Here is a 57,671-nt window from a genome sequence, read left to right as displayed (position 1 = left end):
TCTCCAACGCGGCGCTGCACTGGATGAGCCGCGACCCCGACATGGTGATCGCCAACGTGCGCGAGGCGCTGACGCCCGGCGGGCGCTTCGTCGCCGAGATGGGCGGGGCCGGCAACTGCGCCGAGCTGACCGCCGCGATGCTGACCGCCTGGCGCGAGTACGGCCTGCGCGAGCCCGAGCTGCCGTGGTATTTTCCCACGCCCGCGGAGTACGCCCGCCGTCTGGAGAAAGAGGGTTTCGTCGTCCGGTTGCTGGAATACTTCGACCGGCCGACCCCGCTCGACGAATGCCCTGGCGGAGCCGCCGACTGGGTGCGGATGTTCGCCTCGTCGGCCCTCGCCGGGCTGCCCCCGGAGATCGTGGAGCCCCTGCTTCATCGCGTCAACGAACTGGCGGCGCCCGCGCTTCGCAGGGAGACTGGCTGGATGGCCGACTACGTGCGTCTACGCTTCGCCGCCGTACGGCGCTGATGCGTAGTGCATGATGCGTAGGGCTAATTTGCCGGACTATGGTCTGTTCCGTGGGCGGCGAGATGACGGCTGCACCGCCGCGGCGGCGTGAGGGGTGAACGGAACGGGATGAATTTCTGCCTGAGCGACCTCGTTCCACCGTTGAGGTGGAGCGACGCGTCGACGATCACGCTGTTGACCGGGCAGCCGGATCTGCCGGATGCGTGGTGGCGCACTCTGCCCGTGCCGCACGTCCTCGCCGCGATCGGCCCCGAGGCCCTGGCCGAGCTGCTCACGGAGATCGCCCTTGAGCACTGGCCGGCGGCGGCGGTGGGCGACGTGCTGCCCGCGCTGCACGTCCTCGACCCCGAGGAGGCCGACGAGCCGCCGGTCGCCATCGCGCTGGACCGTGCCGGATCGTGGACGGGGCTGCTCGCGCTGACCGGGCGGGAGCTGGCCGACCAGCCGTTCATCAGGGCGCGGCCGGTGCTGAGCACGTTGTTCGCGGCGGTGTTCACGCGGCTGGCGCAGCCGTACGTGGGCGCGGCCGGCGCGGGGTCCGCCCCCGCGGTGCCCGCTCCCCGGAGCGAGGCCGCGCCGGCCACGGCGGACGAGCCGCTGCCGCTCCTCGCGGTCCCCGCCCCCGCGGACCCGGAGCCCGCCCAGGACGACCTGCGCCTTCCGGCCCCCGAAGCCCCGGCAGTCCCCGAGACTCCCGAGGCCCCGGAACCGGCCGGCACGGAGGCGGCTGAGGCGGAGGCGGCGGACGCCGTGGCTGCGCAGGACGCCACGCCCGTGGCGGAGACCGAGGACGCGGCGGACGCGGCGGCTCACGCCGAGGAGGCCCCACGGCCGGAGGACGTTGCGCCAGTGGCGGACGTCGAGGACGCGCAGGACGTGGCGGCCCCCGCCGGGGAGGCGGAGCCCGGGGACGCCGACGGGGAGGAGGCGTCAGAGGACGCCACCCCCGCCGAGGGCGCGCAGGCGGCCGACGATGCCGAGCTCCGGGCGCACGGGTCCGCCGAGGAGGGCGAGGCCTCCCGCTCCGAGGAGCACGAAGCCTCCGGGGACGTCGCATCCGGCTCCGCGCCGAACGAGCGGGCCGCGCACGCTTTCGCCGCCTTGGAAGAGCTTCCCGCCTTCGCCGCCTCGCGTGCCGGCGAGGAGAACGACGCTCCGGCGCACGCCTTCGCCGCCGTCCCTCTGAAGGAGGAGGACGAGCGGCCGGTGCTGGACGCGGACGCCGAGCCCGCGGAAGACGCGGGTGACGGTCCCGAGCCCACGCCCGACTCCGTCGAGGAGCCCGCTCCTGAGCCGGCCGCCGCGGAGGCCGAGGCCCTGGAGGCGGAGGGCCCCGCGTCCGGCGCGCCCACCGAGGACGACGAGGTGGAGAGCCAGGAAGGCGACCAGGAGAGAAGGGAGCTGCCCGAGCTCATCGAGGCCGCCTTCGCCGGCCTGGACGACAAGAGCTGGGCCGTGGCCCAGAACCGGGTCTTCACCGACGAGCCGTCGGCGGTGGACCAGCTCGCCAAGCTGTTCGCCGTCCCCCCGTCCGAGATCACGGCCACGGAGAAGGAGTTCCGCGTCCGCCTCGGCGAGTGGCTGGACAGCGACGAGGCCGCTCCGTACCGGGCGCATCTGGACGAGCTGCGCAGCACGCTCGGCCCGGAGGCTCCCAAGGAGCGGGTGATCGGCGCGGCCGACTGGCACAAGGTCGAGATCCGCGCTCTGGAGGTCCCCGCCTGGCAGTTCGTGCTGGCGACCCTGCCCGGCAAGCAGGCGGTGCTGACAGTGCAGGCCCCTGGGCCGGCCGCCGGGGTGGCCCCACCGCCCCCGGTCGAGCTGCCGCCCCCTCCGCCGCCTCCGTCCCCCAGGCTCGACCCGGTGCTGCACTTCGACGCGCCGCGGCAGCCGCCGATGGACATGCCGCCGCAGTCGGCGTTCGGGCCGGTGCCGCTGCCGCCGTCGCCGCCTCCGGGGCCGCCGCAGTTCCAGGCGTTCAAGCCGGTGGCGGGCCACGAGCAGAACGGCGGCTCGGGTGAGCAGAAGCCGTACCAGCCGCTCAAGGACGTCTCGCAGACCAGGCGCTGCTTCCGCCAGCCGGACGGCCGCTGGTGGCTGCGCGTGGACGTCACCGCCGAGCAGATGGCGGGCGGCGAGTGCGCGCTGCCGACGGGCTTCGCGGCCTACCTGGGGCTGTCGCCGGGCGAGTCGAGGACGGTCAGGAGCGCCGCGGGCGAGCTGACCATGACCTGGCACGGCCGCCCGGTGCTGGAGTCCATCGAGCACCTGCTCGGCGACGTGGGCGCACGCGAGGGCGGGCACCTGTTCCTCACGCTGTCGGACGAGGGCGTGCTGCGGGCCCGGCACCTGCCGGCGGCCGCGCAGGGCGCCGAGAAGATCACCAAGGCGCTGCGCCTGGTCGGCTACACCGCTCCGGGCGGCACGCGTGACCAGGCGGCGCGGGTGATCGCGACGAGGATCGGCATGACGGGCCCGGTCAGCCTGCCGGACCTGCTCACCAGGCTCCGCGAGCGCGGGGACCGCGACCTGCTCGCCCTGCTGGACTGAGCCGTGCCGCGGCTCGCGATCGGCCCTGAGTTTCCCAGGGAGCTCAGCGCACTGGCCCAGCCGGTGCGCAGGGACGCCGTGGTCGCGCTGCGCCGCCTTCTGCTCAACGTGGCCGGCGCTCCGCATCCCGAACGGGTGCGGGGCGCCAGGGACCCGCGGGTCGCCACGCTCCGGCTGGCCGACGGGCACCGGGGGGTGGTGGTGCGCCGCAGGGACGTCTACTGGCTGCGGACGGTGCTGCCGGACGCCGAGGCCTGGTCGTACGCCCGCCGCCACCGCTACAGCGTCAACCCCGTGCTCGGGGTGGTCGAGGAGTGGGACGCCGAGACCCTGGAACGTGTCGAGCCCGCCTTACGCCGCTCGGCGCGCTCGTCCGGGCTGTTCGCGCCGGTGTGCGACGGCGACCTGCTCTCGCTCGGCCTGGACGTGCACGCCCTGCCGCTGTTCCGCCTGATCACGACCGAGGCCGACGTGGCCGCGCTCGAACCGCTGCTGCCGCCCACCCAGCACCTGCCGCTCGCGGTGCTGGCCAGGGGCGGCTCGCTGGCGGAGGCGTGGCGCGAGCTGGACTCCTGGCGGGCCGCCGACGACCCGGGGCCGATCGATCCCGACGATCTCTACGCGGCCCTGCTCCGCACTCCCGACCAGGCCGCGTTCGCGGCGGACAAGGTGGCACTGGACCGGGTGCTGGGCGCGCCGGAGTGGTGCACGTTCCTGCATCCGGCGCAGCACCGGCTGGCCAAGGCGCCCCGCTACGACCATCCGGTGCTGGTCGTCGGCGGCGCGGGCACCGGCAAGACCGTGGTCGCCCTGCACCGCGCCGCCTACCTCGCCGCGCACGGCAGCGGTCCCGTGCTGCTGGTCACGTTCTCGCAGGGGCTGGCCGAGGAGCTGTCCGCGCGCCTCGACACGCTCGTCGAGGACGAGCTCGTACGCAAACGGATCGAGGTGGACAACCCGGAGCGGCTGGCGCTGCGCATCGTGGCCGACGCGGAGGGCCGCCGGCCCGCGCTGGTCGGACCGGGGGCGCGGACCCTCGCCCAGCTCACCGACGAGGCGCTGCGGCTGATGTCGCTGTCCACCGGCGACCTGCTGGACGACGTGGAGCCGGGGCGCAAGCCGTACCGGCACGTGGTGGTGGACGAGGCGCAGGACGTCAGCCCGGCGCAGTGGCGGCTGCTGCGGGCTGTCGCGCCGCACGCGCCGGACGACCTGTTCGTCGTGGGCGATCCGCACCAGCGGGTCACCGACACGCGGGTGACGCTCGGCGCGATGGGGATCCCGGCCGAGCAGCACACGCTGAGGACCAGCTACCGGCTGCCGCAGGAGTTGTTGTCGTTCGTGGTGCGGCTGCGCGGCGGCGGTCTCGCGACGGGGCTGGCGAGGGGCGCGACCGACATGTACGGCTACCGCGCCACGCACAACGGCGAACGGCCGCGCGTGCGGGCGTACGAGTCGGCCGAGGCGGAGCTGGCCGGCCTGCGCGCCACGGTCGAGTCGTGGCTGGCCGACGGGGTGCCGCCGGGCGGGATCGCGGTCGGGGCGCGTACGACGCGGCTGGTGCGGCAGGCCAGGAAGGCGCTGGAGGGCCTGGACGTGCGGGCCGCGACCTTCCGGAACCTGAAGGGGCTGGAGTTCGAGCGGGTGGCGCTCGTCGGTGTGGCGGAGGGTGTGGTGCCCGAGCCGCCGCCCGAGGATCCCGGCGCGCGGGCGAGGGCTCTGCAGCGCGAACGGAGCATACTGTTCGTCGCCTGCACCCGCGCCCGTGCGATGCTCTATATCTCCCATTACGGAAGAGGCAGCCCCTTTTTACCACTCTGATCACATAGTCTGAACTGCGGATACTTCCCATTGCCGGTTGGACCTCAATGAACCTCAGCCTGAGCGACCTCGCGCCACCCGTGCGCTGGACCTCCCCTGGGCAGGTCGCGCCTGTCCTGGAGGAGCCACAGCTGCCCGAGGCCTGGTGGCAGGCGCTCCCCCTCGACCGTGCCTGTGCCGTCGTCGGCACGCAGACCGTGGCCGGCCGCCTGGCCGACCTCGCCGTGGCCTTCTGGGGACACCTGCCGCTGGGCGACATCCTGCCGCTGCTGCGCTTCTCCGACCCCGCCGAGGCCGAGCGGACGCCGGAGACGCTGGGCAAGGACGTGGCGCAGAAGCTGTTCGCCGGCGTGTTCGAGCGGCTGCTCGAACCCGTCCCCGAGGCGGCCCCGGCCCCCGTACGGCCGGACCGGCCGCTTCCCGAGGTGATCGACGAGCTGTTCGCCGCGCTGGACGACCGGCAGCGCGCCATCGCCCGCGACCGCCTGTACGCCGCGCAGCGCGCCACGCTGGACGAGCTGGCGCAGCGGTTCTCGGTGACGCGCGAGCGCATCAGGCAGATCGAGCGCGACCTGCGCGACCACGTCGAGAACTGGCTGACCGGCCAGGACGCCGCGCCGCTCGTGGCCCACGTGACGTGGCTGCGCGGCCGGCTCGGCTCCGCGGCGCCCGCCGACGACCTGCAGGCCACCGTGCCCTGGCACCGCACCGAGCTGCGCTCCCTGGGCATCCCCGCCTGGCGTTTCGTGCGCACGCTGCTGACCGGCTACGAGCAGTCCGACGGCTGGCTGGTCGCGGGCGGCGCCGACGAGCTGCGCGAGAAGACCCGCCAGCTCTTCGCCGACGGCCCGCGCCCGATCGGCGAGGCCGTGGGCCTGGTCTCCGGGCTCGGCGTGCGCGAGGACGTCGCCGAGCGGTGGATCCTGGACGTGCCGCACCTGCGCGTGCTGGGTCAGCACGTGGTGCCGTGGCCGCGCAGCATCAACGAGAAGGCCGAGGCGGTGCTCGCCGTGGCCGGCACGCCGCTGTCGCCGGAGGAGATCCAGGAACGCATCGGCGAGGACTACAGCCTGGTCGGCATCCGCAACCAGCTCACCGCCGACGACCGCTTCCTCCGGATCGACCGCAACAAGTACGGCCTGACCCGCTGGGGCGGCGACGAGTACCTCGGCATCAGGGAGATGATCGCCCGCGAGATCGAGCGGGCCGGCGGCGAGGCGTCGGTCTCCACGATCGTGACGAACCTGACCTCCCGCTACGACGTCAGCGAGAGCTCGGTGCGCGCCTACTCCGGCGGTCCCGGGTTCGAGCGGACACAGCGGGGCTGGATCCGGGTGGCGGGCACCTCGCCGAGCGGGGAGGCCGAGCCGTACCAGCCGCGCAAGGACGTCTCGCTGACCCGGCGCAGCTTCCGCTCCCGCGACGGGCGCTGGTGGCACCGGGTGGACGTCAACGCCGAGCACCTGCGCGGGTCGGGCTCGCCGCTGCCGACGGGGTTCGCGGCCTACCTGGGGATGGCGCCCGGCGGGCAGCTCACGGCCTCGGCGACGTCGGGCGACGTGGTGATCAGCTGGCACAACCAGCCCACCATGGGGTCGATCCGCAACGTGCTGTCCGAGTACAAAGCGAGCGAGGGCGACCACGTCTTCCTGACCGTCTCCGACGGCGGCGAGCTGCTGACCCGCTACCTGCCGGCCGCGCCGGTCGGGATGCCGCCCGTCAACCGGGCCCTCTACCTGCTCGGCTACACCGCTCCGGTCAGCTCGGAGATGGAGGGCCTGCGGCTCATCGGGGCCAGGATCGGGCTGCCCGACACCGCGGCGCGCGAGGAGATCCTCGGGCGGCTGCGCGAGCGCGGCGACCGCGACATCCTCGGTTTCCTGGGCGGATGACCCCCGGCTAGGCTCGGGAGAATGCTGCGGATCCACGACACGCGCGCCGGCCAGGTCGTCCCGGTCCAGCTCGGCAGGCTGGTGCGGATCTACACCTGCGGGCCTGCCGGCCACCGGCGGGCCCATGTCGGCGATCTGCGTACGTACGTGCTGGCCGACCTGGTGAGGCGGGTCCTGGAGCGGCGGCGGGCGCGCGTGCTGGCCTGCCAGAACATCACCGACGTCGGCCACCCCACCGGCGTGGACCACGCGGACGCCTTCCGCGCCGACGCCACCGCGCTCAACCTCCGGCCGCCGGAGCACACGCCGCGGGCGAGCGAGAACGTCGAACCCATGGTCGAGCTGATCGCGAAGCTGGTCGAGCGCGGCCACGCCTACGCGGTGCCGGACGGCTCGGTCTTCTTCGACGTACGCACGTTCCCCGCCTACGGCGAGCTCTCCGGCGACCGGCCGGAGGAGCCGCGGCCCGCCGACTGGGCCCTGTGGAAGCCCGGCGACGGCGAGCTGACCTGGGACTCCCCCTGGGGGCGCGGGTTCCCCGGCCCGCACGTGGGGTGCTCGGCCATGTCGCTGCGGTTCCTCGGCCCGGTCGTCGACCTGCACCTCGGCGGCATCGACCTGCGTTTCCCCCATCACGAGGACGAGCGGGCGCAGTCCGACGCGGTGACCGGGCACGAGGTGGTGCGGCACTGGGTGCACGGCGAGCACCTGCTGTTCGACGGGCGCGAGATGGCCGAGTCCACCGGGAACGTGGTGCTGCTGTCCGACGTGACGGCGGCCGGGCTCGACCCGCTGGCGGTGCGGATGGCGTTCCTGGAGCACCGCTACCGCCGGCGGCTCGACCTCACCTGGGACACCCTGCGGGCGGCCGACCGCACGCTGCGGCGCTGGCGCTCGCGGGTCGCCGAGTGGGCCGAGTCGCCCAGCGCGCCGATGGCGGCCGGGCACGTGGAGCGGGTGGAGTCGGCGCTCGGCGACGACCTCGACACCCCGGCGGCGCTGCGCGTGCTGCGCGAGCTCGAACGTGACGAGTCGGTGCCCCCCGGGGCGAAGCTGGAGGCGTTCCTGCACGTCGACCAGGTGCTCGGGCTCGACCTGCCGATCGACATCGGCAAGGCGCCGACGCTGCCGGCGGGCGCCGGTGAGCTGCTGGAGGCGCGGTCCAGGGCGCGGGAGGCCGCCGACTGGACGGAGGCCGACCGGCTGCGGGACGAGCTGGCCGAGCTGGGCGTGCGGGTCTCGGACACCCCCAGCGGTCAGACCTGGGCGTGAACCGGCATACCCTGCCAATCCTCTGCGAAGGTGAACGAAGACGGACGAACACGTCCGGAGTAGTGATCAAGGGCTGCCAGACTTAGTGCCAGTTCCAGGGAAGTTGGAGGTGTCGGTCGGTGAGGCCCTATGCGTGGTTGCCGCGGCCGTTGCGGTGGTTCGCTCGGGTGGTGACCGTTCTTCTCGTGCTGGCGCTGGTGCTGGCCGGTGTGCTCGTCCTCATCGTGCGGCAGTCGTTCCCGCAGGTGGACGGGGCGGTGCGGCTCTCGGGGCTGTCCGGGAGCGTGGAGATTTATCGCGATAAATCAGGAATCCCGCATATTTACGCCTCCAGCCCGGGCGACCTCTTCATGGCCCAGGGCTACGTCCACGCCCAGGACCGCTTCTACGAGATGGACTTCCGCCGTCACATGACCGCCGGACGCCTCTCGGAGCTCTACGGCAAGTCCACCCTGGACACCGACAAGGCCCTGCGCACCATGGGCTGGCGCCGCGTCGCCGAGCAGGAGCTGCCCCTGCTGTCCGAGGACACCCGTGAGTACCTGGACGCGTACGCCAAGGGCGTCAACGCCTGGCTCAGCGCCCACCCGAACGCCTCCGACCGCAGCCTCGAATACTCGATCCTGAAGATCCAGAACGGCGACTACCACCCCGAGCCGTGGGGCCCCGCCGACTCCCTCGCCTGGCTCAAGGCCATGGCCTGGGACCTGCGCTCCAACATGGAGGACGAGATCGACCGGGCGCTGATCGCCGCGAAGCTGCCCCGCGACCGCGTCGAGCAGCTCTACCCCGGCTATCCGTTCGACCGGCACTCCCCCATCGTCACCTCGGGCGCCATCGACCGCGAGCGCTTCGACCAGGAGGCCGAGCCGCGCCTGCGCCTCGGCACCGGCGCCGTCTTCCAGTCGGCGGCCCGGACCCTCGACGCCGTGCCGAGCACCATGGGCACCGCCGACCGCGAGGGCATCGGCTCCAACTCGTGGGTCGTCTCCGGCGCGCACACCAAGAGCGGCAAGCCGCTGCTCGCCAACGACCCGCACCTGTCGCCGCAGCTCCCGTCCGTCTGGTACCAGGCGGGGCTGCACTGCCGGCAGGTGGGCCCGGAGTGCCCGTACGACGTGACCGGCTTCACCTTCTCCGGCGTGCCCGGCGTGATCATCGGGCACAACGCCAAGATCGCGTGGGGCTTCACCAACCTGGGGCCCGACGTCGCCGACCTGTTCCTGGAGAAGGTGGACGGCGAGACGTACCTGTACCGGGGCGAGCGGCGCAGACTGGAGACCCGCAAGGAGCAGATCAAGGTCGCCGGCGGCTCCACCGTGACGATCACCGTGCGCAGCACCGTGCACGGCCCGCTGATCAACGAGGTCATGCCCGACGCCAAGCCCACCGACGAGGCGAACGCGGTCGCGCTCCAGTGGACGGCGCTGACGCCCGGCCACACCGCCAGCGCCATCTTCGCGCTGAACAGGGCGGGCGACTGGGCGCAGTTCCGCTCGGCGGCCGCGCTGTTCGAGGTGCCCGCCCAGAACCTCGTGTACGCCGATACCTCCGGCAAGATCGGCTACCAGGCGCCCGGCCGCATCCCCGTACGCGCGAAGGGCGACGGCAGGTGGCCGGTGCCCGGCTGGACCGGCGAGTACGACTGGCAGCCCGGCCCGATCCCCTTCGAACAGCTCCCGTCCGTCGAGGACCCCGCCGAGGGCTTCGTGGTGACCGCCAACAACGCGGTCATCGACCCCTCGCGCTACAAGCCGCTGCTGACCCAGGACTGGGCCTACGGCTACCGCTCCGAGCGCATCCGCACCCTCGTCGAGGAGGCCGTCGGCAAGGGCAAGGTGGACGCGGACACCATGTCCGCCATCCAGGCCGACACCCGCAACAACTTCGCCGCGACCCTGGTGCCGGCGCTGGAGAAGGTGGACCTGGCCGGCCCCGCCAAGCAGGCCAGGGAGCTGCTGACGTCGTGGGACGGCGAGCAGAAGCTCGACTCGGCGCCGGCCGCGTACTTCAACGCCGTGTGGCGGCAGGTGCTCGCCCTGACCTTCCACGACGAGCTGCCCGAGCAGGCCCGGCCCGCGGGCGGCGACCGCTGGTACGAGGTCGTCAGGCGGCTGCTCGACGCCCCCGACGACCCCTTCTGGGACGACGTCACCACGAAGAACGTCACCGAGCGGCGTGACGACGTGCTGCGGCAGGCGATGGCGTCGGCGTACCAGGAGCTGGCCGACCGGTTCGGCGAGAAGGTCTCCGACTGGCGGTGGGGCGACCTGCACCAGCTCGACCTGGTCAACGGCTCCCTCGGCACGTCCGGCATCGCGCCCGTGGAGGCGTTGTTCAACCGCGGGCCGATCGCGGTGCCGGGCGGCAAGGACGCGGTGAACGCGACCGGATGGAACGCCCAGAAGGGCTACGCGGTGACCGCGGTGCCGTCGATGCGGATGGTGGTGGACCTGTCCGACCTGGACAAGTCCCAGTGGATCAACCTGACGGGCGCGTCGGGGCACGCCTTCCACGAGAACTACTGGGACCAGGCCGAGATCTGGGCCAGGGGCGGGCTGCTGCCGATGCGTTCCGGCCCCGACGCCGTGCGCAAGGCGGCCGTGCACACGCTGAAGCTGAGCCCCTGACCTGACGGGGTCACCTCGGGTGCCGCCGCCAGCGCGGCGGCACGCGGGGATATCCGCCGTCCTCCAGGTCCGCCAGCCGCTCGAACACGTTGTACGTCGCCTGGTGCCCGCAGACCACCACCGAGGCCAGCATGGCGAGCAGGTAGAGCGGCAGCATGGGCAGCCCGACGCACCAGGCCCACTGCGTGGCGTGCCGCCCCTCGTGCAGGATGAGCCGCTCGTCGAGCGAGTCACGCCTGGTCAGGACCACGTTCCCGACCGTGAAGGCGCCCGCGACGGGGAAGCGGTAGCGGTAGCCGAAGGCGAGGATGAGCCCGTCGGGGCCGGGCCGGCGGGTGGCGCCGCCGACGACCGAGATCAGCAGGCCGAACGGCGTGGCGAGGTTGACGTAGTTGGCCGCCCGCCGGACCCGATAACGCCTTTCCATGAGACCCCTCCCACCGCCGACTATGCCGTGTTCCCGGCGGTGGTCAAGGACGGGCTGAGTCAGCGGTGCCGCCGGTACCTCAGCTCCAGGATCCCGTTGCTGGAAGTGGCGCTGGAGACCAGGTCGAGCCGGTAGGAGCTGGGGACGCCGTCGAACAGCCGGGTGCCCTCGCCCGCGACGTAGGGGAACATGCTCACCCGGAGTTCGTCGATCAGGTCGAGCCGCATGAGCGAGCGCCAGAGGCCGACGCCGCCCCAGACCAGGATGTGGCCGTCGCCGCCCAGCCTGAGCTTGTCGACCTCTTCCCTGGTGTCGCCGGCGGCGATGGTGGTGCCGGCCCAGTCGGCCGTCTTCAGCGTGCGGGAGAAGACGACCTTGCGCGCGGGGTTCAGGATGGCGGCGAACGGGTGGTCGGTGGCGGTCGTCATGCCCTTGGAGATGGACTCGTAGGCGGCGCGGCCCATGACGTGCGTGTGGGCGCTCCGGAGGAAGTCGAGGTAGGCCGGGTCGTCGGGCCGGCTGTTCTCCGGCAGGTCGAAGCAGAACTTCCAGAAGTCGGTGCCCTCGTCGGCGAGCAGGCCGTCGAGGGAGTAGTTGAACACTGTCGCGATCAGTTTCCGCATGCGCTTGAGACCCCGGCGCCGCCGGGAAGTCATCGGTGCGTCAGAAACCTTTGTAGCGGCCTTCGTGGTACAGCAACGGCGGCCCGTCCGACGGCATCCCCAGGGACGCCACCTCGCCCACCACGATCGAGTGGTCGCCGGCGTCGTGCACCGCGTTCGTGGCGACCTCCAGCGTGGCGATGGCCCCGTCGAACAGCGCCACCCCGGAGTCCCCCCGGCGATGCGGCCACCGCGCCAGTTGTCCGTCCAGTGGCCGGCCGCGATGGGCGAAGAAGCGCGAGGTGTCCTCCATGACGGCGGGCAGCACCGACACCCCCCACACCCCCGCCTCAAGCACCGCGTCGTGGAACCTGGCCACCTTCTCGGCGCAGAACAGCACGAGGAGCGGATCGAGCGAGACGGACGTGAACGAATTGACGGTCATGGCGTGATCGAGGTCGCCCACCCTGGTCGTCACGATCGCGACCCCGGTGGCGAAGCGGCCGACGACCTTACGGTAGGTATCCGGGTCCACGTGCCGCTCTGTCGAATGCACCCAGTTACTTTATGCCCTCAAGTCTGGCTCTTCGGAGGGTACCCTCTCAAAAGCCACGATCCCCTGCTAGACGATGGCGAAAGCAGATAAGCCACCACAAGCGCCACCAGACCCCCATACAGGTAGACATATCCCGGCAATCCGCTGGCGATGACCAGATCACCCGCCGCCAGCTGCACCGTGAACGGCATCGTCACCAGCAGCCACCCGGCTCCGGCCACCGCCGCGCCCAGCCGCGCCCGCAGCAGCCTGCCCGCCCCCAGACACACCACGAACAACATCAGCACCCACACCACGGCCGCCCCCGGCAGCGGACCGACCGGCCACAGGGGATGTGTGAACCCGCCCACGACCCCCATGACGACCCCCAGCACGAACAACATGCCGTACGCCGCTCCGCCCAGGGCCGACTCGGCCTGGCTGCGATGTTCCATGCCGACTGAGGTTAGTGGATGCCCGCGAAGAGATCGTTCTCGCGGTTCTGTGGCTCGCCGAGCCCGCCCGCCTCGACCGGCGGCCCCGGCACCGGCCGGCCGGGCACTCCGGCCGCCAGCACGAAGTGCTCGACGCCCAGCACCTCCTGGCCGATGTTGTTCGACAGCGCGAACCACGGCTCGCGGACGGTGATCTGGGTGACGTGCGCCCGCATCGCCGCGACCTTGTGGCCGAGCCACGGCCGGGCGTCGATCTCGGTGGTGACGTCCTCGTCGCGGTTGCCGAAGGGCATGTCGTCCACGTCCTCCAGCAGGAAACCCGTGCCGGCCTCGTGCAGCGCCTCCGCCGTGCGCCGCATCACGGACCTGGGCAGGGCGGTGTGGTAGAACTTCGCGATCTGCCAGGGCTCGCCGTCGCCGAAGTCCGGCTTCGCGGCCAGCTCGAACGCCCTGCGCGCCACCCGGTGCGCCTGGATGTGGTCGGGATGGCCGTAGAAGCCGTTGGCGTCGTAGGTGACCAGGACCTGGGGGCGTACCTCGCGGATGACCTTCACCAGCTCGCCCGCCGCCTCGTCGAGGTCGGCGCGCCAGAACGCCCTCGGGTGGTCGTTGGTGGCCGCGCCCATCATGCCCGAGTCGCGCCAGCGCCCCGGCCCGCCCAGGAAGCGGTGGTCCTCGACGCCGAGCGCCGCGCAGGCCGCGGCGAGCTCGCCGACCCGATAGGGGCCCAGCCGGTCCTCCCCGTCGGCGGCCAGGTGCGCGAGCTCGGCGGGGATGACCTCGCCCTCCTCGCCCAGCGTGCAGGTGACCAGCGTGACGTGGGCGCCTTCCGCCGCGTATTTGGCCATGGTGGCGCCGGTGCCGATCGACTCGTCGTCCGGATGGGCGTGCACGAGCAGCAGGCGTCGATCCGTCATGGCCACGAGCGTAACAAGGGCGCGTTCCTGGCAGGATTGGCCCCATGAGTGAGAGCTTCCCGCGTCTGTCTGCCAGGACCCGCCGGTTCACCCTCGGGGTGCCCAGGGGCTTCACCATCTCCCCCGACGGCGGCCAGGTGATCTTCCTGCGCACCCGCACCGGCACCGACGCCGTGACCTGCCTGTGGGAGCTCAACACCGCCACCCACGTCGAGCGGCTGGTCGTCGATCCGCGGCTGCTCCACGGCGACGAGGAGGAGAACCTCCCGCCGGAGGAGCGGGCGAGGCGCGAGCGCAGCCGGGAGGCGGCGGGCGGCATCGTGGCCTACGCCACCGACTCGATGGTGGCCCGGGCCTCCTTCGCGCTGTCCGGCGGCCTCTACGTCGTCGAGCTGGCCACCGGCGAGACCCGCCGGCTGGAGACGCCCGGCGCGGTCATCGACCCCCGGCTGTCGCCCGACGGGCGGCACGTCGCCTACGTCACCGGCGGCGCCCTCCGCGTCCAGGACCTCGTCACGGGCGAGGACCGCGCGCTCGCCACGCCGGAGTCGGAGACGGTGACGTACGGGCTGGCCGAGTTCATCGCCGCCGAGGAGATGGACCGGCTGCGCGGCTACTGGTGGGCGCCGTCGAGCGACGCGCTGCTGGTCGAGCGGGCCGACGAGGCGCCGGTGCGGATCTGGCACATCGCCGACCCGGCCAACCCCGACCGCACCCCCGTGGCCCACCGCTATCCGGCCGCCGGCACGCCCAACGCCCGCACCGAGCTCTACGTGCTCGGGCTCGACGGGTCGCGGGTGGCGGTGCCGTACGACGAGGAATACCTCACCACGGCCGCCTGGGACTCCCACGCGCTGTCCATTGTGACCCTGACCCGCGACCAGAAGACCATGCGGCTGTTCACGGTCGACCCGGCCACCGGCGCCACCACGCTCGTGCGCGAGGACACCGACCCGGCCTGGGTCGACATCGTCACGGGCGTGCCCGCGCACCTCGACGACGGCTCCCTCGTCTGGGTGGCCAACGGCGAGGGCGGCCACCGCCTGCACGTCGGCGACCGTGTGGTGACCCCGCCGACGCTCCAGGTCCGGGCCGTGCTGGACGTCGACCACGACAGCGTGCTGTTCAGCGCGAGCGGCGACCCGACCGAGATCCAGCTCTGGACCTGGGACGGTCACTCGCTGCTGCCGGTCTCGACCAGGTCCGGGGTGTTCTCGGGGCGGATGGCCGGCGGGGTCGGCGTGCTCGCCGAGCAGAGCCTCGACACCGAGGGTGTGTCGGTGACGGTCGTGCGGCGCGACGGCATGGCGGTGCCGATCCCGTCGTTCGCCGAGCGGCCCGGCCTCGACCTGCGGGTGTCCATCGGGCGTTCCGGGCGGCGCGAGCTGGCCACCGCCGTGGTGCTCCCCTCCTGGTACGAGCAGGGCTCGGGCAAGCTGCCCGTGCTCATGGACCCGTACGGCGGGCCGCACGCGCAGCGGGTGCTCAACCGGCGGGGCGCGTTCCTGGAGAGCCAGTGGTTCGCCGAGCAGGGCTTCGCCGTGGTCGTGGCCGACGGCCGCGGCACGCCGGGGCGGGGCACGGCGTTCGAGCGGGCGGTGCTCAACGACCTCGCCGCCCCCGTGCTGGAGGACCAGGTCGACGCCCTGCAGGGCGTGGCCGAGCAGTACGGCGACGACCTCGACCTGTCGCGGGTGGCCATCCGCGGCTGGTCGTTCGGCGGCTTCCTGGCCGCGCTGGCGGTGCTGCGGCGGCCGGACGCCTTCCACGCGGCCGTGGCCGGCGCTCCGGTGACCGACATGCGGCTGTACGACACGTGCTACACCGAGCGTTACCTGGGCCACCCGGACGAGCAGCCCGAGGTGTACGAGAACTCCTCACTCCTCGCGGACGCCGCCAAACTGGAGCGCCCGCTCATGATCATTCATGGGCTCGCGGACGACAACGTGGTGGCGGCCCACACGCTGCGCCTGTCGTCGGCGCTGCTGGCCGCCGGTCGCCCGCACACGGTGCTGCCGCTGTCGGGCGTCACGCACATGACGCCGCAGGAGGTGGTGGCGGAGAACCTGCTGCTGCTCCAGGTCGACTTCCTGAAGAAGTCGCTGGGCATCACCGCCTGACCTCCTCGGGCCGGGGGACGGGAGTGCCGTGCCAGCTCGCCCAGAGCGCGGCGTACGACCCTCCCTCGGCCACCAGCTCCTCGTGCGAGCCCAGCTCGCTGATCCGCCCGTCCTCCACCACGGCCACCCGGTCCGCGTCGTGCGCGGTGTGCAGCCGGTGCGCGATCGCGATGACCGTGCGCCCGTCCACCACGGCCGCCAGGGACCGCTCCAGGTGCCTGGCGGCCCGCGGGTCGATGAGGGAGGTGGCCTCGTCCAGCACCAGGGTGTGCGGGTCGGCCAGCACCAGCCGGGCCAGGGCGAGCTGCTGGGCCTGGGCCGCCGAGACGGCGTGCCCGCCGGACCCCACCTGGGTCTCCAGCCCTTCGGGCAGGCCGAGCACCCAGTCCAGCGCGTCCACGGCCCCCAGCGCCTCGCGCACGGCCTCGTCGCCCGCGTCGGGCCGGGCGATGAGCAGGTTGTCCCGCACGGTGCCCTTGAACACGTGGTGCTCCTGGGTGACCAGGGCGACGTGCCCGCGCAGCTCGTCCAGCGGGAGGTCCACGAGCGGCACCCCGCCCACCGTCACCGACCCGGCACGCGGCCCGTGGATGCCCGCGAGCAGCCGTCCCAGCGTGGACTTGCCCGCCCCTGACGGCCCCACCATCGCCAGCCGCTCACCGGGCCGCACGGTCAGGGACACGCCGTGCAGCACGTCGTGGCCCTCCCGGTAGGCGTAGCGGACGTCGCGGGCCTCCAGCAGTTCGCCCGCCGGGCGCTCGCCGGCAGGCGCCCGGTCGTCGGGGACGTTGGCCACGCCGAGCAGCCGGGCCATGGCGGCGCCGCCCACCTGCAACTCGTCGATCCACATCAGGAACCGGTCGAGCGGGTCGATGAGCTGCTGCGCGTAGAGCGCGGCGGCGGTGACCTGGGCGAGCGTCACCCAGCCCTCGGTGTAGAAGAGCCCGCCGACCAGCAGCGCGCTCACCACGGGGATGACGTAGCCGAGCTCGACCGCGGGATACCAGACGACCCGCAGCCCGAGCGTGTAGCGCTCGGCCGCGTAGGAGCGGGCGATGTCGTCGTCGGTGCGCGCCCGGCGGCGCTCCTGCAGCGCGAGCGCCTCGACGGCTCTGGCCCCCTCGACGGTCTCGGCGAGCCCTTCCGTCATGTCCGCGTAGGCGGCGTTCTCGCGCAGGTAGCCGTCCCTGGCCCGCTTGAGATACCAGCGGGTGGCGACGTAGATGACCGGCCCGGCGAGCAGCATGGGCAGCATGAGCAGCGGGCTGACCAGCACCAGCGCGCCCATGGTGATGAGGAACGTGACCCCCGCGATCAGCGTCTCCGGCACCGCGTGCCGCACCGTGCGCGACAACGAGTCGACGTCCCGCGACGTACGGGTGATCAGGTCGCCGGCCCCGGCCCGCTCGACGGTCGACAGCGGCAGCGCGAGCACCCGGTCCACGAACTCCTCGCGCAGCTCGGCCAGCACCTTCTCGCCCAGCCTGGCCGAGGCCAGCACGGCGTAGCGCATGAGCAGCCCCTGCACCAGCAGGAAGGCGCCGATGGCGACCGCCACGAGGGCGACGTCGACCGCGACGCCCCGCTCGATGTCGTCCACCAGCCCGCCGAGCTGCCACGGCACCACGAGCCCCGACACGGCGGCCAGCGCGTGCAGCGCCAGCGCCGTGAGGAGTTGCCGCGGATATTTGAGCGTCAGCCGCCGGGCGTAGGCCCGCACCTGCTTCCGGTCGGCGATCGGCAGAATCTGCTTGGCCATGGATCAGCCCTCCCCGCGGGTGACGGTCGTCGCGTACGCCGGCGAGATGTCGAGCAACTGCCGATGTGTCCCCTCCGCCAGCACCCGTCCGTCCTCGACGTAAACCACGTGATCGGTGCGGTCGAGCACGAGCGGGCTGGTCGTGCAGACCAGCGTCGTCTTCCCGACCCGGCTCGCCGCCAGCCGCTGGGCGATCCGCGCCTCGCTGTGGGCGTCGACCGCGCTGGTCGGCTCCACCAGGATCAGCACCTCGGGATCGGCCAGCAACGCGCGGGCGAGCCGCAGCCGCTGCTGCTGCCCGCCGGAGAACTCCCGGCCCGCCTCGGCCACCCAGGTGTCGAGCCCGTCGGGCAACGCCTCGACGATGTCCTCGGCGCAGGCGGCGCGCAGCGCCTCCTTCATGCGTCCCTCGTCGCCGGCGGCGTCCGTATCACGGGCCCGCACGTCCAGCTCGTCCCGCAGCCGGCCCGTGAAGAGGCGGGCGCTGTTGTCGGCGACCAGGATCCGGCGGCGGACCTCGTCCAGAGGCAGCGAGCTCAGGTCGGCCGGGCCGAACGTGACGTCGCCGTCGGCGTAGCGGCCGAGGCGGTCGGCGATGGCGACGGCGTCCTCGGGGGAGCTCGCGGCCACCGCCGTCAGGACGCCCGGCTGGACGGTCACGCCGCTGTAGGAGTCGCGCAGCACCCCGCCCCCGCTGCCGCCCTTGCCGCCTTTGATCTCGGGCTCGATGGACAGGATCCGGATCACCCGGCCGGCCGCCACGTGGCCCTTGGTGAGTTTGTCGGCGGCCTCGGTCAGCGTCCGCATGGGGCCGATCAGGAACACCGCGTACAGGTAGAACGCGACGAGCTGGCCGGTCGGGATCTGGCCGGCGACCGCGAAGGAGGCGCCGACGCCGGTGACGATCGCGATGAGCAGGCCGGGCAGCAGGATCTGCGCGCCTTCGAGCACCGACTCGACGTGCGCGACCCGCACCCCGGCGTGCCGCACCCGCTGCGACTCCTCGCGGTAGCGCGTGGCGAACACCTGCTCGCCGCCGATCCCGCGCAGCACCCGCAGCCCTCCGACGATGTCGGCGGCCCTGGTGGACAGGTCGCCGGTCAGCTCGCGCTGCCTGGCCTGCCGCCGGTGCAGGGGCTTGAGCAGCGGCCCGACGGCGACGGCCATGAGCGGGACGCCGAACAGCACGAGCAGCCCGAGCGGCAGCGACGTCGAGATGAGGATCACGGTCACGGTGATGATCGCCACGACGGAGCCGGTGCCGCGCAGCAGGATGTCCATGGAGCTGCCGATGTGCGCGATGTCGGAGTTGCCGACGCTGACGACCTCGCCGGTGGAGAGCCGCTTCGGCAGCGTCGCCCCCAGCTTGGCGGCGTGGCGCGTGGTCAGCTGCACGGTGCGGTAGGCGGCGGCCAGCCAGTTGTAGACGGCCATCCGATGGCGCATGATCCCGCTGAACGCCTGCACCAGCCCCAGCCCGAACAGGACGGCCGCCCAGGTCAGCAGCCCGTCGGTGTCCTTGGCGGTGACCGCTTCGATGCCCTTCCCGAGCACGGCCGGCATCAGCGCCTGCATCAGCCACCAGAGGATGGCGTAGCCGATGCCGGCGAGCAGGGCCGAGGCCTGTCGCCGGGCGTTCCACCACAGGTAACGGAGCGGACTGCGGAGGTCGGGCACGCCAGGATCGGCGTCAGGAAGGGAGCGCATAGCCTGACAACCTTGACAAGGGTCAGGCCGCACGGCAAACCATTTTCGCCGAGGGCTCATGCCTGCCGGAACGCCCGCCACGTGTACAGCAGGGCGGCCGCCGCGGTGATGGCCAGCAGCACGTACCCGATCGTGTACGTGCCGGTCGCCGTGTAGACCGCGCCCATGACGAGAGGCGGGAAGTAGCCGCCGAGGCCGCCGGCGGCGCCCACGAGACCGGTGACCGTCCCCACCTTCGACGCCTCGACCAGCTTGGCGACCAGCGCGAACACGCCGCCCGTGCCCAGCCCGAGGAAGAAGGCCATGAGGACGAAGCTCACCCCGGCGGGCACCTCCGCGGGCGGCCGGAACATGAGGACGACCGCCATGACCACCACCCCGCCGAACGCGATGAGCAGCACCCGGACGGCCCCCAGCCGGTCGGACAGCGTGCCGCCCAGCGGCCGGGACAGCACGGCCGCGATCGAGAAGCCGGCGGTGCGCATCCCGGCCTCGGTCTGGGCGAAGCGGTAGGCGTTCTCCAGCAGGGCCGGCAAGTACGTCGAGAAGGCCACGAACCCGCCGAACGTCACCGCGTACAGGAAGGAGCACTGCCAGGTGGCCCTGACCTTCAGCGCCTCGCGGATGCGCGGCAGGGCGGGCGCGGTGGCCGGGGACCAGAGCGGCGAGTTACGGCTGCCCCCCAGCATGAGCACCCCGGTCAGCGCCAGCACGGCCGCCATCAACACGTGCGTGCCCGGCCGGCCCAACGCGTCTGCCAGGCGCGGGGTGAAGAAGGCCGACAGCGCGGTCCCGCCCATGCCGGCCCCGAAGACGCCGGTGGCGAAGCCACGGCGGGCGGGCTCGTACCAGGCGTTGACGAAGGGGATGCCGATGGCGAAGGACGTGCCAGGGGTGCCGAGGAGGAAGCCCCAGAAGAGCAGCCAGCCGTACGAGTCGGACCAGCCGACGAACAGGACGGGGACGATCGAGACGAAGCAGACGGCGGCGAACATGCGCCGCCCGCCGAACCGGTCGGCCAGCACCCCGACCGGGATCCGGCCCAGGGCGCCGACCACGACGGGGATCGCGACGAGCAGCGAGGTCTGCGTGGGGGTGAGCCCGAGCCGCCGGTTGTAGGTGGCGGCGAGCGGGCCGATGAGGTTCCAGGCCCAGAAGGTGACGGCGAAGGCGAAGGTGGCGAGGACCAGGTTGCGGGCCTGACCGGCGCGCAGGACCGCCACGCCGGCGTCGCGGGGGCCGGGATCCCGCGAACCTTTACGAAGCTCAGACATACACCCTGTGTAACAGAGAATTACTTTCTGTGATGAAGTGGGGGTATGAGCGCCCAGGACGTCCTCCTCAGAACCGGCCGTTTCCTGCGCAGATCGGCGGCCACCAGCGGTGACCTGCACACTCTGCGCCTGGCCGGCGGCACGGAGGGCGACGCCTTCTACCGGGACCGGTGGAGCCACGACAAGGTGGTCCGTTCCACACATGGGGTGAACTGCACGGGTTCGTGCTCGTGGAAGGTGTACGTCAAGGACGGCATCATCACCTGGGAGGCCCAGGAGACCGACTACCCGAGCGTGGGCCCCGACCGCCCCGAGTACGAGCCCCGCGGCTGCCCGCGCGGCGCCGCCTTCTCCTGGTACACCTACTCCCCGACCAGGATCCGCTACCCGTACGCGCGGGGCGTGCTGGTCGAGATGTACGCCGAGGCCCGCGAGCGGCTCGGCGACCCGGTCGCGGCCTGGGCGGAGGTCACCGGCGACCCGGAGAAGCGGCGCGCGTACCAGGGGGCCCGCGGCAGGGGCGGGCTGGTCAGGGTCGGCTGGGACCTGGCGGCCGAGATGATCGCCGCCGCGCACGTCCACACGATCAGCGCCTACGGCCCCGACCGGATCGCCGGTTTCTCGCCGATCCCGGCCATGTCGATGGTCTCGCACGCGATCGGCTCGCGCTTCGTGTCGCTGCTCGGCGGCACCATGCTCTCCTTCTACGACTGGTACGCCGACCTGCCGGTCGCCTCGCCGCAGGTGTTCGGCGACCAGACGGACGTGCCGGAGTCCGCCGACTGGTGGGACGCCGCGTACCTGATGATGTGGGGCTCCAACGTGCCGGTGACGCGCACGCCGGACGCCCACTGGATGGCCGAGGCCCGCTACCGGGGCCAGAAGGTCGTGGTGGTCAGCCCCGACTTCAGCGACGCCGCCAAGTTCGCCGACGAGTTCCTGAGCGTGCGCCCCGGCACGGACGGCGCGCTCGCGATGGCGATGGGCCACGTGCTGCTGAAGGAGTTCTTCGTGGAGCGCGACACGCCGTCCTTCACCGGCTACGTCAAGCGTTTCACCGACCTGCCCTTCCTCGTCCGCCTGGAGCGGCGGGACGGCCGGCACGTGCCGGGCAGGTTCCTCACGGCCCGCGATCTCGGCCTGCAGGAGGAGGCGGCGGAGTGGAAGACGGTCCTGCTGTCGCGCAACGGCCGCCCGGTGGTGCCGAACGGCTCGGCGGGCTTCCGCTGGAGCGAGTCGGGCAAGGGCCGCTGGAACCTCGACCTCGGCACCGACCCCAAGCTCACCGTGATGGACGACTGGAGCCAGGCCGCCGAGGTGCTGCTGCCCCGGTTCGACGGCGGCGAGCCGCTGGTCAGGGGCGTTCCGGTGACCAGGATCAACGGGCATCTCGTCACCACGGTCTACGACCTGCTCCTCGCCCAGTACGGCGTCCGCCGCCCCGGACTGCCCGGTGAGTGGCCGGAGGGCTACGAGGACGCGGCGCGGCCGTACACGCCGGCGTGGCAGGAGCCGATCACCGGCGTGCCGGCCGAGCGGGCGGCCCGCTTGGCCCGCGAGTTCGCGCGGACCGCCGAGGCCACCGGCGGCCGCTGCATGATCATCATGGGGGCGGGCGCGGCGCAGTGGTTCCACGGCGACACGATCTACCGGGCGTTCCTGTCGTTGCTGCTGCTGACCGGCTGCCAGGGCCGCAACGGCGGCGGCTGGGCGCACTACGTGGGCCAGGAGAAGTGCCGGCCGCTGGCGGGCTGGCAGGTGCTGGCGAGCGCCGCCGACTGGTCGCGGCCGGCCAGGCTGGTCCCGGGCACGCCGTTCTGGTACCTGCACACCGGCCAGTGGCGCTATGACCGCTTCGACGCCGGCGAGCTGGCCTCGCCGGTGGGGCGCGGCGCGTTCCGCGGGAGGCGCACGGCCGACCTGGTGGCCGAGGCGGTGCGCAACGGCTGGATGCCGATGGCTCCGGCGTTCGACCGCAATCCGCTGGAGCTCGGGGAGGCCGCCGATCCGGTCGCGTACACGCGGGAGGAGCTGCGCGCCGGTCGGCTCCGCTACGCCGCCGAGAACCCGGACGATCCACGCAACTGGCCGCGCGTGCTCATGCTCTGGCGCTCCAACCTGTTCGGCTCCAGCGCCAAGGGCAACGAGTACTTCCTGCACCACCTCCTCGGCGCGACCTCCAACCTGGAGCACCCCGATCCCGAGGCGGCGAGCGGCAAACTGGACCTGCTGGTCACGCTCGACTTCCGCATGACGTCCTCGACGGTCTTCTCCGACGTGGTGCTGCCGGCCGCCACCTGGTACGAGAAACACGACCTCTCCTCGACCGACATGCACCCGTTCGTCCACGCCTTCAACCCGGCGATCAGCCCGCCCTGGGAGACCCGTACGGACTTCGCCGCCTTCCACACGATCGCCCGCGCCTTCAGCGACCTGGCCCGCGAACGCCTCGGCGTGCGCAGGGACGTGGTGGCGACCGCCCACCAGCACGACACGCCGAGCGAGCTCAGCCACGACCGCGAGCCCGCCCTGCACGTCGTCGAGCGCGACTACGGCGCGGTCGCCGACCAGCTCGCCGCGCTCGGCCCGCTGACGGAGCGGCTGGGCCTGCCGGTCAAGGGGGTGACGTTCCGGCCGGACGAGGAGGTGGCCTGGCTCGGCGCGCGGTGCGGCCTGGTGCCGCGCGGCGTGGCGAAGGGACGTCCCGAGCTGGACACCGACGCCAAGGCGTGCGAGGCGATCCTCGCGCTGTCGGGCGCGAGCAACGGCCGGCTCGCCGCGCAAGGGTTCCGTGAGCTGGCCGAACGCACCGGGACCGACCTGTCCGGGCTGGCCCACGAGGGCCACAGGATCGTCTTCTCCGACGCGCAGGCGCGGCCGGTGCACGTGTCCACGAGCCCGGAGTGGTCGGGCAAGGAGTCGTCCGGCCGCCGCTACGCGCCGTTCACGATCAACGTCGAGCACGGCAAGCCGTGGCACACGCTGACCGGCCGGATGCATTTCTTCCTCGACCACGACTGGATGCACGAGTACGGCGAGGCGCTGCCGGTCTACCGTCCGCCGCTGGACCTCGCCGCGCTGTTCGGCGAGAGCGGCCGGCTGCGCTATCTGACGCCGCACAGCAAGTGGTCGATCCACTCGGAGTACCAGGACAACCTGCTCATGTTGTCGCTGTCGCGGGGCGGCCCGGCGATCTGGATGTCGGACGAGGACGCGGCCCGGCTCGGCGTGGCCGACAACGACTGGGTGGAGGCCGTCAACCGCAACGGCGTGGTCGTGGCCCGCGCCATCGTCTCCCACCGCATGCCGCCGGGGACGGTCTACATGTACCACGCCCAGGACCGCCTGATCGACGTGCCGCTGTCGGAGGCGACCGGCCGCCGCGGCGGCATCCACAACGCGCTGACCAGGGTGCTGATCAAGCCGACGCACCTGATCGGCGGCCACGCCCAGCTCTCGTACGGCTTCAACTACTTCGGCCCGACGGGCAACCAGCGCGACGAGCTCACGACCATCCGCCGCCGCTCCCAGGAGGTGCGCTACTGATGCGGATCATGGCCCAGATCGCCATGGTGATGAACCTGGACAAGTGCATCGGCTGCCACACCTGCTCGGTGACCTGCAAGCAGACGTGGACGAACCGTCCCGGAGTCGAGTACGTCTGGTTCAACAACGTCGAGACCCGGCCCGGCCAGGGCTACCCGCGCCGCTACGAGGACCAGGAGAAGTGGCGGGGCGGCTGGACGCTGGACCGCAAGGGCAGGCTCCAGCCCCGGGCGGGCGGCCGGCTGCGCAAGCTCCTCACCATCTTCGCCAACCCGCTGCTGCCCTCCATCCAGGACTACTACGAGCCCTGGACCTACGACTACGAGAACCTCACGCGGGCCCCGCTGTCGTCCGACGTGCCCGTGGCGCCGCCGAGGTCGCTGCTGAGCAACGAGCCGACCAAGATCGAGTGGAGCGCCAACTGGGACGACGACCTCGGCGGCGACCCGTCGCCCGACCCGGTGCTGGCGCAGGTCTCTGAGCAGGTCAAGTTGTCGTTCGAAGAGGCGTACATGTTCTATCTGCCGCGCATCTGCGAGCACTGCCTCAACCCGTCGTGCGTGGCCTCCTGCCCCTCCGGCGCGCTGTACAAGCGCGAGGAGGACGGCATCGTGCTCGTGGACCAGGACCGGTGCAGGGGCTGGCGCATGTGCGTGACCGGCTGCCCGTACAAGAAGGTGTACTTCAACCACCGCACCGGCAAGGCGGAGAAGTGCACATTCTGCTTCCCGCGGGTCGAGGTCGGGCTGCCGACCGTCTGCTCGGAGACGTGCGTCGGCCGCCTGCGCTATCTCGGCGTCCTGCTGTACGACGCCGACCGGGTCGCCGAGGCCGCCGCCGTGCCGGACGAGCGCGACCTGTACGAGGCCCAGCTCGACCTGTTCGCCGATCCGCACGACCCGGTCGTCGCGGCCGCCGCCCAGGCCGCGGGGCTGCCCGCCGAGTGGCTGGAGGCCGCCCGCCGCTCCCCGGTGTACGACCTGGTCAAGCGCTACCGGGTCGCCCTCCCCCTGCATCCCGAGTACCGCACGCTGCCCATGGTCTGGTACGTCCCGCCGCTCTCGCCGGTCGTGGACGCGCTCGCCGGCACCGGCCACGACGGCGAGGACGCGGTCAACCTGTTCGCCGCCATCGACGCGCTGCGCATCCCGGTCGGCTACCTGGCGGGGCTGTTCACGGCGGGCGATCCCGCGCCGGTGACGGCGGCGCTGCGCAAGCTGGCCGCGATGCGGTCGTACATGCGGGCCGTCAACCTGGGCCGCCCGCCGGTCCTGCCGCCCGAGGCGGGCATGAGCGAGGAGGACCTGGCGGCGATGTACCGGCTGCTCGCCCTCGCCAAGTACGACGAGCGCTACGTCATCCCGACCGCGTACGGCAACCAGCCCGGAGTGGTGGACGAGGCCGGCTGCAGCCTCGACTACGACGGCGGTCCCGGCATGCAGGGGCCGTTCGGCGAGGCGTCGGGCCGCCCGCAGCCGGTGTCGGTCGAGAGCTTCCACGGGCTGAAGGAGCGCCAGACCGGCGACGAGGTGACCCATAAGCGGGTCAACCTCCTCAACTGGGACGGCCGGGGCATGCCCGCGGGGCTGTTCCCGCCACGGCGGAGGCGGCCGTGAAGGTGCTCTGGCAGGCCGCGGCCCACCTGCTGGCCTATCCGGACGAGCGGTTCTGGCGGCGGCTGCCACTGATCAGGGAGGCGGCCGCGCCGTACTTCACCGCGTTCCTCGACCGGGTCGCCAGGCTGGGGGCGGGCGAGCTGGCCGCGCACTACGTGGAGACGTTCGACCTGGACCGGCGCTGCTGCCTCTACCTGACCTACTACGCCGACGGCGACACCCGCCGCCGGGGCGCGTCGCTGGCCGCGCTGAAACGCCGCTACCGGGCCGCCGGGTGGGAGCTGATGGAGGACGAGCTGCCCGACTTCCTGCCGGTGGTGCTGGAGTTCGCCGCGCTCGACGCGGCGGGGGCCGAGGTGCTGCGGGAGCACCGGGTGGGGCTGGAGCTGCTGCGGGCCGCGCTGGAGGGGCGCGGGTCGCCGTACGCGCTGGTGATCGGCGCGGTGTGCGGCACGCTGCCGCCCGCGACCGCCGAGCAGCGGGCCGAGGTGCGGCGGCTCGCGGCCGGCGGGCCGCCGGCCGAGAGCGTCGGGAGGCAGGCGTGAACGGGAGCGAGAGCCTGCTCTGGACCGTGGCGCCGTACGTCACCGTGGTGATCTTCATCGGCGGCCTGATCTGGCGCTACCGGTACGACCAGTTCGGCTGGACCACCCGCTCCTCCCAGCTCTACGAGCGGCGGCTGCTCCGGGTGGCGAGCCCGCTGTTCCACTACGCGCTGATCTTCGTGATCGTCGGCCACGTCACCGGCCTGCTCATCCCGCTGGCCTGGACCGACGCGATCGGCGTGAGCAATGCCACCTACCACGCGAACGCCCTCGTCTGGGGAGGGATCGCCGGGGTGGCCGCGCTCGCGGGGCTGGCCCTGCTGATCTACCGGCGGCGTACCCAGGGGCCGGTGTTCCTCGCGACGACGGCCAACGACAAGACGATGTACGTGGTGCTGGCGGCGGCGATCGTCACCGGCGTGGTGACGACGGTGGCGGGGTACACGCCGAGCGAGGAGAGCTACCGGACGACGGTCGCACCGTGGTTCCGCGGGGTGCTCACCTTCAGTCCCGACACGACGGCGATGAGTGCGGCGAGCGGTCTTTACAAACTGCACACGGTCGTGGGGATGGGGCTGGTCGTACTCTTCCCGTTCAGCCGCTTGGTCCACGCGCTTTCCGCCCCTGTGGGGTATTTGTTCCGTCCTTACATCGTGTATCGGAGCCGGGCGAGGTAGCGTGGCGCGGGTCCCGGGAGGGGTCCGGGTAGGCCAGAATCGTCCCTTGTGAAGCACGGGTACACCAACAGCACATTCGGCGACGGCGCCCTGGTCGTGAAGTGCTACCAGGGCCCCGAGGCGGCGTTCAGGCTGAGCACGGAGAGCAGATACCTGCGCCGCCTGCGCGGCCGCATCCCGGTCCCGCGCGTTCACAAGATCACCGCCGACAGCCTGACCACCCGCTTCGTCTCCGGCGAGCACGGCCAGGACCTCCTGGACGACGGCCACGCCGTCGAGGTGCTCACCGAGTGCGGCCGGATCCTCGGCGGCATCCACCGCCTGGGGATCGTGCACGGCGACTACGGCCCCCAGAACATGCTCTTCGACCCGGCCACCTTCCGCACCACCGCGATCCTCGACTGGGAGTGGGCGCACCCGGGCCGGCCGGTCGAGGACCTCGCCTGGTGCGAGTGGATCATCCGCAGCCACCACCCCGAACACGTGCCGCTGCTGGAGCACTTCTTCGCCGCCTACGACGGGTTCGTCCCCGACTGGACGGAGCGGCAGGCGGCGATGCTCGCGCGCTGCCGGGCACTGCTCGACTTCTGCGCCCGGTGGGAGCCGGGCGGCGACGGCGAGAAACTATGGCTCCAGCGCCTCGACACCACCACCGCCTGGTCGGAGTGACCTCCCCCTCAACCACCCCTGATCAGCCGTACCCCGGCATCGACGAAGCCGACCTCCTCGGCCGTGAGGCCGGAATCGGCGACCCGTAGGCGGGCGGCCTCGTCAAGCGCTCGCCCGCCACGGTCCATGACATCGCCGAGTTCGCGGAGCAAGCCCGACAGCACCGCCCGCGCGAGCCCGGCCAGCGGACTGTCCTCGTCGACCGCGACCTGGGCCAGGATGACGGCCGACAGCGCGGCGTCCAGCTCGGGACGGCCCTCGCGGCTGTTGCGCCAGTCGATCACAACGGGCCCGGCGGGTGTCAGCATGACGTTGTCCGGGTGCAGGTCGAGATGGAGCACCCGGTCGAGCGGGTCGGGCGACCGCCGGGCGGGGATCGTGTGCAGACGCCGCAGCAGCCGCGCCGTCAGCCTGCCCGCCTCCACGGGGTCGTACGTGCCGCCGGACACGGCCTGGAGCAGCGTCGGACCGGGCAACCGGCGCATCACCAAGTCGGCCGGGCTCCCGCCGCCGGGCCCCGGGCTGACCTCGGGCACCGGGTAACCGTGCGCGGCCACGTACGCCATGACGGCCGCCTCCTCCCGGGCGTCGTGGCCGTCGCGGTAGCGGCGGAGCACGAGATCGTCGTCGAGCGCGTATACGTCGGCGCTGCGCCCCACCCCGATCAGCTCCATGTGCCCAAGCTAACGGACGCTCGTCTCTGGGGCCGCCTCGGCCAGCCGGGCCAGCTCGGCCTCGTGCGCACGGGCCATCGTGGCGGCCAGCCGCCGCACCTCCTCGGACGCCCCCGAACGCCGCTCCCCCTCGGCGACCAGTACGAGCTGATCGAGGTACGCCCGCACCAACGGGACGAACCGCCGATCGAACTTCTTACCCCGCAGCCCCCGCAGCGCCTCCAGATCGTCGGCGGTCGGCATGCCCGGCATGTCGTGCCCCGCATGCGGATTCTCCACCGCACCCGCCCCGGCCCGCACGAGCAGCGCCCGCAACCGCTCCCGCCCCTCCCCGTGCTCCTCCGCCAGCCGTTCCGCCACCTCCACGAGCTCGGGGGAGGCGGAACGGCCGGGTGCGAGCGCGAGCATCGGCAACGCCCGCGCGTGCAGCGCCTCGGCGAGCTGCAACCAGGCGACGTCGGTGGGGTTGAACGCCGAGCCTGAGCTCGCCACCGTACCGCCGGCCGTGGAGCCGCAGCCACCGACCAGCAACAACAACAGCGCGAACGCCGCCGACACCCACGCCCTCACCATGAGGAACCCGGCACCTAGACCGGCCGCCCGTCCGCGCCGCACTTCACGACCGGACGGATGCAGTCACGCACCCGGCGCTCCATCTCCGCCTGCGGCCAGGCGTTGAAGAAGTCGCCGTGCATCGTGTACCCGCCGCCGGAAGCCAGCCGGAAGTGCGACGGGTCCCCGCTCACCGGATAGCGGATGACCTGCCGCAGCTTCGGCACCGGCACCGGGTGCGTGCTCGGGCACGCCCCCGCCACCGGGTACGCCATGTGGCTCTTGTGGTCGGCGGAGTCGAGGTCCCGCCCGTTCCAGCACTGCGGGAAGTCCAGGTACGACTCCAGCATCGTCCCGCTCGGGCACGTCACGAAGTCCTTCGACGGCGGCACCTGCCCGGCGTGCAGGCACGACCACCGCGCGATGGACGACCCGTCCCCCGGCCCGGTCGCCTTGGCGTTCCCCGCGACGATCCGCAGCCCCAGCGGAAGCGGCTGCGTCCGCGCGACGATGTCGTCCCGGACGCCCTCCCCCAGGTAGTAGAACGTGATGATGGCGGGTTCGACCGGCGCTCCGTCCCGGTAGAAGGTCGGCACCCAGTACGACGACTTGTCCACGGCCGGGTTGCAGTTGGTCGCCCCGTTCTGCAGATCGGCGAGCGTGGTGGAGGCGTTGGTGACCCGGCTGCCGAAGAAGCTGTGCATGTGCGAGGCTCCGGGCAGCCCGGGGAAGACGATCGGATCGTCCGGTAGCCGATGGCTGAACGGGCAGTCGGCGAGGAACTCCGCGACCCGGACGACCTGCGCGTCCGCCGGCCGCGGGGCGACGGCGAACGTGGCGAGCAGCACGGACAGGAGGGCGAGCAGGCGCGTGACACGCATGGCGGCTCCCTGGGGGTGGGCGGCGATGGCTTGAGAGAGCGCTCCCTTGACGAGAAGACTGCTCGCCCACTTGACCCCTGTCAAGAACCCCGTTAACCCTCCCGGAACCGAGATTTCACGGAAAGCGCGATTCCCGGCCACTCCTCCGGCCCATCAGAGGGAGCGCTCTCTCAGCGACAGACGGCCGGGTCAGCCCTTGACGCAGATGAGCTGGCGCAGGTGGGCGACGACCTCGACCAGGTCGGCCTGGGCCGCCATCACCGACTCCAGGTCCTTGTACGCCCCCGGAATCTCGTCCAGCACCCCCGCGTCCTTCCTGCACTCCACCCCGAACGTCTGCTCCTGCAGGTCCTTCACGGTGAACGTCTTCTTCGCCTTGTTCCGGCTCATCTTGCGGCCGGCCCCGTGCGAGGCCGAGTTGTACGCCAGCCCGTTCCCCAGCCCCTTGACGATGTACGTCCCGGTGGCCATCGAGCCCGGGATGATGCCGAGGTCGCCCGAGCCGGCCCGGATCGCGCCCTTGCGGGTGACGAGCACGTCCACGCCCTCGTAGCGCTCCTCCGACACGTAGTTGTGGTGGCAGGAGATGGGCTGGTCGAAGGTGATGTCGGGCAGGTGGCGGCGGAGGACGTCGCAGACCAGGCCCATCATGAGCGCCCGGTTGCGGCGGGCGTAGTCCTGGGCCCAGTAGAGGTCACGGCGGTAGGCGTCCATCTCCGGCGTGCTGCCGAGGAAGACGGCGAGGTCGCGGTCCACCAGTCCCTGGTTGTGCGACAGGCCGCGGGCGACGCCGATGTGGTGCTCGGCCAGTTCCTTGCCGATGTTGCGGGAGCCGGAGTGGAGGACGACCCACACGGTGCCCTCGTCGTCGGCGCAGACCTCCAGGAAGTGGTTGCCGCCGCCGAGGGTGCCCATCTGCGCCTCGGCCCGCTCGCGGCGGGCCTGTACCGCCGGGGCGAGGTCGTCGAAGCTCTTCCAGAACTCGGCCCAGCCGGCCGTACGCATCCCGAAGATCTTGCCGGGGTCGACCGGGCGCTTGTGGTGCGAGAAGCCGACCGGCACCGCCTGCTCCAGCTTCCCGCGCAGGTAGGCGAGGTTGTCCGGGAGCTGCGACGCCTTGTACGACGTCTTGACCGCGCTCATCCCGCAGCCGATGTCCACGCCGACGGCGGCCGGGGAGACGGCCTCGCGCATGGCGATGACCGACCCGACCGTCGCGCCCTTGCCGTGGTGGACGTCGGGCATGACGGCGACACCGTGGACCCAGGGGAGGTTCGCGACGTTGCGCAGTTGCTGCATCGCCTGGGGATCGACGGCCTCTGGCTCCGCCCACATCCGGAGCGGATGCCTGGTCCCGGTCACCTCGTGGTACGTCATCGCGTGTCGCCTCCTCTCGCAGGTCCAACTGGAACGCGATCTATAAGGCCAGACATCCCATACCCGCCGCAACCGAATTAGGCGGGGTCAACACGGACTCAACGCAGGCTCAACACCCGGCTGCCTACGGTCCTCCCGTCCACCACGCCGAGAGGAACCGACATGAACAAGAACCGCCGCCACCTCGCCACGGCACTCAGGACGGCCGGCGCCGCCGCCGGCGCCGCGATCATCGTCTTCGGCGCGCTGCCCGCCCAGGCCGCCACCGCCGACAGCGCCACGGTCGAGGCGTACCTGGCCGCCATGCCCGGCGGAACGAGGGTGAGCAGCAACGAGATCGTCTGGGACGGCGGCGACGTGCGCGTGGTGCTCGGCGCCACCGCCAAGACCTGCAAGAAGGGCTACTACTGCGTGTACCAGCACCAGTACTGGCGCGGCGCCATGGGGGCGTGGCGCGCCTCGGCCAAGAACTGCAAGAAGTTCGAGTTCACCAAGCCCTGGCGGGACCAGGTCTCGTCGTTCTGGGCGCGCGGCACCTGCCCGTCCGACAACTACTTCCTGAAGAACAAGAAGAAGCTCCAGCCCGACCCGTTCGAGCCGTTCGTCGGCAAGAAGGCGTACGTCCGTTTCAACGACGCCTACGACTACGCGGCGCGCGGCTACACAGACTGACCGCCGACAGCGACGGCGGAAGGGCGGCCGGGCAGGAGCGGGACGGCGGCCAGGACGAGTGCGATCATGACGACGGACAGCCAGGCGACGCGGTGGAAGCCGGTCATCGCGTCGCCCGCGGTCTGCAGGACGAGCGTGACGAGGGCGACCCCGAGGGCCGCGCCGAGCTGGTTGAGCATGTAGAGCACGGAGCTGCCCTGCGCCACCAGCGGCGCCGGCAGCGTCCGGTAGAGGGAGCCCATGGTCGGCGCGCTGAAGCAGCCGCTCCCCAGGCCGAACGTGAAGGCCGCGAGCGCCGGCCACACCTCGGGCGTGTCCGCCCCGACCCGGGTGAGGGCGAACGCGCTGAGCATGGACCCGATCGCGCCGGCCGTGGCCAGTCCGCGGGCGCCGATCCGGTCGGACAGCCGCCCGGCCAGCGGCATGGCGAGCGAGCCGCCGAGCCCGATCGGGGCCATGAGGAGCCCGGCGGCGAGCACGCCGTGGCCGTGGGCCTGCTGGTAGTACAGGGGCAGGGCGAACAGCGCGGCGTACAGGCCGAGACCGCCGATCCCCATGATCGCGACGCTCGCGCTGAACCCCCGCCCGGCGAACAACCGCAGCTCGATCAGCGGCGCGGCGGTCCGCCGGGCGTGCAGCCCGTAGCCGAGCAGCAGCGCGGCCCCGAGCGCGAGCGGCAGCAGCGCCTGCCAGGCCGCGAAGCCGCCCTGCTCCGCCGTCTGCGACAGCGCCAGCACGACCGCCGCGAAGCCCGGGCCGAGCAGCGCCAGCCCGAGCACGTCGAGCCGGCCCGCCACCGCATCCGGAGCGGCGGCGTCGGCGTCGGCGGGGAGCACGCGCCGCGCCAGCACGTACGCGACCCCTGCCAGCAGCACGCTGAGCAGGAACATCCACCGCCACGACAACCCGCTCAGCACCACTCCGCCCGCGATCGGCCCCAGGACGGGCCCGAGCGACAGGACCACGCCCATCAGCCCCATCACCCGCCCGGCCCGGTGCGGCCCGGCGGCGCGGGCCAGCAGGATCAGCACGAGCGGGTCGAGCAGCCCGGCCCCGAACCCCTGGAGCACGCGGAAGGCGATCAGCGCGCCGACGTTCCAGGCCAGCCCCGCCCCGAGCGAGCCGGCCGCGAACAGCGCCAGCCCGGCGAGCCACAGCCGCCGGCCGCCGAACCGGTCGACGGCCCAGGTGGCGAACGGGATCGTGGCGGTCACCGCCAGCAGGAACCCGGTGGACGTCCAGCCGACCGTGCTGAGCGAGGTGTCGAAGATCCGCGCGAGGGTGCCGGTGGCGACGGCGGCCATCGTGCTGTTGAGGATGCCCAGCAGTCCGCCGAGCAGCACGACCCCGATCACGGCCAGCAGCCGGCCGTCCAGGCGGTCAGCAGTATTTGAACTCATGGGTTCAACATAGTGATCTTATGCGTATGCATGCAACAGCCCGGTCCATAGACTTGAACCGGGGAGTACAATCAGCGTCATGGGCAGCACCACGCGGGGCCGGATCGACAAGCGGCAGGCGATCCTGGAGGGGGCGTTCACGGTGTTCGCCCGTCAGGGCTACGCGCAGGCGTGCGTCCAGGAGATCGCCGCCGAGGCGGGCGTGGCCAAGCCGACGGTCTACAACCACCTGTCCGACAAGGCCACGCTGTTCAGGCACGCGATGGAGGCGAGCGCCCGCACCTCGCTGGAGGAGCGGCTGGCGGCGCTGGAGCCGCTGGCGCACCCGGGAGACGACCTCGCCGCCACGCTGACGGACGTCGGCCACGCGCTGCTGCGCCTGCACGCCGGCGGCCGCTCGTGCGCGCTGCGCCGCCTCCTCTACGCCGAGATCACCCACTTCCCCGACCTGCTGGAGATCACCAACCAGTACGGCCCCGACCGGCTCAACCAGGCGCTCGCCGACCGGCTGGCCAGGCTCACACTCGCCGGCCGGCTGCGCGCCGCCGAGCCCGACCTGGCCGCCGAGCAGTTCACGTCCCTGCTGCTCGGGCCCCTGGAGGCCAGGACCAGGCTCGGCACCCGCACCCTGGAGGACGCCGAGCTGCGCGAGCTGGCCGAGGCGGCGGTGCGGACGTTCCTCACCGCCTGGGGGTGAGGGTCAGCGGCGCGGCGCGGCGGACGTCCAGCCCGCCTCCAGCACCGCGACCGAGTTGAACACCGAGCCCGGCTCCAGGCCCGCCTGCAGCCCGCCCGGCTTGACCACGACGTTCTCGTTGGCGAGCCCGCGGCCGGTCGCCTCGTCGAAGACCAGCCGGTTGCGCAGCACGGCGCCGCCCTTGATCCGCTCCTCGATCGAGACGGCGGTGCCGGTACGGCCCTCGGCGTCCGTGACGTCCTCGGCGACCTCCACCGTGTCGAGCCCGGCCAGCATCCGGAACGCCGCGCCGCGTACCTTCGGCGTCACCGGCATGTCGGTGATCAGCCCGGCGCTGACCTTGAACAGCCACACGTCCGAGGCCATCGGCACGCCGTCCGACTCGGTGTCGTGCCCCTCGTACGAGCGCAGCAGCCACGCGCGCAGCGCCTCCGGCTCGTCCGGCAGCCCGCGCAGGTCCTTCATCGTGACGTTGCGGCCCAGCCAGAACACCTTGTCCCCGTCCACGAGCGGGCTGTGGTCGGTCCTGACCTTCCCCGGAGCGGCCGGCATCGTGAGCGCCCCCCGCTTGCCCGGCACCTTGATCTCGAACTCGGCCGGCGACCCGGCCGCCTCCCACGCCCGCTGGTCCGTCTCGGTGGCGGGGGCCGCGCCGAGCGACCGGCCGCGGCTCCACTGCTCGCCGCCCGGGGCCCGGGGCGTCCACATCTCGTCGCGGCTGCGCGACTCGACCTGATAGCCGCCGCCGGCCACGGTGAACAGGGTGCGGGTCACGGTCGCGGTGTGCCACCAGTCGCCCTCGGTCTCGGCCTGCCGACCGGCGTTCGCGGCGGCGGCGAGCAGCACCTCCCGCGCCGACAGGTGCGTCTTCTCCGCTACCGGCGGCGCGTTCTCCGTCTCCGCGACGGCGGGCGTCCGTGGCGGCGGGGTCACGCCGCCGCCCGGCAGGACGACCGCCGCCGCCGTGACGGCCGCCGCCGCGGCCCCGGCCAGCGCCAGCCCCCACGCGGGGCGGAAGGCCGGACGTCGCCGCCGCTCCCCCTGGCGCGGCCGGGACATCGCGTACGCCAGCTCGGCCGCCCGCGTGCGCTCGTCCACCGGACGGTCGCCGAGATGGGCGGGCCGGGCGGCCCTGAGCTCGTCGATTGGGTTCATGACCACTCCTCGGTGAGGTTCCGTACGGGGGACAGGGGCGCTGGCGCAGGATGCTGAACAGCCCGCTCCAGGCGCTTGCGGGCCCGGTGCAGGCGCACCCGGAAGGCCGCCGACGAGCAGCCCACGACCCGGGACGCCTCCTTCGGCGACAACCCCTGCCAGGCCACCAGCAGCAGGATCTCCCTGTCGTCGTCGGACAGCTCGGCCAGCGCCCGCAGCACGCCCAGGCGTTCGGTCACCTGCTCGGCCACGTCCCCTTCGGCCCAGGAGCGCAGCTCGGCCGCCAGCGCCTCCCTGCGGGCCTCGGCGCGTACGTTGTCGCGCAGGACGTTCCTCGCCACGCCGAGCAGCCACGGCAGCGCCGGCTCCGGCACGTCGCCGAACCGCCGCCAGGCGATCGCGAACGTCTCGCTCACCACCTCGTCGGCCACCTGCCGGCCCGCCCGGCTGACCACGTAGGCCCAGACGCGTTGCCGGCATTCGTCGTACATGCCGGTGAACCGGTCCGCATCATCCGCCACCGCCCAGCCCCTTCGTTCGGATGCGTTCAACTGACACCACGAAGTGGTCCGAACGGCCCCTTTGTTACACCCCGCCCGTCACGACGGCCGGTACACCGCCTACTCCCCCGTGTACATGCGGGTCAGGTCGACCAGTTCCACGTCCGGCCGTCCGCGGGCCAGGTCTGTCAGTTCGGCGGTGAAGCCCGAGCGGGCGAACAGCAGCAGCTTGGGCTGCCGCCTGATCCTGGCGTCGGGGAGCAGCGCCCGCAGATGCTCCAGACGGTGGAGCTGCCCGGCCTCCATGGGCCCGGACGTCGCCTTGGCCTCGCCGATCGCGATGATCCGGTCGGCGGCGAAGGAGTCCGACTCGGTGATCACCAGGTCCAGCTCATGGCCCTGGCGATGGCCGCGGCACGGGATGTCGCTGGGACGTACGGCGGTGGCGATGCCGCCCAGCGTCTCGCTGGAGGCGTGCAGGAAGCACCACTCGCGGGCCAGGTCCTCGAAGTGCGGGCCGTAGATCCTGGAGGCAACCGTGTCGGCGCTGGTCCGCCAGACCCGCTCCGCCCGGCCGGCGACGAGCTCGGGCTCACGGCGCTGAATGATGAGCTGGTGGAGGCGGACGATCGGCTCGGCGACCTTGAAGACGCTCCGCTTGTCCCGGAGCGCGTCATCCACCTGCTCGACCAGGCCGATGTCACGGAGACCCTGCAACAGGTGCGCCAGCCCGCCGGAGGGGCGGCCGAGGGCGGCGGCGATCTCGGAACGCCGGTGACTGCCCGCGCTGATGGCGCTCAACACGGCGGTGTACGACGTGGGATCGGAGATCGACGGCTCTTCCCGCAGAAGAAGGCCGCCCTCCCGGAACATCGCCGAGGCGGGGTTGAGCAGCCGCCGCCGTACCCAGCGGTCGAAGTCGTCGCGGGCGGCGGGACGCGATCCACCGCACATCTCGAGATAGGCAGGAGTGCCGCCGACCAGCGCGTGCACCCGGAAGGCCAGCTCCGGATCGTCCGTCAGATCCCAGAAGGACGCGGCGTCGCGGAAACCGAAGGGCCGTACGACCAGTTCGAGCACGGCCCGGCCACGCAGGGGCGCGCCGCCGCCGAGCAGCTGAGCCATGGCGGTCAGGGCACTGCCGCAGAGAATCAGCCGGGTACGGGTGCGCTCCTTCGCGTGCCCCGTCGGGCTCAACGCGTGCTGCAGGTAGGAGGGCAGCGCGGGTGTCGAGGAGACCAGGTAGGGGAACTCGTCGATGATGACCGGTGTCGCCCGTTCCTCGCCCAGCCGCAGCAGCTCCTCCAGCCCTTCACGCCAGTCCCGGAACGTCACCGGCTGCCGCAGCCCGCGGTAGGCGGCGTATGCGGAGCCGAGGTCGGCCAGGTTCTGGGCCTCGCTCTGCTGGGTGGCCGCGAACACCATGCCGCCGGTCGCCTCGGCGAGCAGTTCGAGCATGAGGGTCTTGCCCTGGCGCCGGCGCCCGTAGACGAGACCCAGTGTGGCGCCGTTCGCCGGGTTGGTGGCGAAATCGGCGAGCTCTTCCCACTCAGGGTCACGGCGGAAGAGACGATCAGGCTTCGGCAGCACGCGCCCTCCAAGGGCGGACGAGAATGATAGCTGCAACTATCATAGTCGCAGCTATCAAAGGCTGCCCGGCTACTTGGAGTTGGCCTTCAGGTAGTCCGCGTTCATGCGGGCGATCGTGTCCAGAGGGATGCCCTTCGGGCAGACCGCGGTGCACTCGCCGGTGTTCGTGCAGCCGCCGAAGCCCTCACTGTCCATCTGGTCCACCATGGCCTTGGCGCGGTTCAGCCGCTCGGGCTGGCCCTGGGGCAGCAGGCTCAGGTGGGTGATCTTGGCGGCGGTGAAGAGGGAGGCCGAGCCGTTCGGGCAGGCCGCCACGCAGGCGCCGCAGCCGATGCAGGTGGCCGCGTCGAAGGCGGAGTCGGCGTCGTCCTTGCGCACCGGCACGCTGTGCGCGTCCGGGGCCGAGCCGGCCGGCACCGAGACGAAGCCGCCCGCCTGGATGATGCGGTCGAAGGCGCTGCGGTCCACGACCAGGTCCTTGACGACCGGGAACGGGGCCGCCCGCCACGGCTCGATGGTGACCTCGGCGCCGTCCTCGAAGTGGCGCATGTGGAGCTGGCACGTGGTGGTCGCGCGCTGCTCGCCGTGGGCGACGCCGTTGATCACCATGCCGCACATGCCGCAGATGCCTTCGCGGCAGTCGTGGTCGAAGGCGATCGGGTCGTCGCCCTCCAGGATCAGGCGCTCGTTGAGGACGTCGAGCATCTCCAGGAAGGACATGTCCGGGGAGATGTCCTCCACCCGGTACGTCACCATCCGTCCCTTGTCCTGGGGACCGCTCTGACGCCAGACCTTGAGGGTCAGGTTCACTTGTAGCTCCGCTGGGTCATCTTGACGTACTCGTACTCGAGCGGTTCCTTGTGCAGCACCGGGCCGTCCGGGGTGCGCTCCCAGGCCGAGACGTGCGCGAAGTTCTCGTCGTCGCGCAGGGCCTCGCCGTCGGCGTCCTGCGACTCGGCGCGGAAGTGGCCGCCGCAGGACTCGGTGCGTACCAGGGCGTCCAGGCACATGAGCTCGGCCAGGTCGAAGAAGTCGGCCACCCGGCCGGCCCGCTCCAGCACCTGGTTGAGCTCCTCGGCGGTGCCGCTGACCTTGACGTTCTCCCAGAACTCCTGGCGCAGCTCGGGGATGCGCTCCAGGGCCTTGCGCAGCGACTCCTCGGTGCGCTCCATGCCGCAGTAGTCCCACATGAGCTTGCCGAGCTCGCGGTGGAAGGAGTCGGGCGTGCGGGTGCCGTTCACGGCCAGCAGCCGGTCGATCTTCGAGCGGACCTTGATCTCCGCCTCGGCGACCGCCTCCTCGTCCACCTCGCCGAACGGGCCGTCGGCCAGGTAGTCGCCGATGGTGGTCGGCAGCACGAAGTAGCCGTCGGCCAGGCCCTGCATGAGGGCCGAGGCGCCGAGGCGGTTCGCGCCGTGGTCGGAGAAGTTGGCCTCGCCGATGACGAACAGGCCGGGGATCGTGGACTGCAGGTCGTAGTCCACCCACAGGCCGCCCATCGTGTAGTGCACGGCGGGGTAGATGCGCATCGGCACGTCGTACGGGTTCTCGCCGGTGATGCGCTCGTACATCTCGAAGAGGTTGCCGTACTTCTTCTCGACGGCGTCGCGACCGAGGCGGTTGATGGCGTCACGGAAGTCCAGGTAGACGCCGAGGCCGCCGGGGCCGACGCCGCGGCCCTCGTCGCAGACGTTCTTGGCGGCCCGGGAGGCGATGTCGCGGGGCACCAGGTTGCCGAACGCCGGGTAGATGCGCTCCAGGTAGTAGTCGCGCTCGTCCTCGGGGATGTCGCCGGGGGCGCGCTCGTCGTTCTTGCGCAGCGGCACCCAGACGCGGCCGTCGTTGCGCAGCGACTCCGACATCAGGGTCAGCTTCGACTGGTAGTCGCCGGAGACCGGGATGCAGGTCGGGTGGATCTGGGTGTAGCAGGGGTTGGCGAAGTACGCGCCCCGCTCGTGCGCCCGCCAGATGGCGGTGGTGTTGCAGCCCTTGGCGTTCGTGGACAGGAAGAACACGTTGCCGTAGCCGCCGGTGGCGAGCACCACGGCGTCGGCCAGGTGCCGCTCGATCTCGCCGGTCACCATGTCGCGCACGATGACGCCACGCGCCCGACCGTCGGAGACGATCACGTCGAGCATCTCGTGCCGGGTGTGCATGGTCACCGTGCCGGCCGCGATCTGCCGCTCCAGCGCCTGGTAGGCGCCCAGCAGGAGCTGCTGGCCCGTCTGGCCGCGGGCGTAGAACGTACGGGAGACCTGCGCGCCGCCGAAGGAGCGGGTGTCGAGCAGGCCGCCGTACTCGCGGGCGAACGGCACGCCCTGCGCCACCGCCTGGTCGATGATGTTCACCGAGACCTGGGCGAGGCGGTAGACGTTGGACTCGCGGGCGCGGAAGTCGCCGCCCTTCACCGTGTCGTAGAAGAGCCGGTAGATCGAGTCGCCGTCGCCGCGGTAGTTCTTGGCGGCGTTGATGCCGCCCTGCGCCGCGATGGAGTGGGCGCGGCGCGGGGAGTCCTGATAGCAGAAGGACGTGACGTTGTAGCCGAGCTCGCCCAGCGTCGCGGCGGCCGAGCCGCCGGCCAGGCCGGTGCCGACCACGATCACGTTGAGCTTGCGCTTGTTGGCCGGGTTGACCAGGCGGGCGGAGAACTTGCGCTTCTCCCACCGCTCCTCGATGGGCCCGGCGGGCGCCTTGGTGTCCTGGATCGGCGCGCCTTCGGTGTACTTCACTTCACAACTCCGAACGTGATCGCGAGGGGCGGGGCCAGGAAGCCGATCACCAGGACGACGGAGACCAGCGCGGCCGTCCCCTTGAGCGCCTTGTAGCGGGTGCGGTTGGCCCAGCCGAGCGTCTGTACGGCGCTCCAGATGCCGTGCCGCAGGTGCAGGCCGACCATGACGACGGCCACGACGTAGATGAGCGTCACCCACCAGCGCGACGGGTCGAACCCGGCGACCATGCGGTCGGCGGGCGCGGAGTCGAAGCCCTTGGGGTTGACGACGCCGAAGGTGAGGTCGAGCAGGTGCCAGACGACGAAGAGCGCGATGGTCAGGCCGCCGAAGCGCATGATGTGCGTGGCGTAGCCGTTCGCCTGCGACTTCTTGGCGACGTACTTGACGGGCCGCGCTTGACCGGCGCGGCGGGCCAGCGAGATCGCCGCCCACATGTGCGCGAGGACCGAGACGACCAGCACGATCTCAAGGATGGTCAGCGCGGTCCGGTACGGCAGCAGCGGCTCGAACAGCGTGCGCAGCGCGTGCGCGTACTCGTTGAAGGAGTCCTTGCCGAGGAAGATCTTGAGGTTCCCCACCATGTGCGCGACGAGGAACAGCACCATCACGGCGCCCGTGACGGCCATGACGACTTTCTTGCCGTTCGACGAGCGGAGGAACCCGCCGGACCGCTTGCGCGTTGGAGTGCTCTTGGGAGCGGGAACTGGCGCGGTGGCGGCGCCGCGCTCAATCGTGGCAGTCACGTTTTCGAACCGTACGTACGCAGGTACGATCCGTCCAAGTCATCGACGATCTGGTTTCGATAGCCGTCAGCTATGATGCTGGTAAGGCCGGTCTTTTCATCACCATACGGCCGGCAGGTGCGAGGAAAATCACATGCAGCTGCAACAACTCGCCTATTTCGTGGCCGTCGCCGAGACCAGGCACTTCACCCAGGCCGCCGAGCGCATGCGGGTCGCCCAGCCCTCGCTCAGCAAGCAGATCAAGGCCCTGGAGGGCGACCTCGGCGCGCCGCTGTTCTCCCGCGCCCGGGGCAACGTCACGCTCACCCCCGCGGGCGAGGCGCTGCTGCCGCTCGCCCGCCGCATGCTCGCCGACGCCGACACCGCCAGGCAGGAGGTCGCCCAGCTCGCCGGGCTGCGCCGGGGCCGGGTGCGGCTCGGCGCCACGCCGTCGCTCTGCGCCGGGCTGCTGGCCGACGCGCTGGCCCGCTTCCACCGGGCCTATCCGGGGATCGAGCTGCTGGTCGAGGAGGGCGGCTCGCGTGACCTGGTGCGGGCGCTGGCCCGCGGGCAGCTCGACCTGTCGCTGATCATCATGCCGTTGCAGAGCGACGACCCGGCCCTCGTGACCGAGGAGATCCTGCGGGAGAATCTTGTGGTCGTCTCACCCTCGCACGAGCCGTCGCGGCGGCCGTACATGGAGATCGACGAGCTGCGCGGGCGGCCGATGGTGATGTTCCGGCGCGGCTACGACCTGCGCGAGGCGACGCTGGCCGCGTGCCGGCACGCGGGCTTCGAGCCGCGCTTCGCGGTGCAGGGCGGCGAGATGGACGCCGTGCTGCGGTTCGTGGAGGCGGGGCTGGGGGTGGCCGTGGTGCCGTCCATGGTGCTCGACGGCCGGCCGGGGCTGGCCGGCACCCCGCTCGCGCCCCCGGGGCTCAGCCGGACGATCGCGCTCGCGCACCGCAAGGACGTCGAGCCCACGACGGCGGCGCAGGCGTTCCGCGGCGTCCTGCTGTCGTTCGTGGTGGAGGCCGGGGTCGAGGGCACGCTTCCGCAAGGGGTGGAGCTCATCGCAGAATGAGCAGCAACGTTTCCGATCGCGCGGTGAGGCGGAAGGTTGACGGCACATCTCAGCGAGACGCTGACGCTGCTCCTCGTGGAGGACGACGACGGCGACGCCTTCCTCGTCGAGGAGCTGCTCCAGGAGGCCGCGGCGCCGCCGCGGATCTTCCGTGCGCGCAGCCTCCGGGAGGCGCGGGCGAAGCTGACGCCGGGGATCCAGTGCGTGCTGGTCGACCTGTCGCTCCCCGACGCCACCCGGCTGGAGGCGCTTGAGGCGGTCCTCGCCATGGCGCCGCACGCCGCCGTGCTGGTCCTCACCGGGCTGCGCGACGCGCACGTCGGCGTCGCCGCCGTCTCGGCGGGCGCCCAGGACTACCTGGTCAAGCAGGACATCGACGCGCCGCTGCTGACCCGCGCGATCCGCTACGCGATGGAGCGCAAACGCGCCGACCAGACCCAGCTCAGGCTGGTGCAGACGGAGCTGATCGCCAAGGAGAACGCCCGTACGCAGCGCGGCCTGCTGCCGAGCCCCCTGATCGAATCCGACGCGATCGAGCACCTGACCCGCTACCTGCCGGGCAGCGGCGGCACGCTGGCGGGCGACTTCCTCGACGCGGTGCAGACGCCGGACGGCGCGTTGCACGTGGTGGTGGGCGACGTGTGCGGGCACGGCCCCGACGAGGCGGCGCTGGGCGTGGCCCTGCGCATCGCCTGGCGCACGCTGGTGCTGGCCGGGCAGACCGGCGACACGCTGCTGCGTACGCTCGACACGCTGCTGCGCGCCGAGCGCAAGGCGCCGGAGATCTTCACCACGCTGTGCACCGCGACGATCGCGCCCGACCTGCGGAGCGCGCGGATGCGGGTGGTCGGGCACCCGCCGCCGGTGCTGGTGCGTGACGGCACGGTCGAGGTGCTGGAGGGCGGGCCGTCCGGGCCGCCGCTCGGCATCTTCCCCGACGCCGAGTGGTCGGTGATCGACGTGCCGCTGGGCGACAAGTGGTCGATCATGTTCTACACCGACGGGCTGATCGAGGCGGCCGTGGGCGCCCGCGACGAGCTGCTGGGCGTGGACGGCCTGGTCGGCCTCGTACGCGAGCACGGCGCGGTCGACCTCGACCGGCTGATCCGGCACGCGGGCACGCTGAGCGACGACCTCGCCGTCGTCGTCGTGAGCAGGAGAGCGTCGTGATCATCAATCCTCTGCCGCCGCCCAGGGAGCCGACCGGGCTCGGCCGGCTGCCGCTCGCCCGCTGGTTCCTGTTCACCGGCGCGGTGGCGGGCACGGCCTTCGCCGCCGGCGTCGCGGCCACGATGGTGATGATCGCCGACACCCGCGCCCTGGCGGCCCGCCCCGAGGTGGACGCGCAGGTCGCGCGGCTCAACGTGGCGCTGATCGTGCTGTTCGCGGTGCTGCTGGCCTGCGGCGTGGGGCTCGCGTTCATGGTGCGCTACGCCGTGCTGAAGCCCATCCGCCAGCTCACCGAGCAGGTGCGCACGGTGGCGGCCGGCGACTTCGACCACGCCCTGCACGTCGACCGCCCGGCCGAGCTGGCGGAGCTGTCCAGCCACGTCGACGCCATGCGCGGGCGCATCCTCTCGGCCTGGCGGACGGCCAGCGACCAGGCCGAGGAGCTGCGCCGCTCCAACGGCGAGCTGGAGCAGTTCGCGTACGTCGCCAGCCACGACCTCCAGGAGCCGCTGCGCAAGGTCGCCAGCTTCACGCAGATGCTGGAGCAGCGCTACGGTCCGCAGCTCGACGACCGGGCCCGCCAGTACATCCACTACGCCGTGGACGGCGCCAAGCGCATGCAGCTCCTGATCAACGACCTGCTCGACTTCTCCCGGGTCGGCCGGGTCACCGGCGCGCGCACCACCGTCGACTCCGGCGCGGCCCTCGACCAGGCGCTGGACAACCTCTCGGCGACGATCGAGGACACCGGGGCCACGGTGACGAGGGGCGAGCTGCCCGCGATCCACGGCAACCGGGTGCAGCTCACCCAGCTCTTCCAGAACCTCGTCGAGAACGCGGTGAAGTTCCGTTCGGAGGAGCCGCCGCGGGTGCACGTCGAGGCCCGGCGGGACGGCGGCATGTGGGAGTTCAGCTGCGCCGACAACGGCATCGGCGTCGAGCCCAAGTACGCCGACCGCATCTTCCTGATCTTCCAGCGTCTGCACGCCCGCGACGTGTACCCGGGCACCGGCATCGGGCTGGCGCTCTGCCGCAAGATCGTCGAGTTCCACGGCGGGCAGCTCTGGCTGGACGCGCCCGGGGAGAGCGGGGGCGCGACGTTCCGATGGACGCTGCCGCCGGCGGGAGGCCCCGATGAGTGAGGGCCAATGAGTGAGGGACGTGCGATCGAGGTGCTGCTGGTCGAGGACGACCAGGGCGACATCCTGCTCACCCGCGAGGCGTTCGACCTCAACAAGGTGCGCAACCGGCTGCACGTGGTCAACGACGGCGAGCAGGCGGTCGCGTTCCTGCGGCGGGAGGGGGGCTACGCGGACGTGCCGTGCCCCGACCTCATCCTGCTCGACCTCAACCTGCCGCGGATGAGCGGGCTGGAGGTGCTGAGCGAGATCAAGGCGGACCCGGTGCTGGCCACGATCCCGGTGGTGGTCCTGACGACGTCGGAGGCGGAGGAGGACATCCTGCACAGCTACCGGCTGCACGCCAGCGCGTACGTCACCAAGCCTGTCGATTTTGAGCAATTTATCCGGGTTGTCCGCCAGATAGACGATTTTTTCGTGACTGTGGTTAAGTTGCCGGCTCACGGGTAGCGGCCCTGACGGGCTACGTGACAGGAATCACAGCCGGTCATCGAAAAAGTGAGTGACCCCGCTCACAAATCGAGATGCGACCGTCGTAACGTATCCCCCACCAATGCGCGCCTGGTGCGGCGACCACCGCCGGCACGCGCGCCCAGTGAAACGAACCACGGACCCCCAGCGCGACGGGTCCGCGGGAGGTGGAGAGGTCCGCGATGACCCAGACGACGCCCGAAGCACCGGTCAGAAGGCAGCGTGCCCAAGTCAAGGTGCGCACCCTGCGCACCGACAGATGGTGGCTGGCCCCACTGGTCACATTCCTCGGGCTCAGCTCGTTCCTTGTCTACGGTGTATGGGCGATCATCGACAACACGTATTTCGTCGATCCGTACATCGCGCCGTTCGCCTCACCCTGTCTGGCGTCCTCCTGTCCCGAGGGCGCGCGGCTGTTCGGGTGGGCGCCGTTCGGTGACTGGTACACCCTGCCGCCCGGCCTGCTCATCCTCGGGCTGCCCGGCGGGTTCCGGCTCACCTGCTACTACTACCGCAAGTCGTACTACCGCTCGTTCTGGTTGTCGCCTCCCGCGTGCGCGGTGCAGGAGCCGCACGGCAAGTACACCGGTGAGCGCCGCTTCCCGCTGATCCTGCAGAACATCCACCGCTACTTCTTCTACGCGGCCATCCTGATCGGCCTCGTCCTGGCCTACGACGCCGTCCTGGCGCTCATCCACAAGCCCCTCGGCCTCGGCACCTGGGTCCTGGTCATCAACGCCGTCCTCATCAACATGTACACGCTGTCGTGCCACTCGTGCCGGCACATCACCGCGGGCAGGCTCAACCACTTCTCCCGTCACCCGCTGCGCTACCGGGCCTGGACGTTCGTCTCCAAGCTCAACGCCAAGCACCAGCAGCTCGCCTGGGCCTCGATGTTCTCGGTCATGATCGCCGACTTCTACGTCCGCATGGTCGCCAAGGGCATCATCGCCTTCCCGTTCGCCTAAAAGGATCAACCAGTGGAAATCGAACGTCACGAATACGACGTCGTCGTCATCGGCGCGGGCGGAGCGGGCCTGCGCGCCGCGATCGAGGCCCGGCAGCAGGGCAAGAGGACGGCGATCGTCTGCAAGTCGCTGTTCGGCAAGGCGCACACCGTCATGGCCGAAGGCGGTGCCGCGGCCGCGATGGGCAACGTCAACCCCGACGACAACTGGATGGTGCACTTCCGCGACACCATGCGCGGCGGCAAGTTCCTCAACAACTGGCGCATGGCCGAACTGCACGCCAAGGAGGCTCCGGACCGGGTCTGGGAGCTGGAGGCCTGGGGCGCGCTGTTCGACCGCACCAAGGACGGCAAGATCAGCCAGCGGAACTTCGGCGGTCACGAGTACCCGCGGCTCGCACACGTGGGCGACCGTACCGGCCTGGAGCTGATCCGCACCCTCCAGCAGCGCGTGGTGGCGCTGCAGCAGGAGGACTACGAGAACCACGGCGACTACGAGGCCTACATCAAGGTCTTCGCCGAGTGTACGGTCACCCGGCTGCTCAAGGACGGCGAGCGCATCTCCGGCGCGTTCGGCTACTGGCGCGAGACCGGCAACCTCGTCCTCTTCGACACCCCGGCCGTGGTCCTCGCGACCGGCGGCATCGGCAAGTCGTACGTCGTCACCTCCAACTCCTGGGAGTACACCGGCGACGGGCACGCCCTGGCCCTGCTGGCCGGCGCGAAGCTCATCAACATGGAGTTCATCCAGTTCCACCCCACGGGGATGGTCTGGCCGCCGTCCGTGCGCGGCATCCTCGTCACCGAGTCCGTCCGGGGCGACGGCGGCGTGCTGCGCAACTCCGAGGGCAAGCGCTTCATGTTCGACTACATCCCCGACGTCTTCAAGGACAAGTACGCGACCACCGAGGAGGAGGGCGACCGCTGGTACACCGACCAGGCCAACAACCGGCGCCCGCCCGAGCTGCTGCCCCGTGACGAGGTGGCCCGCGCGATCAACGCCGAGGTCAAGGCCGGTCGCGGATCGCCGCAGGGCGGCGTGTTCCTCGACGTGTCCACCCGGCTGCCCGCCGAGGAGATCAAGAAGCGGCTGCCGTCGATGCACCACCAGTTCAAGGAGCTGGCCGACGTCGACATCACCGCCGAGCCCATGCAGGTGGGCCCGACCTGCCACTACATCATGGGCGGCGTCGAGGTGGACGCCGACACCGGCGCGGCCGACGTCCCCGGGCTGTTCGCGGCCGGCGAGGTGTCCGGCGGCATGCACGGCTCCAACCGGCTGGGCGGCAACTCGCTGTCCGACCTGCTGGTGTTCGGGCGGCGCGCGGGCGCGGGCGCGGCCGCGTACGTGGACGGGCTTCCCGCCCGGCCCAAGGTCAGCCCGGAGTCCGTCGAGTCGGCCCGCGAGGAGGCGCTCGCCCCGCTGGGCCGCGGCGGCGAGAACCCGTACGAGGTGCACCACGAGCTGCAGCGGACGATGAACGAGCTGGTCGGCATCATCCGCAAGGCCGACGAGGTCGCCGAGGCGCTGCAGACCGTGGAGAAGCTCAAGGAGCGCGTACGCCTGGTCGGGGCGGGCGGGTCCCGCATCTACAACCCCGGCTGGCACCTCGCGCTCGACCTGCGCAACATGGTGCTCGTGTCGGAGTGCGTGGCGCGGGCCGCGCTGCTGCGCGAGGAGAGCCGTGGCGGGCACACCCGCGACGACTTCCCCGGCATGAACCCGGAGTGGCGGCGCAAGCTGCTCGTCTGCTCCAGCGAGGACGGCTCCTCGGTGCAGGTGGTCGAGAAGGAACAGCCCCCCATGCGGGACGACCTGATCACCCTGTTCGACCGGGACGAGCTGAAGAAGTACCTCACCGACGAAGAGATGGCCGAGTTCGACGGGATAGCGAAGAAGTCATGAGCTACAAGGCAAAGTTCAAAGTCTGGCGCGGTGAGGGCGGCGAAGGCAAACTCGAGGACTTCACCGTGGAGGTCAACGAGGGCGAGGTCGTCCTCGACATCATCCACCGCCTCCAGGCGACGCAGGCGCCCGACCTGGCCGTACGGTGGAACTGCAAGGCCGGCAAGTGCGGCTCGTGCAGCATGGAGATCAACGGCAAGCCGCGGCTGGGCTGCATGACCCGGATGTCCACCTTCTCGGAGGACGAGACCATCACGGTCACGCCGATGCGGACGTTCCCGGTCATCAAGGACCTCGTCACCGACGTGTCCTACAACTACCAGAAGGCCAGGGAGGTTCCCTCCTTCACGCCGCCCGCCGACGTACGGCCGGGCGAATACCGGATGAAGCAGGTCGACGTCGAGCGGTCCCAGGAGTTCCGCAAGTGCATCGAATGCTTCATGTGCAACAACGTCTGCCACGTGATCCGCGACCACGAGGAGAACAAGGCCAACTTCTCCGGGCCGCGCTTCCTCATGCGGATCGCCGAGCTGGACATGCACCCGTACGACGTGGCCGACCGGCAGGAGGCGGCGCAGTCCGAGCACGGGCTCGGCTACTGCAACATCACCAAGTGCTGCACCGAGGTCTGCCCCGAGCACATCAAGATCACCGACAACGCGCTCATCCCGATGAAGGAGCGTGTGGTGGACCGGAAGTACGACCCGCTGGTGTGGCTGGGCAACAAGATCCTCCGTCGCGCCAAGTCGTGACCCGCACATGAGGAAGGGGGCCGGTTTCCGTACCGGCCCCCTTCTTCGTGCGCTCAGTCCTTGGCGTGGCGGCCGAAGCGCTTGCGCTTCTCCTCCGGCAGCTCCCTGGTCGGCTCCGGCTGGATCACCGTCGTCTCCCCGTCGGCGGGCACGTACGGCGGCGGGTCGTACCGCGGCTGCTCGTCCCGGGGCCGGTCGTACGGCTGCGCGGGCTGGAACAGCGACCCGGCGGGCGCCTGCTGCCAGGGCTCGGAGTCGCCGGACTCGGCCGCCGCGGCCGGGCCGAGCGGATGCTCGTGGCCGTCGTCCACCGGGGCACCCCCGCCCGGCGGGATGTCCGCCGGCGGCGCGGGCGGGACCAGCGGCTCGAACGGGTCGCGGAAGTCCTTCGCCGTGGCCTCCTGAGCCTCCTGGACGGGCTCGTGGCTGTAGTCGTCCGGGTGCAGCACCACGGGCGGCGGCTCGGACGGAGCCATGGGCGGCTCCTGCTCGTAGCCCGGCGGCGGGTACGGCTGACCGGGATCCTGATACACCGGGGCATACTGCACCGGGCCGCTCGCATACGTCTGCACCGGCACGAAACTGATGATCGGCGCGTACGCCGTGCCGCCCGGATAGCCGGGAGCGGTGAAGCCCGCGGTCGCGTACCCAGGGCCGGCCGGATAACCGGGGCCGCCCGGCGGAGGCGGATAACCCGGGCCTCCCGGCGGGGTCGGATAACCGGCGGCGCCCGCCACCGGGCCCGCCTTGCGCACGGCGGCCGCGTGGGCCATCCGCCGCAGCCGCCCCTCGAAGATCAGCACCGCGAACAGCGCGAGCAGCACCAGCACCAGCGCCGGGATGCTGAGCTTCTGCGTCAGCGTCTTCTCGTCGAACTCCGGCGCCGCGGCCCGCAGCTCCAGCGGCACCTCCTCCGAGGAGGCGACCTGCGTCTCGCTCGGCGCGGCCGACGGCGTCTCCTGGGCGACGGACGGGATCTGGACCGGAGACTCCTCCGTCGTGGCGGTCGCGGAGGGCAGCACCGGCGGCTCTTCGGCCTGGGTGGTGGGGGGTGCGACGGTCTGAGGGGGCGGCGGCGGCGCCTGCGTCGTCGCGGGGGCCGTGGTGGGCTTCTTGGTGGGGGCGGTGGTCTTCTTCGTCGGGCTCGCCGTCACCGTCTTGGTGATCGTCGTCTCCGGCACGTCGGTCGGCTCCGGCGTGCCTAACGTGGTGGTCACCGTGACCGTGGTCTGGGGGTCGCTCTGGCAGGTGGTGTCGCCGGCGTCGCAGGGCTCGACCGGGTCGAACGCCACAGAGGCGCTGGCGCTCTGCACGATGAACGGCGTCGCGCCGACCCCGGCGAGGCCGAGCGCCAGGACGATGGCGGAGACGGCTGTCGCTCGCGTGCGTGCCACCAGTGCCCTCCGCGTAGTCCCGGAACCATGGTCAAGGGAATACTAGTCGGGTCAAAGTAACAGTAAAGCCCGTTTTACCGCAGTATCTTGCGCTTGGTACGTCTTTGTACCGTGACAATTCCCCAGAGCCCTGCTAGGAGGGTAGCAACAGCGGCCGCCGCGAGCACGTGTCCGAGGCTTCCCTTCAGTGGATTGACCACAGCGGCCACCGGCCGAGGTCGCTCATGGGCCATTCGTACCTCGATGGGCAGAGGCACTCCGAGCCCGCCGCCGCCCGCCGGCGGCACAACCGGGCCGTTCCCGGGAAGCCCGCCGGCCAGGCCCGGCGGCACGTCCAACATCCCGTCGCCCCCCGCCACCTCCGGCAACCGCAGCCCAGAAAGCGCCTGCCCAGACCCTTCCGCCACCTGAGGAATCGCCGCCCCAGGCATGACGCCGCCTGTAACCCCCTGCCCACCCTGGACCTGCTGAGGTGCTCCCAGCCCGGTGACACCCTGAACTGCGGGCGCCTGCACGGGCGGGACAGCCTGCGCGGGAGTCCCGGCCTGCGCGGGAGTCCCGGCCTGCGCGGGCGTCCCGGCCTGCGCCCTCGGAGCCTTCTGCGCGGCGGCCACGGCCCGCCCTCTCTGGGCAGCCTGCGCGGAAGGCACTCCCTGCGCTCTTGGGGCAACTTGCGCGGGAGTCCCGGCCTGCGTTGTCGGAGCCGCCTGTGCCGGCGGCGCGACCTGCGCTCTTGCGGGGACCTGCGCGGAAGGCACGGCCTGCACTTCTGGGACCGCCTGCGCGGGCGGCACAGCCTGCACTCGTGAGGCAGTTCGCGTGGAACGCACGGCCCGCCCTCTTGCCCCTGCGCGCCTCTGTGGCGCAGTCCGAACCCGCGACGCGGTCCCGGCGGGCGCGACAGCCTGCGCCGGCGGTACAGCCTGCGCGGGCGGGCCACCCAGCACAGGCGGGACACCCAGCTCGGGCGGGACAGCCAGCTCGGGCGGGACACCCAGCTCGGGCGGGACAGCCTGAGCCGGCGGGACCGCCTGCGCCGGCGGGAGGACGCGGGATTCCGCGCTGACCTGCTGCCCATGCCGCATCTGCCCGGCCTGCCTGACCTGACTGGCACGCCTGTTCCCCCATGCCTGCCTGGCGCGCCTGTTCTCCCACTCCTGCCTGGCGGGCCTGTTCTGCCCTACCACGGGCCTGACCTGCCGACCTACCTCCGCCCCGACTTGCTGCCCTACCTCCGGCTGAACCGGCTGCCCTGCGCCCGACCGCACCGACTGCTCCCCGCCCAGCAGAAGCGACTGCTCACCGCCCGGCCAACCCGGCCCGGCATTGCCCGTGGCGACCTCGGCGGTCAGTTGCTGGGGCTGGTCGAGCTCGGGCGACGGGCAGCGGTGCGCTGGGAAGCAGCGGGTGGCGGTCGGGGCGACCACCGTCTGGTCCGATCCGGCCGAGGCCGGCAGGCTCCAGCGCCCCCCGTCGGCCGCCCCCGACGCGGCGCCCTCGACCGCCGGCCCGCCGACCGCCTGCCCCCCGACCACCGACTCTGCGCCCAGGACAGGCGTGGCGAACGTCTTCTCCAGCGTCTCCGCAGCACCGCCTGCCTCGGGACGGACCTTGGCGACGGCGGCCAGCACCACCTGGTCGGCCCCCGCCGGAGCCATCACCGTCACGTCCACCGATCGCGCGTCCGCCGCGCTCCCGAGCCGGCACACCCGCGCCCCGGGCGACACCACGGCGTCATCCCGTTCGGCGACCCCCGCCAGGGTGAGCGCGCGGTCGGCGAGCCGCGCCGCCCCCGACCCCACGGCAAACCCTTCACGCCCCGCCGTCGAAAGGCCCCCACAGGTGACCGACAGCGCCGCGACGGGGCTGACCGCCACGGCCACGCGCCCGCCCCCCACCGACATCCCGTTGACCCGGACCCGGAACCGCTGCGTGTCCCCCGTACGGAGCCACGTGCCCACGCCGTCCTGGACCGCGCCCACCCGCTCCAGCACCAGCGAAACCCCGCTCGCCGCCACCGGAACGGCGGGCACGGCGGCCAGGATCACCACTCCGGCCAGCATCCAGCCACGACGCATCGTCCAACTCCCCCGCTGTGACACATGACCCGTAATCACGCCGAGTAACCATTGTGTCACAGAGAGAGAGGACTCAATCAGCCGGGAGTATGCTCTCCACGGTCTTCATGACGGGCAGGTCCGCCCCGAGCCATTCGACGTCGTAGTACTCGTCCGGCGCCAGCCACCGCAACGCCAGATGCTCCCGCGGCTCGGGCGTGCCGGAGGCGAGGGCGGCCAGCCAGACCCGCATCACGTACCCCGGGGAGAGCGGCCAATCACCGCCGACGCGCTCACCGACCGTGATCTCCACGCCGAGCTCCTCGCGGCACTCCCGGACCAGCGCCTCCTCCTCGCCCTCGCCGGGGTCCACCTTCCCGCCGGGGAACTCCCACCCGCCGGCGAGCGCCGGCGGCTCGGCCCGCTGCGCGGCCAGGACCCGGCCGTCCGGGTCGACGATCACGGCGGCCACGACCACGATCACGCTCATGCGTCGATGTTCCTCACAGGGCAGGATTCTGCAACTTCTGGAGCTGGTCGAGGACGGCTGGGTTCTGCAGCGGACGGGTGAAGCCGATGCGGTTGCCGCGGGCGGAGTAGCTGGTCACCTTGATGGGGCCGCACAGCGTGCACCGGGCCTCCAGCATCTTGCCCTTGGAGACGACGAGTCCGACGTGCCCCGGGTTGTTCGCCGACGTGCCCGGCCCGGCGTTGAAGAACACCAGGTCACCGGGCTGTTCCTGGCCCTCTAACACCCGGACGCCGAACGGCCACTGCCCGAACGTCGTACGCGGGATCTGCAGCCCCGCCGACCGGTAGGCCGCGTAGATCACCCCGGAGCAGTCGAAGGCGTCCGGCCCCGTGCCGCCCCAAAGGTACGGCTTGCCGCGCTGCGCCAGCGCGTACGCCAGGATCTTGGCGACCACGGTGGTCGGCGCGGCCTCGATCAGCGGCTCGTCGCACTCCTCCTCCGCCTGCGGCGGCACCTTCACGTCGCCGGACTTGGCGTATTTCCTGGCGATCTCCTCGACCTGGTCCACGTACCACCAGGCGCGGTTGTAGACGAACAGCGCCTGCCGCACGTTCTCCGGCGCGCCGTTGCGCTTGAGCATGCGCGCCGCGCCGAGGATCGCGTCGGCCGGGTTGTAGACGTCGCCGATGCCGTCGCCGTCGCCGTCGGAGGCGTACCCGGTGAACGGCGTCTCCACCGGCACCCTGGCCTTGCCGCCCCAGGTGGAGATGAGGAACTGCATGGGCCCGGCCGCGCCCGCCGAGTTGGTGCCGCTGCGTACGCCGGGCAGCGTGGAGCGGCCGTGGTCGGTCTCACGCTTGCCCACGGCGGCCAGGATGTTCCACTGGACGCCGATCCTCTTGCCGTACTCCTTGTAGAACTTCAGGTAGTCGTCGGGGATGTCCGAGGTGGCGGTGTCGGAGACCTCCTCGACCTGGGCGTCGTCGGTGCAGTCGATCGAGGTGCGGCCGTCGCTGATGAACGAGGGCAGCGACATCAGCAGCATCGGCGAGACGATGACGGCCACCAGCAGGAGCGCCCCGGCCAGCCCGAGCAGGAGGGCGAGGCGCGTGCGCGAGACGTTCACCCGGTGTCACCGTCCTGGCCCTCGTCGGCGGGCATGATGTCGAAGACGCGCCAGTCGCTGCCGGACTCGCTCACGGTCACCGCGTACTCCTCGGTGAGCAGTTTGTTGCCGCTCTTCGCCGTGACCTGGCGGTTGCCGGTCACGACGAAGATGATCGAGCCCTTGCCGACCTGCCTGATCTCCTTGAGCTTGGCCGTCGCCTGGGAGACGAGCTCGTCGGCGCGGTTCTGCTCGACGGCACCCGCCGACGTCACCGTGCGGGTCAGCAGGGCGCCGAGCTCGGGCGTCGTGTACGCCTTCAGCCGGGCGGCGTAGGCCGCCGCGTCCTCGTCGTAGCGGAAGGTGCCGTACACGGCGGTGAAGCGCTCGGCGAGGTCCGCCGCCGCGGCCAGCTGCTCCTTCCTCATCGGCAGGTAGTCGTAGACGTCGAACGGCGCGTTGCTCGCGGTCGCGAGCGGCGTCGGGGTGACGATCGCGACCCGCGTGGGCGGCGCGGCCTGCGGCTGCTGCTCGGGCGAATCCCCCCAGTCCGCCCACATGAGATAGATGCCGACCGCGGCGATGATCACGACGATGACGGCGAAGGCGGCACCCCGCCTGTCACCTGGCTGCGGCATGTTGCGTCCTTGTTCAATCCTTGTCGGAGCTGTTCGGCTTGAGCCAGAACGGCACGGACGTCTCCTCGGAGCCGCCGTTCCTGCCGCTGCCCCGCAGCCACAGAGGCGGGGCCTCGGAGGCGCGCGAGGCCGGCTCGTCGGAGCCGCCGAAGATGCGCGAGCCGCCTGAAGGGCGGGCGGCGGGGCCGCGTGAACCGCCGCTCGGCCGGGCTCCGTTGCGCGAGCCGCCACCGAACAGGCTGCCGCCCCCGCCGTTGGACCCGCCGCCGGACCTGCCGTTCGAGCCGCCGCCCGACCCGCCGGAGCCGCCGAAGAGGCCGCCGCCTGAGCCGCGCGAGCCGGAGCCGCCGGAGCCGCCGAACCTGGAGCTGCGGGCGGAACCGCCCCGCGCGCCCGACGAGCCGCCGCGCGAGGCCCAGCCCCCGCCCGACCCGCCGCCGAACCAGCCGCCACCACCGGAGCCGCCCGAACCGCCCGAGCCGCCTGAAGAACCACCTGAGCCGCCCGCGGACGCGCCGGAGGCCGCTCTGGGCGGGCCGCTCGCGCCGCCCACCCGGGGCCCGCCCGCGCCGCTCACGCGCGGCCCGGCGACGCCGCCGCCGGAGCGGGCCGCGCCGCCCAGGTTGAGCGGCGGCGCGGTGCCACGGCGCGGCTCCAGCGGCGCCCGCGCGCCCGCCTTGCCGCCCTGGGCGTCGGTGTCGAGCGGCGCTGCCGTGGCCGGGATGCGGGTGCCCGCCGCCGCGGCGTCGCCCTCCTCGGCCCGTACGCGCGCCTGCCCCGCCGTCGAGGCCACGGCGGCCGCGCCCGCGCCCGCGCCGCTCGCCGCGGCGGCCGCGCGGATGGCGGGCTCGGCCTTACGCAGCCCCCAGCGGCCGATGCGGGCCGAGGCGACCGGCGGCAGCACGGCCGCCGACCGCTCCAGCACCGACGAACTGGCGGCCTCGCCGAGCATCCGGGTCGCGACCGTGTGACCGTTGAGCGAGGCGAACAGATGCTGGAACGGACGCCGGTAGAAGAACACCGCGATCGTCAGCAGGGCCATGAACAGCACCTGCATGCCCCACGGCATGGTCGTGGAGATGATCAGCGCGTAGCCGTACACGAGCACGCCGAGCACCAGCGTCAGCACCGCCTGCCGGAGCAGCGTGCCGACCAGCATCTCCACCCAGCGCATGGCGATGATCCGGCCGCTGCCCGGATGCACGCCGATGAGCAGGAACACCGGCCCCATGATCAGCAGCAGCAGGAAGCCCACCTTGAGCACCAGCAGCGAGACCGCCACCAGGAAGATGAGCAGGCCCGCCACGATGGCGGCGATGAACGCGCCGACCGCCACGCCGAGCCGGTTGGACCAGTCGCGGCCGGAGAAGACCGTGTAGCGGGGGTCGTTCCTGAGCTTGTCGGCCAGCGAGGCGTACTCCTGCTGGCGCGCTCCCACGTCGGGGGCCGCCTGCCCGGCGACGGCGGGCGGGATCGACTGCATCTCCAGGACCTTGCGGCCCCAGTCGCGCACGATCGGCTGCTGCGGGTCGGCGGTGCCGAACAGGCCCACCAGCCACGGCTTGCAGACCAGCGTGGACCACAGCGCGTCGGCGTTCTGCTCGACGCCGGGCGTGCCGACCTGGCCGTAGCCGCCGGGCTTGAGCTCGGCGCTCGTCTGGCCGGGCGGCGGCAGGCAGGACGCGCCGCCCGCGCCGGGCAGGCCGGAGAAGGCCGAGTTGACGACCTCGCCGGTCTTGTCGGTGACGACCTTGCCGAGGCCGGTGAAGTCGCCGGGACGGCTGAAGAACCAGGTCGCCACGGTGACCGCGAGCACCATCCAGATCACGCCCTCGGCGGTCGTGGTGGCGCGCTTGCGGATCAGGCCGTACCAGGCGAGCCAGATCGCGCCGAGGATCACGATCGGGCGAAGGAACGGCCAGTACATGGCGTTGGCCAGGTTTGTGACGATGTCGTCGACGACGTCCTTGATGGACTGGAGCGGTCCCTCGGTGGCCGCCGCCTGGTACGTGGTGATCGTCAGCCGGTCGATGGCCTTGGCCGCGGTGAAGATGCCGTTGGCCCACATGTTGCCGAGCACCGCGACATAGTCGCCGCAGCCCAGCTCGTGCGTGTGCCAGAACTGGCCGCTCATGCCGAACTGGCCGTAATTGGTGACCGGCGCGCTCGGCTGGGCGCCGGCCGGAGCCGGGGCCTGGATGAGCCCGTCGGTGCCGCCGCCCACCACCTCGGGCGTGAGCGGCCCGGAAAGGTCGCACGGTGCCGCGGCGGCCGGCGCGGACAACCCGCCCACGACCAGCGGCACCACGAGGATGCCGGTGACCAGCGCGAGTGCCAGCGCGAGTCGTCGGGATAGCCGGATCTTCATGACCGTACCTCCTGCGGCCTGCCCACGCCCCCCTGAAGATCATCATGCCCGTCGCGATCGGGTTTGTCGTGTGTCGGGTTCGTGTCGAGCCAGCGAAGAAGCTCATCGGAGACCAGGTCTACTCCGATGCGGCCGGCCCTGCCATCCAGATCGCGGAAAATGCATTCGCCGTTGCCGAGCGAGCGCAGCACGGCCTTGTGCTCCTCGGACGCCTCCACCCCCAGGAGGGACATCACGTGGTTCACCTCCACCCGCTCGGTGGACCGGAACGCGAACACGGACGACAGGCAGTTGGTCACCTGCTCGTTCAGCAGGTCTCCCGCGTTCTGCGAGACCAGCACGAGCGCGGTGTTGCGGGAGCGGCCCATCCGGCTGACCTCGGGCACCAGCTTGGCGCCCTCGGGCGTGGACGTGATCGCCCACGCCTCGTCCAGGAAGATCGCCTTGGGGGCGCGCCGGTCGAGGCCGTTCATCAGCCTGCGCGCGAACTGCGACACCAGGTAGAGCAGGGCGACCGACAGCCGCTGCTCGTACGAGTAGTCCTCCCTGGTCGTGGCCACGTCGGGGAGGGTCAGGCCGCCCAGTGTGAAGACGGTCGTCCACCCCTCGGTGTCGATCTGGTCACCGCCGGAGGGGTCGAAGCAGAGCCGGGCCAGGTGCATCTCCGACATCGAGCGCAGCACCGCGCCGAGGTTCTTCGACGCCGGGTCGTCGGACTGCTCCAGGTGGTCGACGACCTTGCCGAGCGACGGGTCGGGCTGGTTGGAGATCGCCGCGACCGCCTGGATCATCGCCGACTCGCGCTCCTCCGACATGCGCGGCAGCAGCAGCCGCAGCGTCTCGGTGGCCATGGTCTTCTTCGCCGCGATGTCGTCGCCGAACGAGAACGGGTCCAGCAGGCCCGGCGCCGCCGAGCCCAGCGGGATGATCCGGGCCTTGCGCCCGCGCTTGTCCAGCAGCCGCACCAGCGACTCGGCGTCGCCCTTGGGGTCGATCACCGCGACCGTGACGCCGCGCAGCGCCATCTGGTAGATCATCAGCAGCGCGAGCGTGGTCTTGCCGCCGCCCGGCTCGCCGGTGATCGCGATGGCCGTCGGCCGGTTGCGGGTGGCCGCCACCAGGGGGTCGAAGTGCACGATGCTGCGCGCCCTGCCGACGGTCTCCCCGATGTACGGGCCCAGCCAGCCCTCGCTGCCCTCGCCCAGCCGGTCGCCGAGATCGACGGTGGCCGTGGCCATGCCGCCCGCGATCGTCCGCAGCGGCTGGCGCTGGGCGTAGGCGTTGACCCGTACCTTCTCGCCCGGCAGCGACTCGCAGAACAGCGAGAACTGGTCGCCGGTCGAGTTGACCACGTCGATGCCCATGTCCCGGTAGTGCTCGACCACCGCCTCCACCCGCTGCACGCAGATGTCCTCGGTCGGGGCGGAGACGATCAGCCGGTGCCAGCCGTACACGAAGGGCAGGCGCTCCTTGGTGATGCCGTGCTCCAGCATCCGGGCCGCGTCGATCTGCTCGGCCAGCGCCAGCGGGGCCTCCGCGCCCGCCTCGCGGATGTGGTGGTCCATGTCGCGGGCGTGCGCCAGCTTGCGCGCCACGTCCTTCGAGGCTTTGACCGGCGGGATCAGCCGCATCCTGGAGGAGATCTCCACCGGGAACGGGAGCTGGTCGGCGAAGTGCATCCACGGCTCGCCGTCGGGGAACGGCATCAGGTC

At 71.9% G+C, this 57,671-nt stretch carries 47 protein-coding genes (2 of these 47 cut by a window edge); 22 read left to right on the top strand and 25 right to left on the bottom strand.

Annotation, left to right across the window (positions count from 1 at the left end):
• The 6 genes from SMD20_RS36525 to SMD20_RS36500 form a co-directional block, all read left to right on the top strand.
• On the top strand, window positions 1–470 hold the 3' portion of the coding sequence (locus SMD20_RS36525) for a class I SAM-dependent methyltransferase (RefSeq protein ID WP_329590023.1). Its footprint begins 307 nt before the window's first position; only the last 470 of its 777 coding nucleotides appear in the window; its start codon lies beyond the left edge, outside the window; it ends in the stop codon at window positions 468–470.
• Between the two features lie 174 nt (window positions 471–644).
• Window positions 645–3,020: a hypothetical protein gene (locus SMD20_RS36520; protein ID WP_329590021.1), complete on the top strand. Its 2,376-nt coding sequence runs from the start codon at window positions 645–647 to the stop codon at window positions 3,018–3,020.
• 3 nt (window positions 3,021–3,023) lie between these two features.
• Window positions 3,024–4,841 (top strand): UvrD-helicase domain-containing protein, encoded by a 1,818-nt coding sequence (locus SMD20_RS36515; protein ID WP_329590020.1) that lies wholly within the window; start codon window positions 3,024–3,026, stop codon window positions 4,839–4,841.
• A 47-nt stretch (window positions 4,842–4,888) separates the two neighbouring features.
• Window positions 4,889–6,733 carry a sigma factor-like helix-turn-helix DNA-binding protein gene (locus SMD20_RS36510; protein ID WP_329590018.1) on the top strand — a complete coding sequence of 615 codons (1,845 nt, stop codon included), beginning with the start codon at window positions 4,889–4,891 and terminating at the stop codon, window positions 6,731–6,733.
• Window positions 6,734–6,754: 21 nt separating this feature from the next.
• Entirely contained in the window at window positions 6,755–8,005 is a 1,251-nt protein-coding gene (locus tag SMD20_RS36505; protein WP_329590016.1) for a CysS/YqeB C-terminal domain-containing protein, read from the top strand.
• Between the two features lie 170 nt (window positions 8,006–8,175).
• Entirely contained in the window at window positions 8,176–10,635 is a 2,460-nt protein-coding gene (locus SMD20_RS36500) for a penicillin acylase family protein (RefSeq protein WP_329590014.1), read from the top strand.
• Between the two features lie 10 nt (window positions 10,636–10,645).
• Here SMD20_RS36500 and SMD20_RS36495 read toward each other — a convergent pair whose 3' ends face one another.
• From SMD20_RS36495 to mshB, 5 genes are read right to left on the bottom strand one after another with little or no spacing between them, the layout of a single operon-like run.
• Entirely contained in the window at window positions 10,646–11,062 is a 417-nt protein-coding gene (locus SMD20_RS36495; RefSeq protein WP_329590012.1) for a hypothetical protein, read from the bottom strand.
• Between the two features lie 59 nt (window positions 11,063–11,121).
• On the bottom strand, window positions 11,122–11,685 hold the full coding sequence (locus SMD20_RS36490; RefSeq protein ID WP_329590010.1) for a dihydrofolate reductase family protein: 564 nt from the start codon (window positions 11,683–11,685) through the stop codon (window positions 11,122–11,124).
• Window positions 11,686–11,725: 40 nt separating this feature from the next.
• Complete coding sequence (locus tag SMD20_RS36485) at window positions 11,726–12,220, bottom strand: flavin reductase family protein (protein ID WP_329590009.1); 495 nt, start codon at window positions 12,218–12,220, stop codon at window positions 11,726–11,728.
• 17 nt (window positions 12,221–12,237) lie between these two features.
• Window positions 12,238–12,654, bottom strand: coding sequence for a DUF6113 family protein (locus tag SMD20_RS36480; RefSeq protein WP_329590008.1), 417 nt, complete (start codon window positions 12,652–12,654; stop codon window positions 12,238–12,240).
• 11 nt (window positions 12,655–12,665) lie between these two features.
• The gene (mshB, locus tag SMD20_RS36475) at window positions 12,666–13,571 is read right to left on the bottom strand and encodes an N-acetyl-1-D-myo-inositol-2-amino-2-deoxy-alpha-D-glucopyranoside deacetylase (protein WP_329590006.1); all 906 of its coding nucleotides are present in this window, start codon (window positions 13,569–13,571) and stop codon (window positions 12,666–12,668) included.
• 44 nt (window positions 13,572–13,615) lie between these two features.
• Here mshB and SMD20_RS36470 point away from each other — a divergent pair, with 44 nt between their 5' ends.
• Entirely contained in the window at window positions 13,616–15,691 is a 2,076-nt protein-coding gene (locus SMD20_RS36470) for a S9 family peptidase (protein WP_329590004.1), read from the top strand.
• Here the strand turns inward: SMD20_RS36470 and SMD20_RS36465 are convergent.
• Genes SMD20_RS36465 through SMD20_RS36455 form a run of 3 tightly spaced genes read right to left on the bottom strand, consistent with a single transcriptional unit; the run spans window position 15,681 to window position 20,431 of the window.
• On the bottom strand, window positions 15,681–17,450 hold the full coding sequence (locus SMD20_RS36465; protein WP_329590002.1) for an ABC transporter ATP-binding protein: 1,770 nt from the start codon (window positions 17,448–17,450) through the stop codon (window positions 15,681–15,683). The two genes, SMD20_RS36470 and SMD20_RS36465, sit on opposite strands and share 11 nt — an antisense overlap.
• A 3-nt stretch (window positions 17,451–17,453) precedes the next feature.
• Window positions 17,454–19,157: an ABC transporter ATP-binding protein gene (locus SMD20_RS36460; protein ID WP_329590000.1), complete on the bottom strand. Its 1,704-nt coding sequence runs from the start codon at window positions 19,155–19,157 to the stop codon at window positions 17,454–17,456.
• A 56-nt stretch (window positions 19,158–19,213) separates the two neighbouring features.
• A complete protein-coding gene (locus SMD20_RS36455) occupies window positions 19,214–20,431 on the bottom strand; it encodes an MFS transporter (protein WP_329589998.1) in 1,218 nt (405 codons plus the stop codon).
• Between the two features lie 45 nt (window positions 20,432–20,476).
• Here SMD20_RS36455 and SMD20_RS36450 point away from each other — a divergent pair, with 45 nt between their 5' ends.
• Genes SMD20_RS36450 through SMD20_RS36430 form a run of 5 tightly spaced genes read left to right on the top strand, consistent with a single transcriptional unit; the run spans window position 20,477 to window position 27,484 of the window.
• A complete protein-coding gene (locus SMD20_RS36450; RefSeq protein ID WP_329589997.1) occupies window positions 20,477–23,977 on the top strand; it encodes a nitrate reductase subunit alpha in 3,501 nt (1,166 codons plus the stop codon).
• A complete protein-coding gene (narH, locus tag SMD20_RS36445) occupies window positions 23,977–25,593 on the top strand; it encodes a nitrate reductase subunit beta (RefSeq protein ID WP_329589995.1) in 1,617 nt (538 codons plus the stop codon). The genes SMD20_RS36450 and narH overlap by 1 nt, the downstream gene beginning before the upstream one ends.
• Window positions 25,590–26,138 (top strand): nitrate reductase molybdenum cofactor assembly chaperone, encoded by a 549-nt coding sequence (gene narJ / locus SMD20_RS36440; RefSeq protein ID WP_329589993.1) that lies wholly within the window; start codon window positions 25,590–25,592, stop codon window positions 26,136–26,138. Before narH ends, narJ begins: the two co-directional genes overlap by 4 nt.
• Window positions 26,135–26,815: a respiratory nitrate reductase subunit gamma gene (narI, locus tag SMD20_RS36435; protein WP_329589991.1), complete on the top strand. Its 681-nt coding sequence runs from the start codon at window positions 26,135–26,137 to the stop codon at window positions 26,813–26,815. Before narJ ends, narI begins: the two co-directional genes overlap by 4 nt.
• A gap of 48 nt (window positions 26,816–26,863) precedes the next feature.
• Window positions 26,864–27,484 carry a phosphotransferase gene (locus SMD20_RS36430; protein WP_329589990.1) on the top strand — a complete coding sequence of 207 codons (621 nt, stop codon included), beginning with the start codon at window positions 26,864–26,866 and terminating at the stop codon, window positions 27,482–27,484.
• 8 nt (window positions 27,485–27,492) lie between these two features.
• On the opposite strand, the gene SMD20_RS36425 is transcribed toward SMD20_RS36430, so the two are convergent.
• From SMD20_RS36425 to SMD20_RS36410, 4 genes are all read right to left on the bottom strand, one after another.
• Window positions 27,493–28,158, bottom strand: coding sequence for a phosphotransferase family protein (locus tag SMD20_RS36425; RefSeq protein ID WP_329589989.1), 666 nt, complete (start codon window positions 28,156–28,158; stop codon window positions 27,493–27,495).
• A gap of 9 nt (window positions 28,159–28,167) precedes the next feature.
• Window positions 28,168–28,731: a DUF305 domain-containing protein gene (locus SMD20_RS36420; protein ID WP_329589988.1), complete on the bottom strand. Its 564-nt coding sequence runs from the start codon at window positions 28,729–28,731 to the stop codon at window positions 28,168–28,170.
• 14 nt (window positions 28,732–28,745) lie between these two features.
• Window positions 28,746–29,591 carry a DUF1996 domain-containing protein gene (locus tag SMD20_RS36415; protein WP_329589987.1) on the bottom strand — a complete coding sequence of 282 codons (846 nt, stop codon included), beginning with the start codon at window positions 29,589–29,591 and terminating at the stop codon, window positions 28,746–28,748.
• 189 nt (window positions 29,592–29,780) lie between these two features.
• Window positions 29,781–30,968, bottom strand: a complete 1,188-nt coding sequence (locus tag SMD20_RS36410) for an RtcB family protein (RefSeq protein WP_329589986.1) — start codon at window positions 30,966–30,968, stop codon at window positions 29,781–29,783.
• 162 nt (window positions 30,969–31,130) lie between these two features.
• Here SMD20_RS36410 and SMD20_RS36405 point away from each other — a divergent pair, with 162 nt between their 5' ends.
• The gene (locus tag SMD20_RS36405) at window positions 31,131–31,640 is read left to right on the top strand and encodes a peptidase inhibitor family I36 protein (protein ID WP_329589985.1); all 510 of its coding nucleotides are present in this window, start codon (window positions 31,131–31,133) and stop codon (window positions 31,638–31,640) included.
• Here the strand turns inward: SMD20_RS36405 and SMD20_RS36400 are convergent.
• On the bottom strand, window positions 31,628–33,040 hold the full coding sequence (locus SMD20_RS36400; protein ID WP_329589984.1) for a DHA2 family efflux MFS transporter permease subunit: 1,413 nt from the start codon (window positions 33,038–33,040) through the stop codon (window positions 31,628–31,630). The two genes, SMD20_RS36405 and SMD20_RS36400, sit on opposite strands and share 13 nt — an antisense overlap.
• Window positions 33,041–33,119: 79 nt before the next feature.
• Between SMD20_RS36400 and SMD20_RS36395 the strand changes: the two genes are divergently transcribed.
• Window positions 33,120–33,737 (top strand): TetR/AcrR family transcriptional regulator, encoded by a 618-nt coding sequence (locus SMD20_RS36395; RefSeq protein ID WP_329589982.1) that lies wholly within the window; start codon window positions 33,120–33,122, stop codon window positions 33,735–33,737.
• Between the two features lie 3 nt (window positions 33,738–33,740).
• Here the strand turns inward: SMD20_RS36395 and SMD20_RS36390 are convergent, their stop codons facing one another.
• From SMD20_RS36390 to SMD20_RS36365, 6 genes are all read right to left on the bottom strand, one after another.
• Window positions 33,741–34,892 (bottom strand): CU044_5270 family protein, encoded by a 1,152-nt coding sequence (locus tag SMD20_RS36390; RefSeq protein WP_329589980.1) that lies wholly within the window; start codon window positions 34,890–34,892, stop codon window positions 33,741–33,743.
• Complete coding sequence (locus SMD20_RS36385) at window positions 34,889–35,413, bottom strand: RNA polymerase sigma factor (protein WP_329589979.1); 525 nt, start codon at window positions 35,411–35,413, stop codon at window positions 34,889–34,891. The genes SMD20_RS36390 and SMD20_RS36385 overlap by 4 nt, the downstream gene beginning before the upstream one ends.
• Window positions 35,414–35,512: 99 nt before the next feature.
• A complete protein-coding gene (locus tag SMD20_RS36380; RefSeq protein WP_329589977.1) occupies window positions 35,513–36,982 on the bottom strand; it encodes an AAA family ATPase in 1,470 nt (489 codons plus the stop codon).
• A gap of 69 nt (window positions 36,983–37,051) precedes the next feature.
• Window positions 37,052–37,792: a succinate dehydrogenase/fumarate reductase iron-sulfur subunit gene (locus SMD20_RS36375; RefSeq protein WP_329589976.1), complete on the bottom strand. Its 741-nt coding sequence runs from the start codon at window positions 37,790–37,792 to the stop codon at window positions 37,052–37,054.
• A complete protein-coding gene (locus SMD20_RS36370; RefSeq protein WP_329589974.1) occupies window positions 37,789–39,711 on the bottom strand; it encodes a fumarate reductase/succinate dehydrogenase flavoprotein subunit in 1,923 nt (640 codons plus the stop codon). Before SMD20_RS36370 ends, SMD20_RS36375 begins: the two co-directional genes overlap by 4 nt.
• A complete protein-coding gene (locus SMD20_RS36365) occupies window positions 39,708–40,457 on the bottom strand; it encodes a succinate dehydrogenase cytochrome b subunit (RefSeq protein WP_329589972.1) in 750 nt (249 codons plus the stop codon). The genes SMD20_RS36370 and SMD20_RS36365 overlap by 4 nt, the downstream gene beginning before the upstream one ends.
• A gap of 133 nt (window positions 40,458–40,590) precedes the next feature.
• On the opposite strand from SMD20_RS36365, the gene SMD20_RS36360 reads away from it, so the two are divergent.
• The 7 genes from SMD20_RS36360 (at window position 40,591) to SMD20_RS36330 (ending at window position 47,925) form a co-directional block, all read left to right on the top strand.
• Window positions 40,591–41,520, top strand: coding sequence for a LysR family transcriptional regulator (locus tag SMD20_RS36360; protein ID WP_329589970.1), 930 nt, complete (start codon window positions 40,591–40,593; stop codon window positions 41,518–41,520).
• A gap of 36 nt (window positions 41,521–41,556) precedes the next feature.
• Window positions 41,557–42,690 (top strand): PP2C family protein-serine/threonine phosphatase, encoded by a 1,134-nt coding sequence (locus tag SMD20_RS36355; RefSeq protein ID WP_329589969.1) that lies wholly within the window; start codon window positions 41,557–41,559, stop codon window positions 42,688–42,690.
• Window positions 42,687–43,832: a sensor histidine kinase gene (locus tag SMD20_RS36350; protein ID WP_329589967.1), complete on the top strand. Its 1,146-nt coding sequence runs from the start codon at window positions 42,687–42,689 to the stop codon at window positions 43,830–43,832. Before SMD20_RS36355 ends, SMD20_RS36350 begins: the two co-directional genes overlap by 4 nt.
• Window positions 43,833–43,838: 6 nt before the next feature.
• Window positions 43,839–44,279, top strand: a complete 441-nt coding sequence (locus SMD20_RS36345; RefSeq protein ID WP_329589965.1) for a response regulator — start codon at window positions 43,839–43,841, stop codon at window positions 44,277–44,279.
• 203 nt (window positions 44,280–44,482) lie between these two features.
• The gene (locus tag SMD20_RS36340; RefSeq protein ID WP_329589964.1) at window positions 44,483–45,268 is read left to right on the top strand and encodes a hypothetical protein; all 786 of its coding nucleotides are present in this window, start codon (window positions 44,483–44,485) and stop codon (window positions 45,266–45,268) included.
• Between the two features lie 12 nt (window positions 45,269–45,280).
• Window positions 45,281–47,173, top strand: coding sequence for a fumarate reductase/succinate dehydrogenase flavoprotein subunit (locus SMD20_RS36335; protein WP_329589962.1), 1,893 nt, complete (start codon window positions 45,281–45,283; stop codon window positions 47,171–47,173).
• Complete coding sequence (locus SMD20_RS36330; RefSeq protein WP_329589961.1) at window positions 47,170–47,925, top strand: succinate dehydrogenase/fumarate reductase iron-sulfur subunit; 756 nt, start codon at window positions 47,170–47,172, stop codon at window positions 47,923–47,925. Before SMD20_RS36335 ends, SMD20_RS36330 begins: the two co-directional genes overlap by 4 nt.
• Before the next feature lie 53 nt (window positions 47,926–47,978).
• On the opposite strand, the gene SMD20_RS36325 is transcribed toward SMD20_RS36330, so the two are convergent.
• Window positions 47,979–49,319: a hypothetical protein gene (locus SMD20_RS36325; RefSeq protein WP_329589960.1), complete on the bottom strand. Its 1,341-nt coding sequence runs from the start codon at window positions 49,317–49,319 to the stop codon at window positions 47,979–47,981.
• A 1,407-nt stretch (window positions 49,320–50,726) separates the two neighbouring features.
• Here SMD20_RS36325 and SMD20_RS36320 point away from each other — a divergent pair.
• Window positions 50,727–51,425 carry a hypothetical protein gene (locus tag SMD20_RS36320; protein WP_329589958.1) on the top strand — a complete coding sequence of 233 codons (699 nt, stop codon included), beginning with the start codon at window positions 50,727–50,729 and terminating at the stop codon, window positions 51,423–51,425.
• 45 nt (window positions 51,426–51,470) lie between these two features.
• Here SMD20_RS36320 and SMD20_RS36315 read toward each other — a convergent pair whose 3' ends face one another.
• The 5 genes in view from SMD20_RS36315 to SMD20_RS36295 are tightly spaced (at most 13 nt apart) and all read right to left on the bottom strand, a layout consistent with a single transcriptional unit that may run on beyond the window.
• Window positions 51,471–51,866, bottom strand: a complete 396-nt coding sequence (locus SMD20_RS36315; protein WP_329589957.1) for a (deoxy)nucleoside triphosphate pyrophosphohydrolase — start codon at window positions 51,864–51,866, stop codon at window positions 51,471–51,473.
• 13 nt (window positions 51,867–51,879) lie between these two features.
• Window positions 51,880–52,974 (bottom strand): C40 family peptidase, encoded by a 1,095-nt coding sequence (locus SMD20_RS36310; RefSeq protein ID WP_329589955.1) that lies wholly within the window; start codon window positions 52,972–52,974, stop codon window positions 51,880–51,882.
• Window positions 52,971–53,591 carry a hypothetical protein gene (locus SMD20_RS36305; protein ID WP_329589953.1) on the bottom strand — a complete coding sequence of 207 codons (621 nt, stop codon included), beginning with the start codon at window positions 53,589–53,591 and terminating at the stop codon, window positions 52,971–52,973. Before SMD20_RS36305 ends, SMD20_RS36310 begins: the two co-directional genes overlap by 4 nt.
• 13 nt (window positions 53,592–53,604) lie before the next feature.
• A complete protein-coding gene (locus tag SMD20_RS36300; protein ID WP_329589951.1) occupies window positions 53,605–55,959 on the bottom strand; it encodes a type IV secretion system protein in 2,355 nt (784 codons plus the stop codon).
• Window positions 55,956–57,671 carry the 3' portion of an ATP-binding protein gene (locus tag SMD20_RS36295; protein WP_329589949.1) on the bottom strand. 762 nt of this gene lie beyond the right edge of the window, so 1,716 of the gene's 2,478 nt are visible here — the last part of the coding sequence; its start codon lies off the right edge, out of view — the gene reads right to left on this strand; the stop codon is at window positions 55,956–55,958. Before SMD20_RS36295 ends, SMD20_RS36300 begins: the two co-directional genes overlap by 4 nt.

The sequence above is a fragment of the Nonomuraea sp. LP-02 genome (assembly GCF_036289125.1).
Taxonomy (GTDB): domain Bacteria; phylum Actinomycetota; class Actinomycetes; order Streptosporangiales; family Streptosporangiaceae; genus Nonomuraea; species Nonomuraea bangladeshensis.
Note: the sequence above shows the minus strand (reverse complement) of the source record. Positions and strands in the feature narration are given on the sequence as shown.

Bases quoted from the DNA above. Each gene is read 5' to 3' on its own strand.
- SMD20_RS36510 (WP_329590018.1), top strand. From the start codon at position 4,889: ATGAACCTCAGCCTGAGCGACCTCGCGCCACCCGTGCGCTGGACCTCC.
- SMD20_RS36505 (WP_329590016.1), top strand. From the start codon at position 6,755: ATGCTGCGGATCCACGACACGCGCGCCGGCCAGGTCGTCCCGGTCCAG.
- SMD20_RS36495 (WP_329590012.1), bottom strand. From the start codon at position 11,062: ATGGAAAGGCGTTATCGGGTCCGGCGGGCGGCCAACTACGTCAACCTC.
- SMD20_RS36490 (WP_329590010.1), bottom strand. From the start codon at position 11,685: ATGCGGAAACTGATCGCGACAGTGTTCAACTACTCCCTCGACGGCCTG.
- SMD20_RS36480 (WP_329590008.1), bottom strand. From the start codon at position 12,654: ATGGAACATCGCAGCCAGGCCGAGTCGGCCCTGGGCGGAGCGGCGTAC.
- mshB (WP_329590006.1), bottom strand. From the start codon at position 13,571: ATGACGGATCGACGCCTGCTGCTCGTGCACGCCCATCCGGACGACGAG.
- SMD20_RS36470 (WP_329590004.1), top strand. From the start codon at position 13,616: ATGAGTGAGAGCTTCCCGCGTCTGTCTGCCAGGACCCGCCGGTTCACC.
- SMD20_RS36465 (WP_329590002.1), bottom strand. From the start codon at position 17,450: ATGGCCAAGCAGATTCTGCCGATCGCCGACCGGAAGCAGGTGCGGGCC.
- SMD20_RS36460 (WP_329590000.1), bottom strand. From the start codon at position 19,157: ATGCGCTCCCTTCCTGACGCCGATCCTGGCGTGCCCGACCTCCGCAGT.
- SMD20_RS36455 (WP_329589998.1), bottom strand. From the start codon at position 20,431: ATGTCTGAGCTTCGTAAAGGTTCGCGGGATCCCGGCCCCCGCGACGCC.
- SMD20_RS36450 (WP_329589997.1), top strand. From the start codon at position 20,477: ATGAGCGCCCAGGACGTCCTCCTCAGAACCGGCCGTTTCCTGCGCAGA.
- narH (WP_329589995.1), top strand. From the start codon at position 23,977: ATGCGGATCATGGCCCAGATCGCCATGGTGATGAACCTGGACAAGTGC.
- SMD20_RS36425 (WP_329589989.1), bottom strand. From the start codon at position 28,158: ATGGAGCTGATCGGGGTGGGGCGCAGCGCCGACGTATACGCGCTCGAC.
- SMD20_RS36420 (WP_329589988.1), bottom strand. From the start codon at position 28,731: ATGGTGAGGGCGTGGGTGTCGGCGGCGTTCGCGCTGTTGTTGTTGCTG.
- SMD20_RS36415 (WP_329589987.1), bottom strand. From the start codon at position 29,591: ATGCGTGTCACGCGCCTGCTCGCCCTCCTGTCCGTGCTGCTCGCCACG.
- SMD20_RS36410 (WP_329589986.1), bottom strand. From the start codon at position 30,968: ATGACGTACCACGAGGTGACCGGGACCAGGCATCCGCTCCGGATGTGG.
- SMD20_RS36405 (WP_329589985.1), top strand. From the start codon at position 31,131: ATGAACAAGAACCGCCGCCACCTCGCCACGGCACTCAGGACGGCCGGC.
- SMD20_RS36400 (WP_329589984.1), bottom strand. From the start codon at position 33,040: ATGAGTTCAAATACTGCTGACCGCCTGGACGGCCGGCTGCTGGCCGTG.
- SMD20_RS36395 (WP_329589982.1), top strand. From the start codon at position 33,120: ATGGGCAGCACCACGCGGGGCCGGATCGACAAGCGGCAGGCGATCCTG.
- SMD20_RS36390 (WP_329589980.1), bottom strand. From the start codon at position 34,892: ATGAACCCAATCGACGAGCTCAGGGCCGCCCGGCCCGCCCATCTCGGC.
- SMD20_RS36360 (WP_329589970.1), top strand. From the start codon at position 40,591: ATGCAGCTGCAACAACTCGCCTATTTCGTGGCCGTCGCCGAGACCAGG.
- SMD20_RS36345 (WP_329589965.1), top strand. From the start codon at position 43,839: ATGAGTGAGGGACGTGCGATCGAGGTGCTGCTGGTCGAGGACGACCAG.
- SMD20_RS36340 (WP_329589964.1), top strand. From the start codon at position 44,483: ATGACCCAGACGACGCCCGAAGCACCGGTCAGAAGGCAGCGTGCCCAA.
- SMD20_RS36330 (WP_329589961.1), top strand. From the start codon at position 47,170: ATGAGCTACAAGGCAAAGTTCAAAGTCTGGCGCGGTGAGGGCGGCGAA.
- SMD20_RS36315 (WP_329589957.1), bottom strand. From the start codon at position 51,866: ATGAGCGTGATCGTGGTCGTGGCCGCCGTGATCGTCGACCCGGACGGC.
- SMD20_RS36305 (WP_329589953.1), bottom strand. From the start codon at position 53,591: ATGCCGCAGCCAGGTGACAGGCGGGGTGCCGCCTTCGCCGTCATCGTC.
- SMD20_RS36300 (WP_329589951.1), bottom strand. From the start codon at position 55,959: ATGAAGATCCGGCTATCCCGACGACTCGCGCTGGCACTCGCGCTGGTC.